This is a genomic window from Comamonas serinivorans, from assembly GCF_002158865.1.
Taxonomy (GTDB): domain Bacteria; phylum Pseudomonadota; class Gammaproteobacteria; order Burkholderiales; family Burkholderiaceae_C; genus Comamonas_E; species Comamonas_E serinivorans.
In genome coordinates, this window is the sequence record NZ_CP021455.1 from 2,268,981 (window position 1) to 2,324,298 (window position 55,318).

At 67.9% G+C, this 55,318-nt stretch carries 51 protein-coding genes, 1 other RNA gene and 2 pseudogenes (2 of these 54 only partly in view); 23 read left to right on the plus strand and 31 right to left on the minus strand.

Annotated elements, in window-relative coordinates:
* The 3 genes from msrB to CCO03_RS09685 all read right to left on the minus strand — a co-directional run.
* Positions 1 to 221: the 5' portion of a peptide-methionine (R)-S-oxide reductase MsrB gene (msrB, locus tag CCO03_RS09675; RefSeq protein WP_087280432.1), read on the minus strand. It extends 220 nt beyond the left edge of the window; only the first 221 of its 441 coding nucleotides appear in the window; the start codon lies at positions 219 to 221; the stop codon falls past the left edge of the window.
* Positions 218 to 1,810, minus strand: a complete 1,593-nt coding sequence (locus CCO03_RS09680; protein WP_087280435.1) for a protein adenylyltransferase SelO — start codon at positions 1,808 to 1,810, stop codon at positions 218 to 220. The genes msrB and CCO03_RS09680 overlap by 4 nt, the downstream gene beginning before the upstream one ends.
* Before the next feature lie 302 nt (positions 1,811 to 2,112).
* Entirely contained in the window at positions 2,113 to 2,520 is a 408-nt protein-coding gene (locus CCO03_RS09685) for a COG4315 family predicted lipoprotein (protein WP_087280438.1), read from the minus strand.
* Between the two features lie 120 nt (positions 2,521 to 2,640).
* Here CCO03_RS09685 and CCO03_RS09690 point away from each other — a divergent pair, with 120 nt between their 5' ends.
* Entirely contained in the window at positions 2,641 to 3,618 is a 978-nt protein-coding gene (locus tag CCO03_RS09690) for a bifunctional helix-turn-helix transcriptional regulator/GNAT family N-acetyltransferase (protein ID WP_087280442.1), read from the plus strand.
* 52 nt (positions 3,619 to 3,670) lie between these two features.
* On the opposite strand, the gene smpB is transcribed toward CCO03_RS09690, so the two are convergent.
* Positions 3,671 to 4,162: an SsrA-binding protein SmpB gene (smpB, locus tag CCO03_RS09695; RefSeq protein WP_087284490.1), complete on the minus strand. Its 492-nt coding sequence runs from the start codon at positions 4,160 to 4,162 to the stop codon at positions 3,671 to 3,673.
* Positions 4,163 to 4,316: 154 nt separating this feature from the next.
* Here smpB and CCO03_RS09700 point away from each other — a divergent pair, with 154 nt between their 5' ends.
* Positions 4,317 to 4,763 (plus strand): type II toxin-antitoxin system RatA family toxin, encoded by a 447-nt coding sequence (locus tag CCO03_RS09700; protein WP_087280445.1) that lies wholly within the window; start codon positions 4,317 to 4,319, stop codon positions 4,761 to 4,763.
* A gap of 111 nt (positions 4,764 to 4,874) precedes the next feature.
* Positions 4,875 to 5,294, plus strand: a complete 420-nt coding sequence (locus CCO03_RS09705) for an RnfH family protein (protein ID WP_087284493.1) — start codon at positions 4,875 to 4,877, stop codon at positions 5,292 to 5,294.
* A 137-nt stretch (positions 5,295 to 5,431) separates the two neighbouring features.
* Here the strand turns inward: CCO03_RS09705 and CCO03_RS09710 are convergent, their stop codons facing one another.
* The 5 genes from CCO03_RS09710 to CCO03_RS09730 form a co-directional block, all read right to left on the minus strand.
* A complete protein-coding gene (locus CCO03_RS09710) occupies positions 5,432 to 6,070 on the minus strand; it encodes a DUF4124 domain-containing protein (RefSeq protein WP_087284496.1) in 639 nt (212 codons plus the stop codon).
* Between the two features lie 135 nt (positions 6,071 to 6,205).
* A complete protein-coding gene (gene rho / locus CCO03_RS09715) occupies positions 6,206 to 7,471 on the minus strand; it encodes a transcription termination factor Rho (RefSeq protein WP_087280447.1) in 1,266 nt (421 codons plus the stop codon).
* A gap of 255 nt (positions 7,472 to 7,726) precedes the next feature.
* A complete protein-coding gene (trxA, locus tag CCO03_RS09720) occupies positions 7,727 to 8,050 on the minus strand; it encodes a thioredoxin (RefSeq protein ID WP_087280449.1) in 324 nt (107 codons plus the stop codon).
* A gap of 142 nt (positions 8,051 to 8,192) precedes the next feature.
* Positions 8,193 to 8,289: signal recognition particle sRNA small type (gene ffs / locus CCO03_RS09725), an RNA gene on the minus strand.
* 5 nt (positions 8,290 to 8,294) lie between these two features.
* On the minus strand, positions 8,295 to 8,528 hold the full coding sequence (locus CCO03_RS09730) for a hypothetical protein (RefSeq protein WP_157667614.1): 234 nt from the start codon (positions 8,526 to 8,528) through the stop codon (positions 8,295 to 8,297).
* A gap of 261 nt (positions 8,529 to 8,789) precedes the next feature.
* Between CCO03_RS09730 and dnaX the strand changes: the two genes are divergently transcribed.
* Together dnaX and CCO03_RS09740 are read left to right on the plus strand one after the other, a co-directional pair.
* The gene (gene dnaX / locus CCO03_RS09735) at positions 8,790 to 11,222 is read left to right on the plus strand and encodes a DNA polymerase III subunit gamma/tau (RefSeq protein ID WP_087280455.1); all 2,433 of its coding nucleotides are present in this window, start codon (positions 8,790 to 8,792) and stop codon (positions 11,220 to 11,222) included.
* Positions 11,223 to 11,264: 42 nt separating this feature from the next.
* A complete protein-coding gene (locus CCO03_RS09740; protein WP_087280457.1) occupies positions 11,265 to 11,597 on the plus strand; it encodes a YbaB/EbfC family nucleoid-associated protein in 333 nt (110 codons plus the stop codon).
* A 16-nt stretch (positions 11,598 to 11,613) separates the two neighbouring features.
* Here CCO03_RS09740 and CCO03_RS20070 read toward each other — a convergent pair whose 3' ends face one another.
* Entirely contained in the window at positions 11,614 to 11,775 is a 162-nt protein-coding gene (locus CCO03_RS20070; RefSeq protein ID WP_169717432.1) for a hypothetical protein, read from the minus strand.
* 39 nt (positions 11,776 to 11,814) lie between these two features.
* Here CCO03_RS20070 and recR point away from each other — a divergent pair, with 39 nt between their 5' ends.
* Together recR and CCO03_RS09750 are read left to right on the plus strand one after the other, a co-directional pair.
* The gene (gene recR, locus CCO03_RS09745) at positions 11,815 to 12,405 is read left to right on the plus strand and encodes a recombination mediator RecR (protein ID WP_087284500.1); all 591 of its coding nucleotides are present in this window, start codon (positions 11,815 to 11,817) and stop codon (positions 12,403 to 12,405) included.
* Positions 12,406 to 13,042: 637 nt separating this feature from the next.
* The gene (locus CCO03_RS09750; protein ID WP_157667615.1) at positions 13,043 to 14,068 is read left to right on the plus strand and encodes an ABC transporter substrate-binding protein; all 1,026 of its coding nucleotides are present in this window, start codon (positions 13,043 to 13,045) and stop codon (positions 14,066 to 14,068) included.
* A gap of 15 nt (positions 14,069 to 14,083) precedes the next feature.
* Here the strand turns inward: CCO03_RS09750 and CCO03_RS09755 are convergent, their stop codons facing one another.
* Both CCO03_RS09755 and gloB read right to left on the minus strand, forming a co-directional pair.
* Positions 14,084 to 15,694 (minus strand): transglycosylase SLT domain-containing protein, encoded by a 1,611-nt coding sequence (locus tag CCO03_RS09755; protein ID WP_087284503.1) that lies wholly within the window; start codon positions 15,692 to 15,694, stop codon positions 14,084 to 14,086.
* Positions 15,695 to 15,771: 77 nt separating this feature from the next.
* Complete coding sequence (gene gloB / locus CCO03_RS09760) at positions 15,772 to 16,566, minus strand: hydroxyacylglutathione hydrolase (protein WP_087280464.1); 795 nt, start codon at positions 16,564 to 16,566, stop codon at positions 15,772 to 15,774.
* Between the two features lie 130 nt (positions 16,567 to 16,696).
* Between gloB and CCO03_RS09765 the strand changes: the two genes are divergently transcribed.
* The 7 genes from CCO03_RS09765 to CCO03_RS09795 all read left to right on the plus strand — a co-directional run bounded on the left by CCO03_RS09765 (position 16,697) and on the right by CCO03_RS09795 (position 25,136).
* The gene (locus CCO03_RS09765) at positions 16,697 to 17,653 is read left to right on the plus strand and encodes a class I SAM-dependent methyltransferase (protein WP_418236057.1); all 957 of its coding nucleotides are present in this window, start codon (positions 16,697 to 16,699) and stop codon (positions 17,651 to 17,653) included.
* Positions 17,654 to 17,821: 168 nt separating this feature from the next.
* Positions 17,822 to 18,265, plus strand: coding sequence for a ribonuclease HI (rnhA, locus tag CCO03_RS09770; RefSeq protein ID WP_087280468.1), 444 nt, complete (start codon positions 17,822 to 17,824; stop codon positions 18,263 to 18,265).
* A gap of 207 nt (positions 18,266 to 18,472) precedes the next feature.
* Positions 18,473 to 20,464: a DNA topoisomerase IV subunit B gene (locus CCO03_RS09775; protein WP_087280471.1), complete on the plus strand. Its 1,992-nt coding sequence runs from the start codon at positions 18,473 to 18,475 to the stop codon at positions 20,462 to 20,464.
* A 233-nt stretch (positions 20,465 to 20,697) separates the two neighbouring features.
* Positions 20,698 to 21,660 carry a lytic transglycosylase domain-containing protein gene (locus CCO03_RS09780; protein WP_236903763.1) on the plus strand — a complete coding sequence of 321 codons (963 nt, stop codon included), beginning with the start codon at positions 20,698 to 20,700 and terminating at the stop codon, positions 21,658 to 21,660.
* A gap of 105 nt (positions 21,661 to 21,765) precedes the next feature.
* The gene (parC, locus tag CCO03_RS09785) at positions 21,766 to 24,132 is read left to right on the plus strand and encodes a DNA topoisomerase IV subunit A (protein ID WP_087280477.1); all 2,367 of its coding nucleotides are present in this window, start codon (positions 21,766 to 21,768) and stop codon (positions 24,130 to 24,132) included.
* The gene (locus CCO03_RS09790; RefSeq protein WP_087280480.1) at positions 24,132 to 24,326 is read left to right on the plus strand and encodes a hypothetical protein; all 195 of its coding nucleotides are present in this window, start codon (positions 24,132 to 24,134) and stop codon (positions 24,324 to 24,326) included. Before parC ends, CCO03_RS09790 begins: the two co-directional genes overlap by 1 nt.
* Positions 24,327 to 24,560: 234 nt before the next feature.
* On the plus strand, positions 24,561 to 25,136 hold the full coding sequence (locus CCO03_RS09795) for a CHRD domain-containing protein (RefSeq protein ID WP_157667616.1): 576 nt from the start codon (positions 24,561 to 24,563) through the stop codon (positions 25,134 to 25,136).
* 327 nt (positions 25,137 to 25,463) lie between these two features.
* On the opposite strand, the gene CCO03_RS09800 is transcribed toward CCO03_RS09795, so the two are convergent.
* Positions 25,464 to 25,853: a hypothetical protein gene (locus tag CCO03_RS09800; RefSeq protein WP_157667617.1), complete on the minus strand. Its 390-nt coding sequence runs from the start codon at positions 25,851 to 25,853 to the stop codon at positions 25,464 to 25,466.
* A gap of 411 nt (positions 25,854 to 26,264) precedes the next feature.
* Here CCO03_RS09800 and CCO03_RS09805 point away from each other — a divergent pair, with 411 nt between their 5' ends.
* From CCO03_RS09805 to dusB, 3 genes are all read left to right on the plus strand, one after another.
* Positions 26,265 to 27,071, plus strand: a complete 807-nt coding sequence (locus CCO03_RS09805; protein ID WP_087280489.1) for a TatD family hydrolase — start codon at positions 26,265 to 26,267, stop codon at positions 27,069 to 27,071.
* Positions 27,068 to 27,724, plus strand: coding sequence for an ankyrin repeat domain-containing protein (locus tag CCO03_RS09810; RefSeq protein WP_157667618.1), 657 nt, complete (start codon positions 27,068 to 27,070; stop codon positions 27,722 to 27,724). Before CCO03_RS09805 ends, CCO03_RS09810 begins: the two co-directional genes overlap by 4 nt.
* A 229-nt stretch (positions 27,725 to 27,953) precedes the next feature.
* Positions 27,954 to 28,997, plus strand: coding sequence for a tRNA dihydrouridine synthase DusB (gene dusB, locus CCO03_RS09815; protein WP_087284507.1), 1,044 nt, complete (start codon positions 27,954 to 27,956; stop codon positions 28,995 to 28,997).
* A gap of 220 nt (positions 28,998 to 29,217) precedes the next feature.
* Here the strand turns inward: dusB and CCO03_RS09820 are convergent, their stop codons facing one another.
* Together CCO03_RS09820 and CCO03_RS09825 are read right to left on the minus strand one after the other, a co-directional pair.
* Entirely contained in the window at positions 29,218 to 30,258 is a 1,041-nt protein-coding gene (locus CCO03_RS09820) for a class I SAM-dependent methyltransferase (RefSeq protein ID WP_087280494.1), read from the minus strand.
* A gap of 544 nt (positions 30,259 to 30,802) precedes the next feature.
* Positions 30,803 to 32,068 (minus strand): MFS transporter, encoded by a 1,266-nt coding sequence (locus tag CCO03_RS09825; protein WP_087280496.1) that lies wholly within the window; start codon positions 32,066 to 32,068, stop codon positions 30,803 to 30,805.
* A 179-nt stretch (positions 32,069 to 32,247) separates the two neighbouring features.
* Here CCO03_RS09825 and CCO03_RS09830 point away from each other — a divergent pair, with 179 nt between their 5' ends.
* A complete protein-coding gene (locus CCO03_RS09830) occupies positions 32,248 to 33,063 on the plus strand; it encodes an AraC family transcriptional regulator (protein WP_087280501.1) in 816 nt (271 codons plus the stop codon).
* A gap of 548 nt (positions 33,064 to 33,611) precedes the next feature.
* Here CCO03_RS09830 and CCO03_RS09835 read toward each other — a convergent pair.
* From CCO03_RS09835 to CCO03_RS19735, 8 genes are all read right to left on the minus strand, one after another.
* On the minus strand, positions 33,612 to 35,324 hold the full coding sequence (locus CCO03_RS09835; protein ID WP_087280504.1) for a cytochrome c biogenesis protein DipZ: 1,713 nt from the start codon (positions 35,322 to 35,324) through the stop codon (positions 33,612 to 33,614).
* Between the two features lie 24 nt (positions 35,325 to 35,348).
* Positions 35,349 to 36,374 (minus strand): alpha/beta fold hydrolase, encoded by a 1,026-nt coding sequence (locus CCO03_RS09840; protein WP_087280506.1) that lies wholly within the window; start codon positions 36,372 to 36,374, stop codon positions 35,349 to 35,351.
* A 221-nt stretch (positions 36,375 to 36,595) separates the two neighbouring features.
* Complete coding sequence (locus tag CCO03_RS20595) at positions 36,596 to 36,727, minus strand: hypothetical protein (RefSeq protein ID WP_257789713.1); 132 nt, start codon at positions 36,725 to 36,727, stop codon at positions 36,596 to 36,598.
* A gap of 8 nt (positions 36,728 to 36,735) precedes the next feature.
* Positions 36,736 to 37,485 (minus strand): response regulator, encoded by a 750-nt coding sequence (locus CCO03_RS09845; protein ID WP_087280509.1) that lies wholly within the window; start codon positions 37,483 to 37,485, stop codon positions 36,736 to 36,738.
* The gene (locus CCO03_RS09850; RefSeq protein ID WP_087284515.1) at positions 37,482 to 38,807 is read right to left on the minus strand and encodes an ATP-binding protein; all 1,326 of its coding nucleotides are present in this window, start codon (positions 38,805 to 38,807) and stop codon (positions 37,482 to 37,484) included. Before CCO03_RS09850 ends, CCO03_RS09845 begins: the two co-directional genes overlap by 4 nt.
* A 10-nt stretch (positions 38,808 to 38,817) precedes the next feature.
* Entirely contained in the window at positions 38,818 to 39,237 is a 420-nt protein-coding gene (locus CCO03_RS09855) for an Ohr family peroxiredoxin (RefSeq protein ID WP_087284512.1), read from the minus strand.
* The gene (locus tag CCO03_RS20750) at positions 39,234 to 39,815 is read right to left on the minus strand and encodes a LysR substrate-binding domain-containing protein (RefSeq protein WP_087280512.1); all 582 of its coding nucleotides are present in this window, start codon (positions 39,813 to 39,815) and stop codon (positions 39,234 to 39,236) included. Before CCO03_RS20750 ends, CCO03_RS09855 begins: the two co-directional genes overlap by 4 nt.
* A gap of 88 nt (positions 39,816 to 39,903) precedes the next feature.
* Complete coding sequence (locus tag CCO03_RS19735) at positions 39,904 to 40,083, minus strand: hypothetical protein (RefSeq protein WP_157667619.1); 180 nt, start codon at positions 40,081 to 40,083, stop codon at positions 39,904 to 39,906.
* A 13-nt stretch (positions 40,084 to 40,096) separates the two neighbouring features.
* On the opposite strand from CCO03_RS19735, the pseudogene CCO03_RS09865 reads away from it, so the two are divergent.
* The 3 genes and pseudogenes from CCO03_RS09865 to CCO03_RS09875 form a co-directional block, all read left to right on the plus strand.
* Positions 40,097 to 40,487: pseudogene (locus CCO03_RS09865) on the plus strand (aldehyde dehydrogenase family protein); the annotation flags it as partial.
* A gap of 257 nt (positions 40,488 to 40,744) precedes the next feature.
* Complete coding sequence (locus CCO03_RS09870) at positions 40,745 to 42,187, plus strand: PA0069 family radical SAM protein (protein ID WP_087284518.1); 1,443 nt, start codon at positions 40,745 to 40,747, stop codon at positions 42,185 to 42,187.
* 732 nt (positions 42,188 to 42,919) lie between these two features.
* A pseudogene (locus CCO03_RS09875) lies at positions 42,920 to 43,795 on the plus strand (ZIP family metal transporter); the annotation flags it as partial.
* Positions 43,796 to 44,430: 635 nt separating this feature from the next.
* On the opposite strand, the gene CCO03_RS09880 reads toward CCO03_RS09875, so the two are convergent.
* The 4 genes from CCO03_RS09880 to CCO03_RS09895 all read right to left on the minus strand — a co-directional run bounded on the left by CCO03_RS09880 (position 44,431) and on the right by CCO03_RS09895 (position 49,261).
* Positions 44,431 to 45,786, minus strand: a complete 1,356-nt coding sequence (locus tag CCO03_RS09880) for an amidohydrolase (protein WP_087280518.1) — start codon at positions 45,784 to 45,786, stop codon at positions 44,431 to 44,433.
* 231 nt (positions 45,787 to 46,017) lie between these two features.
* The gene (locus CCO03_RS09885) at positions 46,018 to 47,079 is read right to left on the minus strand and encodes a phosphotransferase family protein (RefSeq protein WP_087280520.1); all 1,062 of its coding nucleotides are present in this window, start codon (positions 47,077 to 47,079) and stop codon (positions 46,018 to 46,020) included.
* A gap of 9 nt (positions 47,080 to 47,088) precedes the next feature.
* Positions 47,089 to 48,381: an acyl-CoA dehydrogenase family protein gene (locus CCO03_RS09890; protein ID WP_087280523.1), complete on the minus strand. Its 1,293-nt coding sequence runs from the start codon at positions 48,379 to 48,381 to the stop codon at positions 47,089 to 47,091.
* A gap of 109 nt (positions 48,382 to 48,490) precedes the next feature.
* A complete protein-coding gene (locus tag CCO03_RS09895; RefSeq protein WP_087280525.1) occupies positions 48,491 to 49,261 on the minus strand; it encodes an SDR family NAD(P)-dependent oxidoreductase in 771 nt (256 codons plus the stop codon).
* An 83-nt stretch (positions 49,262 to 49,344) separates the two neighbouring features.
* On the opposite strand from CCO03_RS09895, the gene CCO03_RS09900 reads away from it, so the two are divergent.
* Positions 49,345 to 50,121: a TetR/AcrR family transcriptional regulator gene (locus tag CCO03_RS09900; protein WP_087280528.1), complete on the plus strand. Its 777-nt coding sequence runs from the start codon at positions 49,345 to 49,347 to the stop codon at positions 50,119 to 50,121.
* A 371-nt stretch (positions 50,122 to 50,492) separates the two neighbouring features.
* Here CCO03_RS09900 and CCO03_RS09905 read toward each other — a convergent pair whose 3' ends face one another.
* The 4 genes from CCO03_RS09905 to CCO03_RS09920 all read right to left on the minus strand — a co-directional run bounded on the left by CCO03_RS09905 (position 50,493) and on the right by CCO03_RS09920 (position 54,340).
* Entirely contained in the window at positions 50,493 to 51,194 is a 702-nt protein-coding gene (locus tag CCO03_RS09905; RefSeq protein WP_087280531.1) for a class I SAM-dependent methyltransferase, read from the minus strand.
* Between the two features lie 70 nt (positions 51,195 to 51,264).
* The gene (locus CCO03_RS09910) at positions 51,265 to 51,834 is read right to left on the minus strand and encodes an NUDIX hydrolase (protein ID WP_087280533.1); all 570 of its coding nucleotides are present in this window, start codon (positions 51,832 to 51,834) and stop codon (positions 51,265 to 51,267) included.
* Positions 51,835 to 52,333: 499 nt separating this feature from the next.
* Entirely contained in the window at positions 52,334 to 53,425 is a 1,092-nt protein-coding gene (locus tag CCO03_RS09915; protein WP_087280536.1) for a phosphotransferase family protein, read from the minus strand.
* Positions 53,426 to 53,620: 195 nt separating this feature from the next.
* Positions 53,621 to 54,340: a Crp/Fnr family transcriptional regulator gene (locus CCO03_RS09920; RefSeq protein WP_087280539.1), complete on the minus strand. Its 720-nt coding sequence runs from the start codon at positions 54,338 to 54,340 to the stop codon at positions 53,621 to 53,623.
* A 559-nt stretch (positions 54,341 to 54,899) separates the two neighbouring features.
* On the opposite strand from CCO03_RS09920, the gene CCO03_RS09925 reads away from it, so the two are divergent.
* Positions 54,900 to 55,318: the 5' end (the start) of an ATP-binding protein gene (locus CCO03_RS09925; RefSeq protein WP_087280542.1), read on the plus strand. It continues 721 nt past the right edge of the window; 419 of the gene's 1,140 nt are visible here — the first part of the coding sequence; it begins with the start codon at positions 54,900 to 54,902; its stop codon lies off the right edge, out of view.

Here is a 55,318-nt window from a genome sequence, read left to right on the forward strand (position 1 = left end):
GTGTCCGACTCGAACAGCTTGTTGCCGCAGCAGATGCAGTGGTAGCTGCCGTCGGCCCAGACCTGCTCGTACTTGCCGGTGAAGGGGCGTTCGGTGGCCGCGTGGCGGGTGATTTCGTAGGCGCCTGGCTCGGCACCGCGGCGGGCGAGCAAGGCGCGCCATTCGGCCTCGGTTTGCGGCAGGTCGGACAGCTTGAGCGGCGGCGTGGCGGGTGGGGTCATGATGAACAGCTGATGCAGATGTTGGCGGCCCAGGCCGGCGCAGCGTCGCTGGCGTCTTCGGCCCCGGGGACGGGGGAAAAAGGGGCTTGCACCAAGGCCAGCAAGCGTTGCACGTCTGAGAAGTCGCCCGCCTTGGCCTGGGTGATGGCGTGCTCGCACAGGTGGTTGCGCAGCACGTACTCGGGATTGGTGGCCAGCATGGTCATGCCGGCTGCCGCGGCGTCCTGCCGGGCCAGGCGCGCCCGGTAGTCCTGCAGCCAGCCCTCGAAAGCACGGCGGTGCTCGGGCTGGGTGAACAGATCGGCCGGGTCCTGTTGCGTAGGCGGCGCACCGTCCGCCGCGGCGTCGAATCCGCGCGCCACCGCGTGGGACAGCCGGCGCCAGAACAGCGGCCAGTCGGCTCGCGCGGCCGCGAGGATGGGCAGCAAGCCCTGCGCCAGGTCGCCATCACCGGGTTCGTCGGGGTTGCCGGGCTGCACACCAAGCTTGGCCGCCATCTGCCCCGCCAACGCCTGGGAGAAGGCTTGCTGAAACGGTTCCACCGCCCGCAGCACCAACTGTTCGTCCTCGATCAGCGGCATCAAGGCCTGGGCCAGGCAGAACAGGTTCCAGTAAGCGACGCTGGGCTGGTTGTTGTAGCTGTAGCGGCCGGCGTGGTCGCTGTGGTTGCAGATGTGGCCGGGATCGAAGCCGTCCATGAACTGGAACGGCCCGTAATCCATGGCCAGGCCCAGGATGCTCATGTTGTCGGTGTTGAGCACGCCGTGGCAAAAGCCCAGGGCCTGGAATTGCGCAAACAGCCGCGCGGTGCGTTGGGTGACTTCGGCCAGCAACGCAGCCGCCAGCTTGCCGTCGTGGGCGTGGGCCTGGTCGCGGCAGGCGGGCATGAACTCGTCCACCACGAACTCGGTCAGCAGGCGCAGGTGGTGGGTGTCGCGGCGGGCCGCAAAGTGTTCAACGTGCCCGAAGCGGATGAAGCTGGGGGCCACGCGCGTGACGATGGCGGCGGTTTCCATCTCCTCGCGCGCGACCGGCAGGTCAGAGCCCACCAGGGCCAGTGCCCGGGTGGTGGGCACGCCCAGGGCGGCCATGGCTTCGCTGGCCAGGAACTCGCGGATGGACGAGCGCAGCACGGCCCGGCCATCGCCCATGCGCGAATAGGGCGTGCGGCCCGCGCCCTTGAGCTGCAGCTCCTGCCACTGGCCATGGCGGTCCTGCACGCAGCCCAGCGAGTGCGCACGCCCGTCGCCAAGCTGACCGGCCCAGACGCCGAACTGGTGCCCGCTGTAGACGCTGGACCAGGACAGCGGGCCGATGCTGCTGGCGACCTCGGGCTGGTTGCCGGCCAGCACGTCCAACAAGCCGGGGGCATCCTGCAGCGCGCGCCAGTGCTCACCCAAGCCCAGTTCGCGCGCCATGGCATCGCTGCCCGCCACCCAGTGCGGGGCCGGCAGGCCGGCCGTGGGCAGGCGGGTGCCGAATGCCGGGCTCAGGTCGCGAAAGGCGTGGGGCAGGGGACGGGCCTGGCCGCCCGCCAGCTGCAACAGCTGCGCCAGCGCTTGTGGGGAGGAGAGCAGAGGGTCAGGCATGGGATGGATGGGAGTACGGGCCGATTGCCGTTGATGGGTTGACAGCAATGGGCTGATACATCTGTAAATGGCGCGTTGCGCCGGTGCGCTTGGCGTGGTGGTGTGCGAAAGCTGGTGTCCTGGTGCTGCGCTGATCACGCACGGGCTGCGCTTCGCTGCCGATCAACGGGCAAATTCGGCGCCAGCCCTGCATTGTGCGCAAGAACGGCAAAAGCCGCAGCATGCTGCGGCTTGGTGCAAAGATCCGGTGCGGATCGCGGGTGCGTGGCGCAGGGCTGGCCTTGCGCCGCGCAAGCTGGGCCTCAGGGGCGGGCGAGTTTCCAGTTGCCACCCACGCCGTCACCGGTCTTGTCGCCGGCCTTGGTGTCCTTGACGAAGTAGTACAGCGGTGCGCCCTTGTAGGCCCACTGACGGGCGCCGTCGGTGCGGATCAGGATGGTGTAGTCGCCAGCGGGTTTGGCCGTGGGTGCGGCCACCAGCGGAGGCCAGTTCTTGGCGCACTGGTCGTAGCAGGCCGATGCCCCGCTGCCCACGGTGTCTTTGGCGAACACGTACAGGCTCTTGCCGTCCGGGCCGATGAGCACGCCGTCGGCCGAGCGCGTGGGCGTGTCCGCCGTGGCCGAGGCCTTGGCTGCCTCATGCTTGGCGGGCTTGGACGAGCAAGCGGTCAGCGCGGCGGCAGCCATCAGCGTGGCAATCAAAAGCTTCATGGATCAACTCCAAGGTGGTTGAGAACCCGTGCAGTGTACCCAGCGTCTGTGGCGGTGGCGTGTTGGCGGCAGGGGATGATTTGGTTGCTTGATGCAATCAAATACTTGTATCATGCAACTATGACAACACCCCATGCAGCCGATGCGAGCGAGATGGCGCTCGTGGAATCGATTCGAGCCGCCTCGCGCACGCTGGTGCGTGAGCTGGGGTTCATGAAGGCGACCATTGCGGCCACGGCGCATTCGCCGTCGGCCGTGCACGCGTTGATGGAGATCGACGCCCAGGGCGCGTTGACGGCGGTGCAGCTGGCCAGCCTGCTGGACCTGGACAAATCCAGCGTCAGCCGCATGGTGGCCAAGCTGCTGGCTGCGGGCGAGCTGCACGAGCAGGCGCACCCGGAGGACGGCCGGGTCAAATCGCTGAGCCTGACCCCGCAGGGCGCGCGCACCGTCGAGCGCATTCACGCATTTGGCCAGCAGCAGGTGCTTCAGGCCCTGCAGCACCTGAACCCCACGCAGCAGCAGAGCGCGGCGCAAGGGCTGGCGACCTACGCGGCGGGGCTGAAGGCCCATCGCCTGGGGCGGGCCGAGGCGCCGACCAGCCCGATCACCGTTCACACCGGCTACCAGCCCGGCTTGATTGGCCGGGTGGCGGAAATGCATGCCGCCTTCTATGCGGCACACGCCGGATTCGGGCAGTACTTCGAGAGCCGGGTGGCCACAGAGTTGGCGGCCTACACCGGGCGCCTGCAGTCGCCGTGCAACCGCATCTGGACCGCGCAGCTGCATGGCCGCATCGTGGGGTCGCTCGCCATCGACGGCGAAGACCTGGGGGACAACAAGGCCCACCTGCGGTGGTTCATCCTGGATGACGGTTGCCGGGGATCCGGGATCGGCCGTCGCCTGATGGCCGAGGCCATGGCGTTTTGCGACATCCGCGGCTTTGACGAAACCCACCTCTGGACGTTTCAGGGCCTGGATGCAGCGCGCGCGCTGTACGAGTCCTTTGGCTTTGTCTGCGTGCACGAGTGGGCTGGCACGCAATGGGGAAGCCGCGTGACCGAGCAGCAGTTCGTTCGCCTCGCCCCACGCGCCTGAGGCGCCGGCGATGACGAGAAAAGGCGGCGAGGGCGAGAGAGTTACGCTGGCTTCAGCGCTTGAACGACTTCAAGGCACGCTCCACCTCGCGCTTGCCTTCGCGCTCGCGGATGGTGTCGCGCTTGTCGTGGTCGGCTTTGCCCTTGGCCAGCGCCACTTCGCACTTCACGCGGCCGTTCTTCCAGTGCAGGTTCAGCGGCACCAGCGTGTAGCCCTTTTGCTCCACCTTGCCGATCAGGCGCGAGATCTCGTGCTTGTGCAGCAGCAGCTTCTTGGTGCGCACGGCATCGGGCCGGACGTGCGTCGACGCCGTGCCCAGCGGATTGATCTGGGCGCCCAGCACGAACAGCTCGCCATCACGAATCACGACGTAGCCATCGGTGAGCTGCACCTTGCCGGCCCGCAGGGCCTTCACTTCCCAGCCCTCGAGCACCATGCCGGCCTCGAAGCGCTCTTCCACGAAATAGTTGAAGCGCGCTTTCTTGTTGTCGGCAATGATGGGTTTCACGGCGGGTTTGGCGGCGCCGGTTTTGGCTTTGGACATGGCCATCCTGGATACAAACGGGGCAAAGGGATGCGCGGCGCGCAGGGGCGTCGGCGCGGTCTCTGGCGAGACCTGAGCAGGTGGTGCCGGCGGGCAAATTTACAATGCAGGCTTGAATGCCAGGCCGGCGGCGCCTTGCAAAGCCCACCATTGTATGAAGAACGTTCACAAATCCGTCCTGGTTGCCTACTCGGCCGAGCAAATGTTTGCCCTGGTGACCGACGTGGCCCGTTACCCCGAATTCCTGCCCTGGTGCGACCACGCCCGGGTCATCAGCGAAGGCGATGACCAGATGACGGCCGAGGTGGGCTTGAGCATCGGTGGCATCAAGCAGGCGTTCGTCACCCGCAACACCCATGTGCCGGGGCGCAGCGTGACCATGGAATTGGTGGACGGCCCGTTTTCCCGGCTGGATGGCGTGTGGCACTTCCATGCGCTGGGCGATGTGGGAAGCCGTGTCGAGCTGGACCTGCACTACGATTTTTCGAGCCGCACCCTCGGCATGGTGGTGGGGCCGGTGTTCGACCGCATTGCGTCGACCCTGGTTGATGCCTTCGTCAAACGGGCTGAAGACAAGTATGACGGTGGTGCCCTTTTGTGATCAACGGGAAATGGTGCGTACTGCGTGTCGTCAAGTCGAGCGACACCCGGTGCGGCGCCTTGATGGCTGGCGAGCCCAGGCGGTCCTTGCATGCTTCCCGAGCCTGACGCCATGCCTTTGAATGCGCCCAGCCCGCAGGCCGACGCCGCAAGCGGTCCCGAGACCCAGCCCGTCATCCGGGTGGAGGTGGCCCACAGCCCGGCGCCGCGTGAGCTCAGCTGCGAGCTGCTCACCCTGCCGGCCCACGCCACGGTGCGAGATGCCCTGCAGGCGTCCACCCTGTGGCGCAGCCTGCCCGAGTCACCGCCCGGGCAGGACGCATCCGGCGGCGACTGGCGTGGCCTTCGCCTCGCCATCTTCGGCAGCCGTGTGCACCTGGACAGGCCGTTGGAGGACGGGGATCGGCTGGACGTCTGCCGCGCCTTGCGCGTGGACCCCAAACGGGCGCGCCGTGAGCGCTTCAGCCAGCAGGGGGCTGGCCGATCGGGCCTGTTCGCCAAGCGCAGGCCGGGGTCGGTGCCGGGTTATTGAGGAGTATCTGTGGCTGGCCTTTTGTTTGTCAACGGCAATGGCCTGATACTGCTCACAGTTTGTTGAATCGACCGCAGGCTGGCCATGAAAAAAGCCGCTGGACAGCGGCTTGGGTGGCGGGGTCTGACCCGTGCGGTTTACTTCTTGGCCGCGGGCAGCGGGCCGCAGTCCGATGCGATGATGCCTTCGGCACGCTGGAGTTCGGAGGCGCGTGCGGCGTCGTCCAGCACAATGCGTTCGCCCTTGTCGTTCACCTTGGCCAGGCGCATGCCGCTGGCCAGCGAATTGCGGGCATCCTGGGCGCGGCGGCAGTTCTCGGCGCGCACGCTGGCGACGCGCTCCTCTTCGGCCTTGCGCTTGGCGGCCTCGGCCGCTTCGGCCTGCTTGGCCTTGTCTTCCAGGGCTTTTTGCTTGGCGGCTGCAGCCGGGTCTGGCTTGGCCGGCGCAGAAGCCGCGCCGGACGCAGGGGCTGCGGCGGCGTTGGGGGCCTTGCGCGGTTCTTCCGGCTTGATGTCGCCGTATTGCGGGGTGTTCGCGGTCTTGCGACCAGAGATGGCGGGCGCTGCCGGGCCGGCCGGGGCAGCGGCCTTGCCGGTGCTGACACGGGGCGTGACTTCGCCAGGCGCCTTGAGGATGCGCGACTCGGGCACATCCGCTGGCGGCGGTCGGTCGCTGAACACCTTGCGGCCGTCGCTGCCGACCCATTGCCATTGAGCAAAGGCTTGCGCGGAGACCAGACACAGGCTCGCAAGCATCAGGGGGCGAAAAAACGTCATGCTCATGCCTTGGAAGAAGCCAATTCAATTACACAGATTGTCACATTGTGCGTTCAATGTGACGACTTTTGACAAGTCGTGAGGCGCTCGCCTCACTTCTTGTCCAAATCTGTGCAGATTGCACATGGCCATCGATCAACCGCCGCGGCGCATCATGTCGAAGAATTCCGAGTTGTTCTTCGTGGCCTTCATGCTTTTCAGCACCATTTCCATGGCTTCGATTTCATCCATGTTGTAGATGAATTGCCGGATGATGCGCGTTTTTTGCAGGATTTCCGGGGCCAGCAGCAGTTCTTCGCGGCGCGTTCCCGAGCGGTTGAGCTGAATCGACGGGAACACCCGCTTTTCATACAGCCGGCGGTCCAGGTGCAGTTCGCTGTTGCCCGTGCCTTTGAATTCCTCAAAGATCACCTCGTCCATCTTGCTGCCGGTGTCGATCAGGGCCGTGGCGATGATGGTCAGCGAGCCGCCTTCCTCGACGTTGCGGGCCGCACCCAGGAAACGCTTGGGCCGCTGCAGGGCATTGGCATCCACACCGCCGGTCAACACCTTGCCCGAGGACGGCACCACGTTGTTGTAGGCGCGGGCCAGACGGGTGATGGAGTCGAGCAGGATGACGACGTCCTTCTTGAGTTCGACCAGGCGCTTGGCGCGCTCGATCACCATTTCAGCCACGTGCACGTGACGGGCCGCAGGTTCGTCGAACGTGGAGGCGATGACTTCGCCCTTGACCGAGCGCTGCATTTCCGTCACTTCTTCAGGGCGCTCGTCCACCAGCAGCACCATCATGTGGCTGTCGGGGTAGTTGGCGCTGATGGCGTGGGCAATGCTCTGCATCATCACGGTCTTGCCGCTCTTGGGTGGCGCAACGATCAGCGCGCGCTGGCCTTTGCCGATGGGCGCGATGATGTCGATGATGCGGCCGGTGATGTTCTCTTCACCTTTGAAGCTCTCGCGTTCCAGGCGCATTTGTTCCTTGGGGAACAGCGGCGTCAGGTTCTCGAACATGATCTTGTGCTTGTTCTGCTCGGGCGGCAGGCCGTTGACCTTGTCGAGCTTGGTCAAGGCAAAGTAGCGCTCACCGTCTTTGGGGATGCGCACTTCCCCTTCGATCATGTCGCCGGTGTGCAGGTTGAAGCGCCGCACCTGGCTGGGCGAGATGTAAATGTCGTCGGTGCTGGCCGTATAACTGGTGTCGGGGCTGCGCAAAAAGCCAAACCCATCGGGCAGGATTTCCAGCACCCCATCGGCAAACACCTGCTCGCCAGCCTTGGCGCGCTTTTTGATGATGGCAAACATCAATTCCTGTTTGCGCATGCGCCCTGTGTTTTCGATTTCCAGGGCTTCGGCTTGCTTGGTCACTTCGGACACGTGCAAGGCCTTGAGTTCGTTCAAATGCATGGGGAATTCCGCTTGATTGCACGCGTACGGTCAATCCCGAAAGGGCATTGCCGCGTAGGACTTCAATGGAAGAGGACCCGATCCGACCTGTCGGCGGTGGGTGAAAAGAAATGGGAATCTGGGTGAAGGTGAAGGGGTTTTGCTGGGCCCGCTGTGTTCACGCGTTCACAAATCTGCCGCAGATTATCGCATGCGGCGCGCGCAGAGTTTGAGGTCTGAGATGAGAAATCGGCGCCTTGTGGGCGCCGATGGGAATCACTGCTGGGCGAAGGCCGCCAGTTGCGACTTGGTTTGGGCGCCGACCTTGGCGGCCACCAGGGCGCCGTCCTTGAACAGCATGAACGTGGGGACGCCGCGCACGTTGAAGCGCGCAGGCACGGCGCGGTTGTCGTCGATGTTCAACTTTGCAACCTGCACCTTGCCGTCCAGGTCGCTGGCCAGTTCTTCGATGGCAGGTTCCATGGCCTTGCAGGGGCCGCACCATTCTGCCCAATAGTCCACCAGCACAGGCTTGTCGGACTGCAAGACTTCGGCTTCGAAGTTGGCATCGGTCAGGGTTTTGATCATGGTCATGACAATGTGGGGAGAGGATCCCGAGGCGCGGAGCGCACCTCAATAAACAAGCGGAACTGACATTGTCGCCACATTGGGCGCGAGATGTTCAGGGCTGGTTTGAATTGTTTCTATCGCGGAGATAGGGAGCTGGATCGCTGAAAGAGGGGGTGACGAGCCTTGACCCCGGCACTGGTTCCACAGTTAGGGCTGCTTGGTTCCCCACCTGACCCGGTTGGCCGCTTCTCCATGCGGGAAGGCCCGTCAGCCGCTATTGTAACGCCATGGCGGAGAGGCGTCGGCTCGCTTCCATGGTGCCGAAGCTCAGGCACAGGACATGACGGGCATCGCGTTGCACCTGTTCCAGCTCTGGGCCGCACATGTCGGGGTTGGCGCAGAGCTGCTGCAGCAATCGGCTGGCCCGCGGATGGCAGCAATCGGCCAGGGCTTCCAGCAGGGCGGAGATCTCGGGGCCGGCGCATTCTTTCGCGTCGTCGATGGGCATCACAGGTGGGTCGAGGTGCTGCAACATGGGCGATTCAAAGGGTGGTCAAGGCGATGGGACGCCTTGAGGCGCAGGCGAGCGCCAAAAAACAACGGGCATTTGATGACAAATGTCTGGAGTGCGCAGCCTAATGTGTTCAAAGTAATACCTTTCACTGAATTTTGTGGCAATTACGCGTCACTCTCGCGCCTCAAGCCGCCGACCGCCCCGATGGCCGCCGGCACGAGCAGGGCGTTCTCGGCATTCCTTAGAATGCGCGCCATGTCTTATCTGGTCCTGGCCCGCAAATATCGCCCGCGCAACTTCCGCGAAATGGTGGGGCAGGCCCATGTGGTGACGGCACTGGGTAACGCGCTGGTGCAAAAGCGCCTGCACCACGCTTACCTGTTCACGGGCACGCGAGGTGTGGGCAAGACCACGGTGTCGCGCATCCTGGCCAAGTCGCTCAACTGCGTGGGCGTGGATGGGCAGGGCGACATCACGGCCGAACCGTGTGGCGTGTGCGAGGCCTGCCGCGCCATCGATGCGGGCAATTTCGTCGATTACACCGAGCTGGACGCGGCCTCGAACCGGGGCGTGGACGAGGTGCAGCAGCTGCTCGAACAGGCTGTTTACAAGCCGGTGCAGGGCCGCTTCAAGGTCTTCATGATCGACGAAGTGCACATGCTGACGAACACGGCCTTCAACGCCATGTTGAAGACGCTGGAGGAGCCGCCCGAGTACCTGAAATTCGTGCTGGCGACGACCGACCCGCAAAAGGTGCCGGTCACCGTGCTCAGCCGCTGTCTGCAGTTCAACCTGCGGCCCATGGCCCCCGAAACGGTGCGCGAGCACCTGGCGGCCGTGCTGGGCAACGAACAGATCCAGGCCGAGCCAGGGGCGCTGACGCTGCTGTCACGCGCAGCGCGGGGTTCGATGCGCGACGCGCTGTCGCTCACCGACCAGGCAATTGCCTTTGGCGCCGGCCAGGTCCAGGAAGCGACGGTGCGGCAGATGCTGGGCGCCGTCGATCGTCAGCAGGTGTTCGCCATCATCGAGGCCTTGGCGGCGGGCGATGGTCAGGCGGTCGTGGGGCTGGTCGAACAGGCCCGGGCCGTGGGGCTGAATGCCGGCAGCCTGCTCGAGGACATGGCCCAGGTGTTGCAGCACATGGCGGTGGCTCAGACCGTGCGCACGGCCGAGCCGCCCGCCGATGCCGATCCGGATCAGCGCATGGAGCACCAGCTGGCGCAACAGATGGCGCGGGATGAAACGCAGCTGCTCTACAGCATCTGCATCCATGGCCGAGCCGAACTGGGTTTGGCGCCCGACGAGTATGCGGGCCTGACCATGGTGTTGCTCCGGCTTCTGGCCTTCCAGCCAGAAGGGGCTGAAAAAAAAACGCCTGAATCCGGGCGCCTGACCAAGCAGGCGCTGCCTGCCGAGGCGTCCGCGTCGTCTGCTGGCCGCGCGCCAGGGGCCACCGCGCCGCCGGCGGTGGTGCAGGGGCTCGCACCGGCACCTGTCCCGGCTGCGGCACCGACGTTGGCCAAGCCCGTGGCAACGTCGGCGGCGGCTGCCATGCCGGTGCGCGTGCCGCCCGCGGCGCCGCTTGTCGTTGGCGACAGGGGGCAGTCCGGATCGACAGGGCCCAGCATGCCGGTTGATGTGGTGGTCGGGCGGAGTATGGTGCAATCTCCGTTGATGCAACAAACGAGAGTGCTCGATACCCCTTATATTTCGGTTGCATTGGACGGGCAGGGCGCTGCTCCCACGCCGGATTCGATGGCGTCGCAACCGCCCGAGGTGCCGCACCCCGTTCCAGACCGGGCCGAGCCCCCGCCCGTGGAGCAGGCTGCCCAGACGCCCCCGTGGCGCGAGGCTGCGGCGCCGGTAGTGCCGGTAGTGCCGCCGGGTCACGCGGTGCCCGAGATCGCCACGCTGCGGCCTGAGCAGGCCCACGAGCTGGACGAACACCGTGCGCCGGAGCCAGCGCCGCTCGCCATCGCAGCAACGGTCGAGCTGGACCAGCCATCGACGTCCCTCGATGATGAGCAGGACGACCTGGGCCCGCCGTCAATGCCCCCCTGGGACGAGCTGGTGGAGCTGGATGCGGCACCGCCCGTGATGGCGCCGGCAGCCAAGCCGCTTGCGCCGGGTGCTGGGGCCGCGCTGCAAGCCTTGCCGGTGCGCGATGCGCCGCAGGGCGGCACCCCCGACCCGCTGCCTGCGGACGACGCGCCGCACCCGGTGCTGTCTGTGCCGGTGGCCCGCGCGTCGCGCGACGAGGTGCCCACGGGCCAGGCCAAGGCATTGCCGCCGCTGGTGCCCACCGAAGAGGGCAAGTTCTGGCACCGCGTGGTGGCTGGCTTGGTGGGCCAGGAGGCCATCAACGGGTTCGTGCGCGAGCTGGCGTTGCAGTCACAGCTGCTGCAGCGCGATGCGGATGCCTGGCATCTGGCGTGTGCCTCGGGCCTGCTGGGCAGCGCCAACACGGTGGAGCGCCTGCAGGCCGCGCTGGTGGCAGCCGGCCATGCCGTGCAGTTGAAGGTCAGGCAGGCCGAGGTTTCCGACACGCCGTCGCTGCGCAATCAGCATGCGCAGGCCAGGCGGCTGAACGCCGCGCGCGCGCTGCTCGAGGCCGATCCGTTCGTGCAGGCGCTGCAGCGCGACTTCGCGGCGACAATCATCGATCACAGCGTCAAGCCCTTGTGAGCGGACGCGCAACGCTTTTCATTGCAATCGAAGGACCCACCCATGTTCAACAAAGGACAACTCGCCGGCCTGATGAAGCAGGCACAGGCCATGCAGGACAACCTGAAGAAGGCTCAGGATGAACTCGCCCACATCGAGGTCGAAGGCGAAGCCGGCGCCGGCATGGTCAAGGTGCTGATGACCTGCAAGCACGACGTCAAGCGCGTGACCATCGACCCCAGCCTGCTGGCCGAAGACAAGGACATGCTGGAAGACCTGGTGGCTGCAGCGTTCAATGCCGCGGTGCGCAAGGCGGAAGACACCTCCAGCGAAAAGATGGGCAAGATCACCGCCGGCATGCCGGGCCTGCCCGGGGGCATGAAGTTCCCGTTCTGATAGGTGTGCGCACACCTTATGGAGTATGGGTTGGAAGCCGTTTGATGATGAACGGCCACTGGTTCATACTGCCCAATGTGGGCTGCGCATGCACCTGGTCCAGACCGACTGCACGGGCTTCGGTCACCACGGCGGCGTCTTCGATGCGGATGCCGATGTGGTGGAAAGTCTCGGACACATCGGGCCCGGGGCGCACTGTGCACAGATACCCTTTCGCATGAACGACACCGGCTCGCTCGATCACCTCATCGAAGCCCTGCGGCGCCTGCCTGGCGTGGGGGTCAAGTCGGCTGCGCGCATGGCGTTTCACCTGTTGCAGCACGACCGCGAGGGCGCGCGCGTGCTGGCTCAGGCGCTGGATGCGGCGGTGGATCGCATGGGCCATTGCAAGCTCTGCCACACCTTCACCGAGGACGAGGTGTGTGCGACCTGCCGCGACCCGCGCCGTGATCCTGGGCTGCTGTGCGTGGTGGAGACGCCCGCCGATCAGGCGGCGGTGGAACGCACTGCGGCCTTCAGGGGCCGCTACTTCGTGCTCATGGGGCGCATCAGCCCGCTCGACGGGGTGGGGCCGAACGAGATCGGCGTGCATCAGCTGCTGACGCGCGCCACCGATGGGCTGGTGCACGAGGTGGTGATGGCCACCAATTTCACCGCCGAAGGCGAAGTGACCGCCCACCTGCTGGGCACGGCGTTGCGCGAGCGCGGGCTCAAGGTCACGCGCCTGGCGCGCGGGGTGCCCGCCGGCAGCGAGCTGGAGTATGTGGACCTGAGCACCATCGCGCACGCCCTGGTCGATCGGCGCTGAGCAGCGCCTGAGGCGCACTTGCGCTGTCCTTGACCCTGGCTGTCCAAGTCGCGGATGTGCTGCATCTGGGTCCCTGGCCATTTGAGCCGTGCCATGCCTTCCGCGAAGGTGAAATCCGCTGGCGGCTGGCCCAAGCACGTACCCGTCGCATGCCCAGACGTCGCCGCTGTCAGTGGCCCGGTGGATGGAGCTGGGCGCCCGATCAGCCAAGCGCGGACGGCGCGCCTGCCGGGCAAGGCGTGCGCTGCAGGTGAACTCTATGATGAGAATCATTTTCATTTAAAAGTTTGTCGACACCATGACTCAGGGCCTGATGTGGCTGTTGTTGGCGGGCGGGGCGTGGGTGCTGGCCAGGTCGCGCGAGCCCGGCGTTTTGCGCGGTTGGCTCATTGGCCGGCGGGTCGCTCATGCGCGTGCTCCCAAGCTCGAAAGCCAGTCCACAGACGCAGGCTGCCGGGTATCGCACGGCCATGCCGGCTGGGCGCTGCCTGTCGGGGATCCTCATTCCTGAATCGCCGTAGGCCGCTGCAACCGGGAAAACCTGCGCGGGATGCCACCGATGTGGTCTGCACCCCCATGCCGTAGCGTGTCGGCCATGCCGCTTGCTTTGCCCCCCATACCCCTCCGTCGTCGGCGCGTGCTGCAGTGGCTCGCGGCCTCGGGCGCGGGGTGGGCCATGCCGGCGCTGGCGCAGGACGGGGTGGCACCCCGGCTGAGCGCCACCACCGGCTTGCGCGTGGTGGTGCCTGGCCTGCATGCCACCCAGGCCTTTCCGCTGTGGTGCGCCGACCGCTTTAGTCACCTCGCCCAGCAGGGCTTGCTTGTGCGCTGGAGCGACGAGGCCACCGATGCGCTGGCGCTGCAAAAACTGCAGCGCGGCGAGGCCGATCTTGCGGTGGTCGGTCTGCCGTCGCTGCTGACGGGCGCCACCGACGGCCCTGGCCCTTGGCGTGTGCTGATGCAACTGTGGCGCTCGCCCCAGTCGGTACTGCTGGTGTCGCGTCGGGCGGTGGAGCGCTACCTGGCCCCGACGCAATTGAGCGGCTTGCGCATCGGCATCGGCGCGCCCGGTGCGGCTGCCAGCCACACCGCCTGGGCGGTGTTGCACAAGGGCGGGGTGACGACGCAGGCCGTGAACTGGGTGAGCCTGGGGGCGCAAGAAGGGGCGCTGTCAGCCCTGGCCCACATGCAGGTGGATGCGCTGGTTGCCCAAGACCCGGTGGTGAACCTGCTGGAGCGCGACTTTCCGGTGCAGATTGCCGCCGATACCCGCACGCTGCAAGGGTCCCGCGCACTGTTTGGGGGGGATTACGGGGGCACGTGCCTGGTGGCGCGCACGGCGTGGCTCGGTGCCAACCCCCAGCCGGCGCAGGCCCTGGTGCTGGCTCTGGCGCGGGCGCTGAAATGGCTGCAGACGGCACAGACCAGCGACCTGGCCAAGGTGCTGCCCGCGCAGCTGGGCGTGGGCAAGCAGGCCGACCACATCCTGGCGTTCGAGAAGGCGCGTGGCGCGCTGTCGGTCGATGGCGCGTTGCGGCCGGACGACCTCGTGGCCACCTTGGCGGTGATGGATCGCCTGCAGATCACGCCCGTCGAAGGCGACTGGCGGCGCGCCCTGGCACCCCAGTGGATCGAACAGGCGCGGGGACAGTTGGCCGGCTGAGGCGCCCGTCCCGCATCATTTGGCTTTGGCGGTTTTGGTCTTGCTACTGGCCACCGGCTTGGCCGTTTTGGTGGGCTTGGCCGACTTGGCCTGAGGCGCTGCAGCCTGCCGCGTTTTGGTGGCGGTTGGTTTGGCGGCCGCCTTGGTTGGCGCGCGGCCTGCGGGACGGGCGTTGCTGGCGCTGCGCTTGCTGGCGGTGGGTTTGATGCTGCGCGATTCCGCAGCCAGAGCCCGGCTCACGGTGGAGCGCTGCGGCAGGTACAGCACCACGGCCTGGCCGCGTTTCAACGAGGCGCGGGGACTGAGCTGGTTCCAGCCCGCCACGGTGGAGGTCGGCAGGTCATACCGGTTGGCGATGCTGGCCAGGGTGTCGCCCTTGCGCGCCCGCACGGTGGCGCGGCGCAGCACCACCTCGGGGGCAAAGGCCACCCGGGCCTGGTCCACGACGTCGCTGGCGACCTTGAGTGCGGCGCCATCGCCGCGCGGCACCAGCAGGGTGGAACCGGCTTTGACCAGCATGCGCGGGGGCACGTTGTTGAGCGAGCGGAACTCCTCTTCGCTCATGTTGTTGGTCCGGGCGGCCTCGCTCACCGTCATGTTCGACGGTGCCACCCAGGCGGTCCAGCTGGCCAGCCGGCGGCTCTGGCGGGCCTGCAGGTTGCGCTTGAAGACCTCGGCGTTGTCCCAGGGCAGCAGGATTTCGGGCGTGCCGGCCGCGAACACGATGGGCCGGTGGATGGAGGGGTTCAGGGCCTTGAACTCGTCGACACGGATCTCGGCCAGCTCGGCGGCCGTGGCGACATCGATGTCGCTGGTGAGCCGCACGGTGTCGAAGAAGGGGTGGTTGCCGATTTCGGGCAGCGTCGCGCCGAATTTCTCCGGGCTGGCGATGATGTTTTCCAGCGCCTGCAACTTGGGCACGTACATGCGCGTTTCGTTGGGCATGCGCAGGCTGGCGTAGTCGGTGGGCTCGCCGGCGTCACGCGCGCGCTGGATGGCGCGCCCCACATTGCCTTCCCCCCAGTTGTAGGCGGCCAGGGCGAGGTGCCAGTCGCCGAACATGTTGTGAAGCTTTTGCAGGTAGTCGAGGGCGGCACGGGTGGAGGCCAGGATGTCGCGCCGGTCATCGCGGAACACGTTCTGCGTCAGGTCGAAGTACTTGCCCGTGGCCGGCATGAACTGCCACATGCCTGCCGCCTTGGCGCTCGACACGGCTTGCGGGTTGAAGGCCGATTCGACGAAGGGCAGCAGGGCCAGCTCGGTGGGCATGTTGCGCCGCTCCAGCTCTTCCACCACGTGGAAGATGTACATGCGGGAGCGCTCGGTCATGCGCAGCAGGTATTCTGGCCGCTCGGTGTACCAGTCCTCGCGACTGCGCACCAGGTCGCCTTCGAGATCGGGCATGGCAAAGCCGCGGCGGATGCGCTCCCACAGGTCGTTGGGGGCTTCCAGGCGCGCCACGCCCTGGTGGTTCAACTGACCTGCCTCCAGCGGACCCATCTCTCCCGACGCCGGCTGGCTGGCCAGGCGCGTCGACTGAGCGGGCTTGCGGCTGCTTGCATCGGCGCTGGTGCCTGAGTTGTCCAGGGTGGCGCACCCCGTGGCCAATACCGACACGGCGAGCATCAAGGCCGACAGCGGGCGACGCGGCAGGGCGGACAGGCGTGTTGTACACGCGCGGCGCAGGGGCGAAAGCGATTCGTTCATGAAAAGTTGTTCTTCCATTCGCGCAGGGCGGCAAACACCGCCACCGTGTCATTTGGGCTCGCCATGGTGTCCAGACTCGCATGGGCTTGCACGGCTTGCGCCACCGAGTCCTGGCGGGCGCGTAAAAAGGGGTTGATGGCCCGCTCCAGGGCCATGGAGCTGGGCAGGGTCGGACGCCCGGCGGCCCGCAGGGCCTCACAGTGCGCCAGGTACTCGATCGTGTCGGCGTTGCCAGGTTCCACGGCGCGCGCAAATTTCAGGTTGGACAGCGTGTACTCGTGGGCCGCGCACACCTGGGTGTCGCCCGGCAGCGCGGCCAGCTGATCCAGGGAGTCCAGCATTTGCGCGGGCGTGCCCTCGAACAGGCGGCCACAGCCGCCCGAAAACAGCGTGTCGCCGCAGAACAGCAGAGGCTTGCCGCCCACGTCGCGGCACACGTAGGCGATGTGCCCCGCCGTGTGGCCCGGCACATCCAGAACCTGCCAGTTCAGGCCCAGGGCGTCCACGGTGTCACCGGCCTGCACCGGGGTGAAGGGCTGCGGGATGCGTTCACGGGCCGGGCCCCAGACTTGCGCGCCGGTGCTGTCCCTCAGCGTGGCCACGCCGCCGGTGTGATCGCCGTGGTGGTGCGTGACTAGAATGGCCGTCAACGTGAGGTGGCGCTCAGCCAGAGCGGCCTGCACGGGGGCCGCATCCCCGGGGTCGACGACCAAGGCGTGCTGGCCATCGTCCAGCAGCCACAGGTAGTTGTCGTTGAAGGCGGGCAGGGGGGTCAGTTGAAGGTGGCGCATGGGGATCGTGATGAAGGCTGCGTCAACCCAAGCTCACCGCTCGCCTCTGCACCGGCACATGAGGCCATGTGCGATGACGGCCGGCGCGCCTTGAAACTGCTGGCAGGTAACCGTTGGGCAATCCGCTGTGATTATAAGAACCGCCGCTTCCCTCCATGATTGGTATCTGACGCCACCGGGCCAATACCTGCGGGCCTGGGAAGAGGCGCAGCTGGATCAGGCCGTGGCCGACGCCTTTGGTTACCACGCGCTGCAAATCGGGGCCGCGCGTGTGGATGGCCTGCGGGCCAACCGCATGCCGCACCGCTGGCTCGCCATCGATGCCGGCGCCGCCCCCTGTGCGGGCGAGGGGCAGCCCCCCGCGCCCCCCGATGAGCAGCTGCGCACGCCAGCGGTCGGGCCGACCACCTTGCCTGATGCAGTGGCGACCGCGGCGTGCACCGCCAGGCCATCAGCCGCAGCCGGCAACTCGGCCGAACGCGAGACATCCGCTGCGCAACTGGTGCTCGATGCCCGCGCGCTGCCGTTTTTTGAGGAAAGCCTGGACCTGGTGGTGCTGCCCCACACGCTGGAGTTCAGCCCCGATCCGCACGCCTGCCTGCGCGAGGTGGCACGTGTGCTGGTCAACGAGGGCCGTGTGGTGATCTGTGGCATCAATCCGCTGAGCCTGTGGGCGGCGCGCCAGTGGCGGGGCCATGCCTGGCGGCGGCTGGGCGGCGGCGACCTGTACCTGCCCGAGCAAGGCGAGTTCATCGCCCCCTGGCGTGTGGCGGACTGGTTGCGCCTGTTGGGCTTTGCCGTGGGGCCGGTGCAATACGGCTGTCACCGCGCGGCCACGCGCAGTGCCAGCTGGCTGGCCCGCCTGGCCTGGATGGACCGCTGGGGCGAGCGCCTGTGGCCGGTGCTGGGGGCGGCCTACTGCGTGACGGCCATCAAGCGCAGCGCGGGCCCGACCTTGATCGGCAAGCCCTGGAAGGCGCTGGCCGCCAAGGGCGAGGCGGCCGTGGTGGCGCAGCGCACGCCCAGCGCACCGCGCGTGGCGCCGGCGCCCGGGCCGGCGCCTGCCACGGCCCGCACCCCGCCTTGATGCCTGGTGCGGTCGGGCGCAGGTCCGTGCGTCGCCAACTGCGCCACAATCGGCCGCTTTGCATCGGCGGCGCGGGGAGCGTCCGTCGATGCAGTGGCCATCAATTTCTTGAAACATGATTGTGTGGCTTCCATTGAATAGCATGAGGTAACGGCTTTGACTGCAAAAATGGATTCGGTGGTGATCTACACCGATGGCGCCTGCAAGGGCAACCCGGGCCCTGGCGGCTGGGGGGTGGTGTTGCGATCGGGGCCTTTCACCAAAGAGTTGTTTGGCGGCGAGGCCAACACCACCAACAACCGCATGGAGATGCAGGCCGTGATCGAGGCGCTGGCGGCCCTCAAGCGGCCTTGCCAGGTCAACCTCTACCTGGACAGCCAATACGTGCGCCAGGGCATCACCGAATGGGTGCGGGGCTGGAAGGCCAAGGGTTGGCGCACATCCACAGGCCAGCCGGTCAAGAACGTGGACCTGTGGCAGCGGCTGGACCAGCTCGTGTCCACCGGGCCGCACCAGATCACCTGGCACTGGGTCAAGGGCCACGCGGGCGACGAAGGCAACGAGCGCGCCGATGCCTTGGCGAACAAGGGCGTGGCCCTGGTTCGGGGTTGATGGATTTGGGCAGTATCATGCCATCGCCGTTTCATTTGAAACGAGAAATGACCAATACTGCCCTTCATTGGCTTGATGACGCCATCGAGGACGCATGGCCCTGCGAGGTGTTCACCCGGCGCCTTCTGCCGCCAGGGCCTGCTCAGGCCAGGCCCTCATCTGTATAAATACACAGGCATTGGCTGCTTGCCACGCTAAAATTGCCCCATGGTCAGCAACACGCAATCGATATCTCAGCCCGCCGCCACGAGCTATGGCGAGGGCTCCATCCGCGTTCTGAAGGGGCTGGAGCCCGTCAAGCAGCGGCCGGGGATGTACACGCGCACCGACAACCCGTTGCACATCATCCAGGAGGTGATCGACAACGCGGCCGATGAGGCGCTGGCCGGGTTTGGCAAGAAGATCAAGGTCACGCTGCACGCCGACGGGTCGGTCAGTGTGGAGGACGACGGGCGCGGCATCCCCTTTGGCCTGCACCCCGAAGAGCAGGCCCCCGTGGTCGAGCTGGTGTTCACGCGGCTGCATGCGGGCGGCAAGTTCGACAAAGGCCAGGGCGGGGCCTACAGCTTTTCGGGTGGCTTGCATGGCGTGGGCGTGTCGGTGACGAATGCCTTGTCCACACGGCTCGAGGTCGTGTCGCACCGCGAAGGTAAGCGGGCCGCCATCGTCTTTGCCGGCGGCGATGTGACCGAGCCGCTGGTGGTGCGGGCGCTGGAGGCTGGCGAGCGCAAGCAAGGCACCACCGTACGCGCCTACCCCGATGGCAAATACTTCGAGAGCAGCCAATACCCCATGCACGAGCTGCGCCACCTGCTGCGCAGCAAGGCGGTGCTCATGCCCGGCGTGTCGGTCACGCTGACGGACGAGAAAAGCCGCGACACCCAAACCTGGCAGTACAAGGGCGGCCTGCGCGACTACCTGATGCAGGAGCTGGCCAGCGACCCCGTGATCCCGGTGTTCGAGGGCAGCGGCTTTGCCGGCAAGAAGGACGACAACTTCGCCGAAGGCGAGGGCGCGGCCTGGTGCGTCGCCTTCACCGAAGACGGCGCCAACGTGCGCGAGAGCTACGTCAACCTGATCCCCACCACCGCCGGGGGCACCCACGACAGCGGCTTGCGCGACGGGCTGTTCCAGGCCGTGAAGAGCTTCATCGAGCTGCACAGCCTGCTGCCCAAGGGCGTGAAGCTGATGCCCGAGGACGTGTTCGCGCGGGCGAGCTACGTGCTGTCGGCCAAGGTGCTCGATCCGCAGTTCCAGGGCCAGATCAAGGAACGCCTGAACTCGCGCGACGCCGTGCGTCTGGTGTCCAGCTATGTGAAGCCGGCGCTCGAGCTGTGGCTGAACGAGCACGTCGAATGGGGCAAGAAGCTGGCGGAGCTGGCCATCAAGGCGGCGCAGACGCGCCAGCGGGCCGGCCAGAAGGTGGAAAAACGCAAAGGCAGCGGCGTGGCCGTGCTGCCGGGCAAGCTGACCGACTGCGAAAGCCGGGACATCGCGCTCAATGAGGTGTTCCTGGTCGAGGGCGACTCGGCCGGCGGCAGCGCCAAGATGGGGCGCGACAAGGAAACCCAGGCCGTGTTGCCGCTGCGCGGCAAGGTGCTGAACACCTGGGAGGTCGACCGCGACCGCCTGTTCGCCAACAACGAGATCCACGACATCTCGGTGGCCATCGGTGTCGATCCCCATGGCCCGCAGGACGAACCCGACCTGAGCGGGTTGCGCTACGGCAAGATCTGCATCCTTTCCGACGCGGACGTCGACGGCTCGCACATCCAGGTGCTGCTGCTGACGCTGTTCTTCCGCCACTTCCCCAAGCTGATCGAGGCCGGCCACATCCACGTGGCGCGCCCACCGTTGTTCCGCCTGAATGCGCCCGCGCGTGGCAAAAAGCCCGCGAGCAAGCAGTACGCGCTCGATGAGCGGGAGCTGGCGGCCATGATCGACAAGCTGCGCAAGGACGGCGTGCGCGAGGGCGCCTGGAGCGTGAGCCGCTTTAAGGGCCTGGGCGAAATGAACGCAGAGCAATTGTGGGAAACCACGCTGAATCCCGACACGCGCCGGCTGATGCCGGTCCAATTGGGCGCCATGGACGCGTTGCAGACCACGTCGCTGATGACGCAGCTCATGGGCAAGGGCGAGGCTTCGGCCCGGCGCGAGCTGATGGAGCTGCATGGCGATTCGGTCGAGGTGGACGTGTGAGCGATGGCCGGGCGGCATCGCGCATGTGCACGGGCGTCCTGAACAGGGGGCTTGGCATGATGGCAAGGTTTCGACGTGGCGCGCCAGGGGCGCGCCGGCAGGGCATGGTGCCGGCAGGCGAAGGTCTGCGCCGGCAACAGGCGCGGGCCGCTCATGCCCTGGAGCCCTGGCAGGCCGCCAGTCGCTTGCACGCGGTGACGCCTCTGGCAAGGCTGCAGCCTTCGATGGTTTGCATGAGCACCGAAGCCGGGCACCCTGCCGCAGGCCACATGCCGCGCTTGAGCTCCTCACGCGCGATCCACCGGCCTGGCTGGCGGGCGCGGTTGCGGGTGCGCTTGACGCACCTGGCGCTGGCTTTGGGGCTGACCGCCTGCACCGGCGTGGCCCATGCCGACCTCTGGGGCTTCGTCGACAGCGACGGTGTGCCGCATTTCGCGTCGCAGCAGCTCGACGAGCGCTATGAGCTGTTTTCCAAGACCCCGGCGCGGGCCGGTGTGGATGCCGGGCCGGGGGTGACGGTGGCGCTGCCGCGCAGCGACCGCGTGGGCGATCTGGCGGGGCCGGCCAGCACCACCGAAGGCCTGCAGGCGCGACCTGCCCAGGCGCGGCCCGCACAGGCCTTGACCCTGCCGCGGCACCTGGCCATGCTCGACCAGTTGCCGGGCTACAAGGCCAACCGCAAGCACCTTCAGGAAGCGGCCCGCGTGCACGGGGTGGACTACGCCTTGCTCAAGGCCGTGTCGGCGGCCGAATCGGGCTTCAACCCCGAAGCCGTGTCCCCCATGGGCGCCATCGGCCTGATGCAGGTGATGCCGGCCACCGCCGAGCGCTATGGCGTGGTGGGCGATGCCAAACGCACGGTGCAGGAGAAACTGACCGATCCGCGCATCAATGCGCGCACCGGCGCGCGCTACCTGGCTTACCTGCTCAAGCTGTTTCCCGGGCGCATCGACCTAGCGGTGGCGGCCTACAACGCGGGCGAGGGTGCCGTGGCGCGTTACAAGCGGCAGATTCCCCCGTTCAAGGAAACGCAAAACTACGTCAAGACCGTGCTGCAGCTGTATGCCGCCTTCAACCCCGACGCCGCCGTGGCCTTGCTGGATGGCGCGGCGGCGGCGGCGCCGGCTCGCGAGGGCCAGTCTGCCGTGCAGCGCCGCGGCCGCCGCGTCCAGGTGCAGTTGGGCGGCGAACCTTGAGGCGTCCCCGCTTGAGGTGCCCCAAGTGCCGATCCGTTTGCTTGATTCAGACAGTATCCACCGGTTGCCGTTGATGGCGACTGATTCATCCTCTGTTACTCCTTCATGACTGATTTGTTCACGCCCGAGCCGTCCGATGTGCTGGACGACGATGCGGGCCTGGGTGCCTACGCCCAGCGCGCTTACCTCGAATACGCCTTGTCGGTGGTCAAGGGCCGGGCCCTGCCCGACGTGTGCGACGGCCAGAAGCCGGTGCAGCGCCGCATCCTCTACACCATGAGCCGCATGGGCCTGGGGTTCACGGGCGCCAATGCGGTCAATGGCGCCATGCCGGTGAAGAGCGCGCGCGTGGTGGGCGATGTGCTGGGCAAGTACCACCCGCATGGCGACACCGCCGCCTACGACGCCCTGGTGCGCATGGCGCAGGACTTTTCCCAGCGCTATCCGCTGGTCGACGGCCAGGGCAACTTCGGCAGCCGCGATGGCGACGGCGCCGCGGCCATGCGCTACACCGAGGCCCGCCTGTCGCGCATCACGCGGCTGTTGCTCGACGAGATCGATGAAGGCACGGTGGACTTCGTGCCCAACTACGACGGTCGCGAGGAGGAACCCGCACAGCTGCCCGCACGCCTGCCGTTTGCGCTGCTCAACGGCGCCAGTGGCATCGCCGTGGGCATGGCCTGCGAGATTCCCAGCCACAACCTGGGCGAGGTGGCCGCGGCCTGCGTGGCCCTGGTCAAGAACCCGCAGATCGGCGATGCCGAAGTGGCGCAGCTGCTGCCAGGCCCCGATTACCCGGGCGGCGGCCAGATCATCAGCCCGGCGACCGACATCGCCGAGGCCTATCGCACAGGGCGCGGTTCGCTCAAGGTGCGCGCGCGCTGGAGCATCGAGGACCTGGCTCGCGGCCAGTGGCGGCTGGTGGTGGATGAGTTGCCGCCGGGCGTCTCGAGCCAGAAGGTGCTGGAGGAAATCGAGGAGCTGACCAACCCCAAGGTCAAAAGCGGCAAAAAGGCGCTGACGCAGGACCAGACCCAGCTCAAGGCCACGGTGCTGGCGGTGCTGGACGAGGTGCGCGACGAGTCGAGCAAGGACGCGCCGGTGCGCCTGGTGTTCGAGCCCAAGAGCCGCACCGTGAGCCAGGACGAGCTGGCCAACACGCTGCTGGCGCACACCAGCCTGGAGACTTCGGCCCCCATCAACCTGACGCTGATCGGCATCGATGGCCGGCCCGTGCAGAAATCGCTGCGCCAGATGCTCGAGGAGTGGGTGCAGTTTCGCCAGACCACGATCACGCGGCGCTCGCAGCACAGGCTGGACAAGGTGCTGGACCGCATCCACATCCTCGAAGGGCGGCAGCTGGTGCTGCTCAACATCGACGAGGTGATCGCCATCATCCGCGCCAGCGATGAGCCCAAGGCGGCGCTGATCGAGCGCTTCTCGCTCAGCGATCGGCAGGCCGAAGACATCCTGGAAATCCGCTTGCGCCAGCTGGCGAAGCTCGAAGCCATCAAGATCGAACAGGAGCTGCAGGCGCTGCGTGAGCAGCAGGGCAAGCTCGAGGACATCCTGAACAGCCCGGCCAGCCTGCGCCGGCTGATGATCAAGGAGATCGAGGCTGACGCGAAGACCTTCGCCGATGCCCGTCGCACCCTGATTCAGGAAGACAAGAAGGCGGTGGTCGAGGTCAAGGTGGCCGACGAGCCCGTGACGGTCGTCATCTCGGCCAAGGGCTGGGTGCGCGCGCGCACCGGCCATGGGCACGATGCGGCCAGTTTCTCGTTCAAGGCCGGGGATGCCCTCTATGGCACGTTCGAGTGCCGCACCGTCGACCAGCTCATCAGCTTTGGCAGCAATGGCCGCGTGTACAGCACGCCGGTGGTACAGCTGCCCGGCGCGCGGGGCGACGGCCAGCCCATTGCCACCTTGATCGACCTGGAGGCGGGCACGCAGGTGGTGCACTACTTTGCCGGCCCCACCAGCGCCCAGCTGCTGCTGTCGAACAGCGGCGGCTTTGGCTTCATCGCCAGCGTGGACAACCTCTGTTCGCGTCAGCGCGGCGGCAAGACCTTCATGGCCGTGCCCGAGGGAGAAACCGTGTGTCGGCCGTCGCCTGTCGCCGTCGGTCAGCCGGTGGAGGGCGAGGCCGTCCCGGGCGTGTGGCCGGCGGCCACGCACGTGTGCTGCGCCTCCACGGGTGGGCGCATTTTGACCTTCGAGATTGCCGAGTTGAAGGTGATGGAAAAGGGGGGCAAGGGCCTGACCCTGATCACCCTGGAGGACAAGGACAAGCTGGCCGGTGCCGCGGCCTACGTGCGCTCCGTGCGCATCAGCGGTGTGGGGCGCGGCGGCAAGGCGCGCGAGGAAACGCTGGAGATCCGCAGCCTGAACAACGCGCGCGCCCTGCGTGCACGCAAGGGCAAGGCCGCCGACCTGGGCTTCAAGCCCGATGACATCCAGCGGGTGCAGTGATGGGAGGCGAGTTCAACCTGGTCGGCACGCTCTTGATGGTGGGCTTTGCCGCGTTCAGCGCCTGGCTGGGGCGCAAGCTGGCCACCCGGTGGCAGGAGAAAAAGCGCCGAGACGCCGAGCAGGCCGCACGCGCGAGCGAAAGCCGCCAGGTGCGCCGGGCCCGCGAGCGGCGCAACCGCCCAGATGACCGCTGAGGCCTCACCGTCGTCCATGGGGCTGATCGATGGGCTGACACCGGGTCATGGCCTGTCGGCGGGCTGCCGGTTTCGTCTGGCAAAGCCTGCCATCTGGGCTTGTCATAATCGGCCGTGGCCGCTCAGGCCTTTTTTCAAGCCGACGAAGGCGATGCACGAGCCATGCAACGCGGCCCGCGAAGCCCCGGTGGCGGTGACTTGAGCCCAGGCGTTGACGACAAGCAAGGAAGATCCATGAAGCACCCAACCCATCGCATTCGAGCCGCGAAGCTTGCCGCCACGGGCACGATGATGCTGCTCTTGAGCGCCTGCGCGGTGCGTTCGCTGCCCCCGTACAACCCGCCGCCGCTGCCTGATCCCAACGCGCAACAAACGCGCCCGACCGCGCCGTCCAGCCCCGCGGTGTCCACCCCCGTGCCGACGCCCTCGGCGCCGACGGACGAGCGAAACCTGGTGGCCCTGGCTGCCGACCTGAGCGGCGGAGAAGTCGTGCCCGCGGCCGACACCTCGGGCCGTGGCGAGTTTGCGGCCGTCTACGACCGCAGCACGCGTTTGCTGCGCTGGAAGTCGAGCGTGAGCGGCCTGCGCGGCGAGATCACCGGGGTGAGCTTCAACGGGCCGGCCGACCTGGACCAGAACGCGCCTGCCGTCATCGAGTGGGCCTCTGCCGCCGGCAAGGCCCGTTACGAGGGGCGCGCCACCCTGACGGCGACGCAGTCGTCCAGCTTGCTGGCGGGGCTGTGGTACGTCAACGTGCGCACGCGCGCCTTCCCGCAGGGCGAACTGCGCGGCCAGATCACGATCCGCTGAGCCCTGGCCGATGCGCCGGCGTCGGCGCTTTGGGCGGAGATGGCTCGGGGGAGGTGCAGCGCACAGAACGGTTCACTGTTACGCGCTTTCTCCTTAGGGCCAGCCAGCGTTTCGGCCTGTTGCGGGTGGGGCATGCACACTGCCCCGCTTCTTGGCAGGCGTCACATTGCCCGCTTTGAAGGCACATGGCCCAGCACACGCAGGGCTGCATGGCCTGCGCTGCAAGGCGGTTAGACCGGGGGAGTCTCGATCGTGCGAGACCGCTTTTCGTTCAAAGACGGCCACGCCCTGACGGTCACATCAGGCCTCGCGGCCCACACCGTTCGATCAGAACTGAAACAGCTTCCAGCTGCGCTCGCCAGCGTTGCCTGAGCCGTCGTTGCGGCGCGAGCCGGCGCCGCTGTCGGGCGGACGCACGTCGTAGGCCGGCACGTCGGCCTTGGGCTGCACGGTGATCTTGCGGGTTTCGCCGCCTTCGCGCAGCTCATCCACGCGCGAGCCGGCATCTTCCACCGTGATCTGCTCGATGCGGCGCCCGTCGCGGATCGCCGTCGTGGTGGTCTTGCCGCGGTCGTTGGACTGCACGTCGGTGCTTTCGACACGGTCGGCAGGGGTTTGAGCGATGCCCGTGCCGGCGAGCATGCAGGCCAGGACAAGGGTCAAGCCCGCGCGCAGGGTGCGCGAACGACTGGGAACGGGGGCGGCGAGTTCAAGCATGTCCCCATTCTAAAAGTGTCCCACCCTCAGGCCACACGGGCGTGAGCCTCCTGGCGGACGTTGAGGGCATTGGCTGTGGTGTCATGCCCGGCGCGCCGCCAGGCGCATGATGGCTGGTTGAGCCGGACCAGGCCTTTGGCCGGCGGGCGAAAAGGTGGAATCGGGATGGCTGTGGTGCATGGGTATAGGGCCATTGCCGATTGATTTGAAGCATGCGTGGCTCGATACCTCGTGGTAGTGGCGGCCGAAGCGGCTGTCGGCAGGCCCATGGTTGGCCGGTGCCGCCCCGGCAGGCGACCTGCGGGGCCATCCCAGGCGGCGCGGAGGAACGCCCGGCGCCCGCCCGGCCAGCTGGCGACACCGCGCTGCTCGCCCGGAATGACCGGGTCGCGTCGCAGGCAAAATTGCGGCATGTTCACGGATTCCCACTGTCACCTGACCTACCCGGGTCTGGTCGAAAACCACGCGGCGGTGTTTGCCGCCATGCAGGCCGCGCAAGTCGATCGCGCCCTGTGCATCTGCACCACGATGGAAGAGTTCGAGCAGGTGCACGCCCTGGCCCTGGCGCAGGACTTCATCTGGGCCAGCGTCGGGGTGCACCCCGACACCGAAGACATGGCCGAGCCCAGCGTGGCCGACCTGGTGGCGCGGGCGGCCTTGCCGCGCGTGGTCGCCATTGGCGAAACCGGGCTCGATTACTACCAGATGGAAACCCGCAAGGGCGGCCGCAGCATCGCCGATCTGGGTTGGCAGCGCGAGCGCTTCTCGGTGCACATCGAAGCCGCCCGGCGCACCGACTTGCCGTTGGTCATCCACGAGCGCGACGCCTCGGCGGACACGCTGGCCATGCTGCGCAGCGAAGGGCAGGGCGGTGGCGGCACCGAGGCCCGCGGCGTCTTCCACTGCTTTGCCGACACGCGCGAGGTGGCCCGCGCCGCGCTGGACCTGGGCTTTTACGTCTCGTTCTCGGGCATCGTCACCTTCAAAAGTGCCAAAGAATTGCAGGAGGTGGCGCAGTTCGTGCCCGATGATCGCCTGCTGATCGAAACCGATTCGCCGTACCTGGCGCCCGTGCCCTTTCGGGGCAAGACCAACACGCCCGCGCTGGTGCCGCATGTGGCCGCCAAACTGGCCGAGCTGCGCGGCGCCAGCGTCGAGGCCATCGCGGCCACCACGGCCCAGAACTTCAACCACCTGTTTTCCAAGGCATGCGCATGACCCGCTTCACCCCCCGCTCCCTGGCCGCCCTTGCATTGGCGCTGGGCCTGAGCAGCTCTCTGGCCCACGCCACGCCGGCCGACGACATGGAGCGCGCCATCGCGCAGGACAACGACCTGAGCACCCAGAAGATGCTGGCCAATGGCGTCAGCCCCAACACGCTCACCAACAAGGGCGTGCCGGTGTTGTACTCGGCCATCCAGATGGAGTCGTACAAGGTGGCGAAGGTGCTGGCCCAGGCGCCGGGCCTGGAGGCCGACCAGACCAGCCCCAAGGGCGAGACGGCCCTGATGATGGCGGCCTTTCGCGGCCAGGTGGATCTGGCCCGGCAGTTGATCGCGCGGGGCGCGCAGGTCAACCGCAGGGGCTGGACGCCGCTGCACTACGCCGCGACCAACGGCCACTTGGCCATGATCGACTTTCTGCTGAGCCAGAAGGCCGACCTCAACGCGCCGTCGCCCAACGAATCCACGCCGCTGATGATGGCCGCCATGTACGGCTCTGAAGACGCGGCCCGGGCCTTGCTGAAGGCCGGCGCCGATCCCACGCGCAAAAACCAGCTCGGCATGACGGCGGCCGACTTCGCCACCAAGGCCGAGCGCGATGCCCTGGCCCGCACACTGACCGAGGCGGCGCAGGCCTGGCGCCGCTGAAGCCCGGCGCTCAGGCGGGCAGGCCTGCCGGCGCGCGATGAAAAACCCCGAAGCGCCTGGCGCCGGGCCCTGTGCGCTACCATGGCGCATCGCCCGCTGATGCGGGCTTGGCCCAAAGCCGCGCGCGTTCGAGCGCACGAGGCTTTGGGCTTTGTGTTGCGGCCGCCAGGCGGCCATGTCGTGGAGAACACAGGTGTCGGTGTTGGGTGAACCCGTCGGAGAGCAGGGCATGCGGATTGGACCGTTCGAGGTGCCCAACCGCGTCTTTGTCGCGCCCATGGCGGGCGTGACCGACCGGCCGTTTCGCCAGCTGTGCCGGCATTTCGGTGCCGGCTACGCGGTCAGCGAGATGGTGACCTCGCGCAAAGAGCTGTGGGACTCGCTCAAGACCTCGCGCCGCGCCGACCACACGGGCGAGCCCGGCCCCATCGCCGTGCAGATCGCCGGCACCGACGCCGCCATGATGGCCGAGGCCGCGCAGTACAACGTCGAGCGTGGCGCGCAGATCATCGACATCAACCTGGGCTGCCCGGCCAAAAAGGTCTGCAACAAGTGGGCCGGCTCGGCCCTGATGCAGAACGAGCCGCTCGCCATCGAGATCGCTCAGGCGGTGGTGCAGGCCTGTGCGCCGCATGGCGTGCCCGTGACGCTGAAGATGCGCACTGGCTGGAGCGCCGAGCACAAGAACGCCGTGGCGCTGGCGCGCGCCTTTGAAGGCGTGGGCATTCAGATGCTCACGGTTCACGGGCGCACGCGCGAGCAGGGCTACAAAGGCCAGGCCGAGTACGAGACCATCGCCGCCGTCAAGCAGGCGGTGCGCATCCCCGTGGTGGCCAACGGCGACGTGGATTCACCCGAAAAGGCCGAGGCGGTGCTGCAGGCCACAGGGGCCGATGCTGTGATGATCGGCCGCGCCGCCCAGGGCCGGCCCTGGATCTTCCGCGAGGTGCTGCATTACCTGCGCACGGGCCGCCACCTGGCGCCGCCGCTGGTGGGCGAGGTCAGCAACGCGCTGCTCGCCCACCTGCAGGATCACTACGGCCTGTATGGCGAGCACACGGGCGTGCGCTCGGCGCGCAAGCACATTGGCTGGTACGTGCATGGCCTGCCCGGGGGCGACGACTTTCGCCGCGAGATGAACCAGCTGACGAGCGCCACGGCGCAGTGGCATGCCGTGCGCGATTACTTCGACCGGCTGGAGAGTCGGCAGGATCGCTTGCCCACCGGCGGCGGCCTGTTCAGCGACCGCGAAGCCTCGGTGCGCCAAGGCTGAATCGTTTCATGGGCAGTATGGCCGTGCTGCCGATGAAGAATCATCGGAAAGCGGTGCATACCCCTTCGGTGAGGCGAGAGAGGCAGCACGGCGCTTGATCTGAGCACAGCCGTGTGATCAAGCGATCCGGCGAGTGTCCAAGTTGGCGGCGCTTGGCGAGCCCGAAGCCTTCTTGGCCGAAGATGACCAGGCGGCTCTGGCCCTGGCCCGCATCCGGCCCTCAGGCGTCTGTACCGTCGCCGTCGCCCGTCCACTGAAAAACCAGCACGCGCAGCGAGCGGTCTTCGTCCACGTCGGCGAAAGCCGGCGGGTTGCTGACGCGGTGTTCAAAGCGCAGGCCCGGGGCGCATTCGGCGACCTGGTCAAGCAGGTCCTGCGTGGCGATCTCGGGGGCGTTCAGGCACAGCAGCGCGGTGCCGTCCGGTGCCAGCAGGCTGGGCAGGCGGCGCAGCAGGCGGGGGTAGTCCTTGCTGGCGATGAAGCTGCCCTTTTGGTAGCTGGGCGGGTCGACGATGACGAGCTGGTAGGGGCCCTGGCGCGTGATGCGCCCCCAGCTTTTGAAGATGTCGTGCGGCAGGTAGCTCACGCCGCCTTGGCCGGGCTGCAGGCCACCGCCCACGCCCGCCGCAGCCGGCATTGGGTACACCGAGGGTGGCGCGGCCCACAGCGCGCTGTTGAGCTGGTGGTTGCGCTCGCCCGTGGCCAGTGCGGCTTGGCTCATGTCCACGTTCATGACCTGCCGCGCGCCCGCCGCCCGCGCCGCCACCGAGAACGCGCAGGTGTAGGCGAACAGGTTCAGCACCTTGACGCGGGTGCCGGGCTGGCCGGCCAGGGCGGCCACGTGGTCGCGCACCCACTGGCGGCCATGGGCCATGTCCAGGAACAGGCCATGGTTCTGGCCGCGCAGCAGGTTGACGCGAAAGCGCAGGCCGGCTTCGCTGACCACGTGCACCTCGGGCAGCGAACCGGCCATCAGCTGCGTGTGCGCGGGCGCCTTGTGCTTGCCTTGCGGGCGGCACTGGTAGACCCAGGTGAGGGGCTCGCCCGGCGCGATCTGCTGCCAGCGCGCGGCCAGGGCGTCACCCAGAACGTGCAGCTGGGCATCGTCGGCGGGTTCGTAGCTGGTCAGCACCCAGGCCGGAGGAAACGCATCCAGCGTCCACGCGGCGCTGTCGGCATGCAGGCCGCCGCGCCCGTGGAAGAAGCGTTGGGCGTCCGTGGGCCGAGGCAGGGTGGCGATGGCGGCGAGCAGGGCGTGCATGGGGATGGGGGAGGAGCCATGAAAAGGGCAGCGCGCCGAGCGGCGTGCTGCCCGATGGTTGTCGAGGAATGTGAAGTATGGTGCGTATGCCGATTACACATGATCGGTTTGGCGTGCATACTGCGCTGCGTCAGCGGGGACGCATGGGCCTGGCGTTGGAGGCGGCCCGCCTCAGCCCGTGGCGCGCGATTGTGCCGCATGCGATGCCCTCTGATCGAGAAGGCGCATCGTTATGAGAAAGGCAGGGACGGCACGCCACGGCGCTACCCCGGCACGTTGTTTGGCAAGGCCGTTGCGATGTGAAAGTCTGAAGGCCACTTGGGTGAGTCACCTGACGGTGAACCCCGTGTCCTGGTCGCCGGGCTGCGCGGTCCGAGCGCCGGAGCACGTCGTTGAAAGTCGCCGTGCTGCCGTGCCGGCCTGCCGCAGCGGGGCTGAACCTCATGCGCCGCACGCCCGCCGCGCTCAGGCCGGGCTGGCGCCAGAGCCAGAGCCGCAGGCCATCACCTGGGCCCAGCCGTTCGCCAGCCAGGCAACCCTCCGCTCAGACGAAGGCGCGTCGTTTGCCGGGCAGGAAGGCCGTCACCAGGCCCAGCAAGGGCATGAAGGCCACCAGCTGGTAGACCCAGACGATGCCGTGGGTGTCGGCCAGCTGGCCCAGGCCCGCGGCCGCAACGCCGCTGATGCCGAACATCAGGCCGAACATCAGGCCACCCACCATGCCCACGCGGCCCGGCACGGTTTCCTGCGCGTAGACGACCAGGGCGGCGAACGCCGACGACATCACCAGGCCGATGACGATGGAGAGCACAGCCGTCCAGAACAGGTTGGCGTGCGGCAGCATCAGCGCAAACGGCGCCACGCCCAGGAACGACACCCAGATCACGGCCTTGCGCCCGATCCGGTCGCCGACGGGGCCGCCTGCGAAGGTGCCCGCGGCCACCGCGGCCAGGAAGGCGAACAGGTAGAGCTGGGCGTCCTGCAGCGACACGCCGAAGCGCTCGATCAGGTAGAAGGTGAAGTAGTTCGAGAACGAGGCCACGTAGACGAATTTCGCGAACATGAGGATGGCGATCACGGCCAGGGCGCGCGTCACCGTGCGCATGTCCAGCTTGGGCGGCGGCGCTTGGCGGGCGACCGATTTGGCCTGGGTGTGGCGCACCGTCCAGCCCGTGATGCGCAGCAGCACCACGATGGCGAACACCACCACGATCAGGAACCAGGCGATGGCGGTCTGACCGCGCGGCACCACAACGGCCGCCGCCAGCAAGGGGCCGAGGGCCGAGCCGGCGTTGCCGCCGACTTGGAAGCACGATTGCGCCGTGCCGAAGCGGCCGCCCGAGGCCATGCGCGCCACGCGCGAGGCTTCGGGGTGGAAGGTGGACGAGCCCACGCCCACCAGCGCTGCCGCCAGCAGCAGCATGGGGTAGGTGGTCGAGACGGCGAGCAGCAGCACGCCCACGAAGGTCACGCCCATGCCGGCGGGCAGCAGGTAGGGCATGGGGCGCTTGTCGGTGAACAGGCCGATCCAGGGCTGCAGCAGCGAGGCGGTGACCTGGTAGATCAGCGAAATCCAGCCGATCTGCGCGAAGCTGAGGCTGTACTGCGTCTTCAGCATGGGGTAGAGGGCCGGCAGCACGGCCTGGATCAGGTCGTTGAGCAAGTGCGCCAGGGCGGCGGCCCCCACCACGGGCAGCACCATGGTCTGGGCCGAAAGCGGTGTGGAGGAGGTGGGCACGGGCTGCGGCGCGGCAGCGGCCTGCGCCGTGGCGCCGGCATCTGCCGTGGCGGTCAGGGAGGGCGGGGACATGGTCGTCAAAGTCTGAAAGAGAGGAACAAGCCACCCGGCATGGCACAGAGCCGCCGGGCGGACATCGCCTGCGGCGGGGCTGGCCGGCACAGCCCCAATCGCAGGTGACGGGCGCAAGGTTAGGCGTTGTCGGGGCGTCTGTATCGCGGTTCAATGACCCCAACCGTAGAATTTGGGACATGACCACCCGCCCTTCGCAAACCTTGCCGTCGCCGCTCAGCCCGCAGGAGCCGGTCATTCGGGACAAGAACCGCCACCTGTACGACGAGCGGCCCCTGATGGCGATGGAGAGCAACTGGGCCGACGGCACCTCGACGGGCTGGCACACCCACTCGCGCGGCCAGCTGCTGTATGCGATTGCCGGGGTCATGCTGGTGCAGTCCGACGCGGGGGCCTGGGTGGTGCCGCCCAACCGCGCGCTGTGGCTGGCTGAGGGCGTGCTGCACGAGGTGCGCATGGCCGGCGCCGTGCAGATGCGCACCGTCTACATCGATGCCAGCCGCGTGCGCGGGCTGCCGGTGGCCACGGGCGTGCTGCACGTGTCGCCGCTGCTGCGCGAACTCATCGTGGCCACGGTGGCGACCTCGCAGCAGCGGCAGAACACGCTGCGCGAGCGCCTGCTCATGCGGCTGCTGGTCGAGGAGATCGCCGTTTCCGACGTGCTGCCGCTGCACCTGCCGGTGCCGGTCGATGCGCGCATCCGCCAGATCTGCGAAGGCCTGATGGCCGACATCGCCAACGCCGACACGGCCGAGCAATGGGCGGCACGGCTGGGCATCACCGCCAAGACCGTGCACCGCCTGTTTGTGCAGGAGACGGGCATGACTTTCGCGCAATGGCGCGAGCAGGCCCGGTTGGTGTTCGCGCTGCGGCAGATTGCCAGCGGCGCCCGCATCATCGACATCGCCTTCGACTGCGGCTACGCCAGCCAGAGCGCGTTCTCGGCCATGTTCCGGCGCCACTTTGGCGTGCCGCCGTCGGCCATGTTTCGATGAGGTGGGGTATGGATGGATTGCCGTTTTCAGGTGAACGGTAAGGGCTGGATACTGCTGTCCAATGGTGCTCCAACCAACACCGAAGCGATGCGGACGCTGAAGACCCGATTCCTGGCCACCGAGCAGTTGGCAAGGCGCCGGGGATAGCCGGGGTCAGCTCGAGGTGATCGGCGCCCCAAAAGCCGGGTGCCTGTGCGTGCGCCCTGAGAGCGATCCAGGTGCTCGCGCGGCACGGCAGCCTGGTCGCGGCGCTTGGCGAGGGCATCAAGGTGTTCGGCGTGGGGCCAGCGGGCTGGCTAAGCAGGGCGAGTACATCCAGCGCCAGATCGCGCAATACACCGGTGGACGCTTCGTGTTCCTGACCCATGTCCAGGTCCACGACCCGTCCAGCGGTCCCTGTCGGGAGACCGTGCATGGAGCGGGCCATCGTCCAGGTGCGGCGGCGCATCGGCCAGCAGCAGCACATGCGGGTCTTGGGGCTGGTGGGCGAGGATTGGCGGCTTGCCGCAGGCGCCGTTGGCGTGGCGCTGAGCGAGGTCTGTCGTTGGTCAGCCGAACGTGAACGCGTAAGCGCGCGCACCCGGGTCGAGGAAGCGGATCTCCACCGTGCGGGCCTTGACCGCGCCGCCCTGGCGCACCAGCTGGTACAGGCGCGTGGCGTCGACGACGCCGTTGCCCTCGGCATCCACGTCGGTACCGTGGTCCGCGCCCGGTGGCTGGCCGTCCAGCGTCAGGCGAAAGCGCAGCGGGCCCGCCGCATCGCCCTTGCCCAGCACCAGGTTGGCGTCGCGCGCCTGGAAGCGCACCGCCAGGCGACCGCCGGCCTCTGCGCCTTCGACGTACTCGGGCCGCAGCGTCCAGGTACCGGCCAGCGACCAGCTGTTGGTCTGCAGCGCGGCCGGTTGGTAGGGTGCCGGCTGATCGGCCACGATGCGGCCGGCCACGCGCGGCGCGCTGCCCTTCTCGTAGCCCAGGTAGGTCTCGGGGCTGCGCAGCGTCGCGGCATCGGCGGCCAGGCCCGGGCCGCGCGTGTCGGGCTGCACCTCGGGCGCGGCGCTGTCAGCGGCCGGGCTGCCCGCTTCGCGCAGCAGCTCCTCGATCACGCGCTCGGAGGCCGCGTAGCCGCCCTCGCCGAACTGGTGATGCCGCACACGCCCCTGCGCATCGATGAAGTACAGCGCGGGCCAGTACTGGTTGCTGAAGTTGCGCCAGATGCGGTAGTCGTTGTCCTGCACCACGGGGTAGCCGATCTGCAGGTCGCGCAGCGCACGCTGCACGTGGCCGCTGTCCTTCTCGAACGCGAACTCGGGCGTGTGCACGCCCACCACGACCAGGCCGCGGTCGGCGTACTTCTGCGCCCAGGCCTTCACATAGGGCAGCGTGCGCAGGCAGTTCACGCAGGAGTAGGTCCAGAAGTTCACGAGCACGACCTTGCCGCGCAGTGCGGGGATGGACTGCGGGGCCCCGTTCAGCCACTGCGTGCCGCCGTCCAGATTGGCGCGCGTGGATTCGACAGGCAAGCGGCTGGGCTGGAGTTGCGCAGCTTCGGCATTCGGCAATACACGCTGCAGCAGCCCGGCCTCCAGGCTCGCCGCACCGGGCGCCGTGAACCGCGCCAGCAGGGCCGTGTCCAGGCCCGCCGCGACGGCTGCCACCGCGGCCAGCATGGCGGCACCTGCCACGCGGCCGGCCGCACCGGGCAGCAGCCGGGCCTTCAACGCCGCCAGCGGCCGGGCCCCCAGGCGCAACGCCAGGCCCAGCGCAACGGCCGCGCCGGCACCGTAGGACAGCAGCAGCCAGCTGGTGCTGGCGCCGGGACCCGCCAGCGCAGCCGTGGACAGGACCAGGCCCAGCACCGGACCGGCGCAAGGCGTCCAGACCAGGCCCGTGGCCAGGCCCAGCAGCAGGGAGCCGCGCCAGCTGCGGCCGTCCTGCGTGGCGGCCAGGCGCTCACCGGCCCGCACCAGCGGCGCGCTCCACCAGGCGGCCAGCCGTGGCCACAGCAGCGAGGCTGCGAACAGGGCCAGCGCCGCCAGCGCGATCCAGCGGCCCACGAGATTCAGTTGCACGGCCCAGGCGCCTGCCACGGCGCCCAGCGAGGCGACGAGCGCGAAGCTGGTCGCCAGGCCGGCCAGCAAGGGCAGCTGGCCCTGCACGAAGGGCCGGTCGTGCCGCGCGAAGACGAAGGGCAGCACCGGCAGGATGCAGGGGCTCAGCACGGTCAGCATGCCGGCGACGAAGGCAAGGATGGCGAGGGACATGGCAGCTCCAGGCGATGCGGTGGCTCAGAGCCGCGTGACGTCGATCACCGCCTGCGCGAACGCGGCCGGCGCCTCCTGCGGCAGGTTGTGGCCGATGCCGCCATCGAGGTTGCGGTGCTGGTAACGACCGCTGAACTTCTTCGCATAGACGGCCGGGTCGGGATGCGGCGCGCCGTTGGCATCGCCCTCCATCGTGATGGTGGGCACGGCAATGTTCGGGGCCAGGGCCAGCCGCTGCTCCAGCGCGTCGAAGCGCGATTCGCCCGCCACAAGGCCGATGCGCCAGCGGTAGTTGTGGACCACGATGGCCACGTGGTCGGGGTTGTCGAAGGACTGCGCGCTGCGCTGGTAGGTGGCCTCGTCGAAGCGCCACTGCGGCGAGGCCTGCTGCCAGATGAAGCGGTTGAAGGCCACCGGGTTGGCGGCGTAGCCGTCGCGGCCGCGGTCGGTCGCGAAGTAGGACTGGTACCACCAGGCGAACTCGGCCGCCGGCGGCAGCGGCTTGGCGTTGGCCTGCGGGTTGCCGATCAGGTAGCCGCTGACGGACACCAGGCCGGCCACGCGCTCGGGCCAGACGGCGGCCAGGATGCAGGCCGTGCGCGCGCCCCAGTCGAAGGCGCCCAGCACGGCCTGGCGGATGCCCAGCGCGTCCATCAGCGCGACGATGTCCTGGGCCACGGCGCCCTGCTGGCCGTTGCGCGGCGTGGCGTCGGACAGGAAGCGCGTGCCGCCGTAGCCGCGCAGGGACGGCACGATCACGCGGTAGCCCGCCGCCGCCAGGCGCGGCGCCACGTCGACGAAGGCGTGGATGTCGTAGGGCCAGCCGTGCAGCAGGATGGCGACCGGGCCGTCGGCCGGGCCGGCCTCGGCGTAGGCCACGCGCAGGTCGCCGGCAACCATGGTCTTGAGCGGCGCGAAGCCCGTGGCGCCGCCTGCCGTGGCGGCCCGGACAGGCGCGGCCAGCAGGCTGGCGAAGGATGCGCTGGCGAGGGTCAGTGCGGCGCCGCCGAGGAACTGGCGGCGGCGGGGGGTGGTGTCTGCGGTGTGCATGGCAAGCCTTTCGGTTGGTTGGGACGTTGCCGGCGCGCTGTGCGCCGGCTGGCCTCCAGTACACCGCCGCGGTGTATGTGGCATGTGTCATGGACACCCTGGAAATGCATGTCCATGTCGCCGAACGCGGGCCGGATACAGAGCCATACAAAGTGGCCCCCAAACGACGCCGCCACCTCGAAGGTGGCGGCGCGTTGCAGGCGAAGGAGAAGGGATGGCGCTCAGCCGCCACGCCGCCGCGCTGGCGGCGCGGAATTCGCCGACGGCACGGCGCAGGGCCGTCCGGCGGACTGGGTGACTTCGGAGGCCAGCCCGCCGAACAGGAAGAACAAGGAGAACAGCAGCTTGCGCATGGCGGCCCCTACGCGTCCTGCGCCTCGACCTGCACCGCGAACACATAGCCCTCGCTGCGCACGGTCTTGATGTAGCGCGGCTCGCGCGCGTCGTCGCCCAGGCACTTGCGCAGACGGCTGACCATGAGGTCGATCGAGCGCTCGAACAGCTCGGCCTCGCGGCCCTGCGTGATCAAGAGGATCTGGTCGCGCGTGAGCACCTTCTGCGCGTGGTCCACCAGCACGCGCAAGAGCCGGTACTCCGCACCGCTCAGCGAGACCACCGTGCCCTCGCGGTCCAGCAGCACGCGCTCCACCGTGTCCAGCCGCCAGTCGCCGAAGGCCAGGAAGCGCGCCTCGTCGGTGCTGCGCAGGTTGGGCGGCAGCATGCGCGTGCGCCGCAGCACCGACTTCACGCGGGCCAGCAGCTCGCGCGCGGCGAAGGGCTTGGCGAGGTAGTCGTCGGCGCCCATCTCCAGGCCCAGCACGCGGTCGGCCTCGTCGCCGCGTGCGGTGAGCATGATGATGGGCAATGACTTGTGCTTGCCGGCGCGCAGGTCGCGGCACAGCGTGAGCCCGTCCTCGCCGGGCAGCATGAGGTCCAGGATGACGAGGTCGAAGGGCCCCGCGGTCTCCAGCGCCTGGCGCATGTGCCGGCCCGTGGGCACGGTGGTCACGCGCAGGCCGTTTTTCTGCAGGTAGGCGCTGACCAGGTCGCGGATCTCGCGGTCGTCGTCGACCAGCAGCAGGTGGTCGGCGGCAGGCGTGGTGGTGTTCATCGGGTGCTCTCGGTCGTGGAAGTCGGCAGGCACAGGCTGGCAGAGAGCCCGCCGCCGGGCCGGTTGCGCAGGGCCAGCGCACCGCCCAGCGACAGCGCCAGCTGGTGTGCGATGGCCAGGCCCAGGCCGGTGCCGCCGGTCTCGCGGTTGCGCGAGCCCTCCAGGCGGTAGAAGGGTTGCAGCACGGCGGCCAGCTGGTCCTCAGGGATGCCGGGGCCCGCGTCGCAGACCTCGACCCGCACGGCGCCGTCTTCCAGCCGGACACCCACCTCGGCGCGCTCGCCGTACTTGAGCGCGTTGTCGACGAGGTTGGTCAGGATGCGGCGCAGCGCCTGCGGCCGCGTGGCGAGGGCGATGCCGGCCTCGCCCGTGAGCGTGACCGGGCGGCCGGTGTCGGCATAGTCGTTGACGAGGCTGCGCAGCAGCGCGTCCAGGTCGAGCCGGCGCAGCGGTTCCTCGATGCCCTGCAGTGTTTTCGCGTAACCCACGCCCTCCTGCACCAGCGTGCGCATGGCCTCGAGGTCGGCGCGGAATTTGTCGGCATCGGGCAGCTCGTCGGCCAGGTCCACGCGCAGGCGCATGCGCGTGATCGGCGTCTGCAGGTCGTGCGAGATGGCGGCCAGGATCTGCATGCGCTCCTGCACGGTGCCGGCGATGCGCCGCTGCATGGCGTTGAAGGCGCGCGCGGCCTGCGCCACCTCGGCGGGGCCGCCCTCGGCCACCGGCGACGGCCGCAGGTCGGGGCCGAGCCGGTCGGCCGCCTGCGCGAGCCGCGCCAGCGGGCGCGTGACCAGCCGCATGCCGGCCCAGGCGCACAGCGCCAGCACCAGCAGCTGCGCGAGCAGCAGCCAGGTCACCCAGTCCGCCACCGGCATGGGCATGCGGCGCGCCAGCACGTAGAGCATGGAGCCGTCGCTGAGCCGCAGCTGCATGCGCACGGCATCGGACTGGCCGATCTGTCCGATCGCCAGCACCGGGAACGGCTGCAGCGCCTGCGCCACCACCTCGGCGAAGCGGGCCAGCGCGGGCGCCGTGGGCGGCGGCGTGTCGACCGCGCCTTCCAGCGCGAAGCTGTAGTTGGGCCGCTCCAGGCGCGGGAACCAGGCGGCCCGCTCGTCGGCGGGCAAGCGGTCCAGCATGGCGACGGAACTCGCGATGTCGCGCTCCACGCCACTGAGCATGAGGTTCATGAGCGTCTGCCCGCGCTCGTGGCGGATCGCGGCATAGGTCAGCAGCTGGGCCAGCGCCATGCCCAGCACCACCAGCAGCGTCACGCGCGCCAGCAGCGTGGCCGGCCAGAGCCGTCGCAGGAAAGCGCGCATCTGCAACGCGTCAGGCGACCGACAGGGCGACGGCGATGTTGCCGCGCGTGGCCTTGGAATACGGGCACAGCTGGTGCGCGGCCTCGACGATGGCCAGCGCGGTGTCCCGCGGCACGCCGGGCACGTGGACCTTGAGCCGTGCCGCCAGCTTGAAGCCCTCGTGCCCTTCGACCAGGTCGACCTCGGCATCGACGGCCAGCTCGGCGGGCAAGCGCAGGCCCTGGACCTGGGCCGCACGAGCCATCGCACCCATGAAGCAGGCCGACCAGCCGGCCGCGAACAGCTGCTCGGGGTTGGTGCCGGTGCCCGTGGTGCCGAAACGCGTGAGCGTGATGTCCAGGCGGCCGTCGTCGCTGCGCGCGGCGCCGCTGCGCCCGCCCGTGGTGTGGGTGCGGCCGGTGTAGAGAACCTTGTCTGGGGTGGTGGTCATGGTGTGCATCCTTCGGAGGGTCTTGTCGAAATGACGGCGCGATTGTTCAAGGGCGCGGCGTTCTGTCCGAGGGGTTTTCTGACCGCATGTAGCGGCCAGGGCTGCGGGTACAAAACCATACAAGAATCTGGGTGCCAGCTTGTGGCCTGCTCACGCAGCTCGTGGGCCAGGGCCACCAGCGCCCGCAGCGCTGCAGGCACATGACGGTGGCCCGCGTAGTCAGGCTGAGCCCCGGCAGTTGCGGCGCACAGCTGTCCAGCACGGTCTGCAGGGGTGCCCCTGGCGATGTCATCGGCCACATACCACCGAGCCAATTGCGCCAAGCCCGTGCCGCTGCGCGCGGCCTCTCGCATGAGCAAGGGCGCATCGCAGACCAGGGGGCCCGGCACATCCATCTCTACCGACCGGCCTTTGACACGCAAGGGCCAGGACGACGGTGCGCCGCTGGGCAGATGAGTCTGGATGCAGCGATGGCGCAGCAGATTCACCGCCGTCCGCGGCGGGGCGCACTGCGCCAGATAGTCGGGGGAGCCGACGATGACCAGCGGCACCTCCTGCGTCAACGGCACACGCACCATGTCCTTGGGGACCAGGTGACTGGGCCGCAGGCCGGCACCACCTCGGGATAGCGCCGCGCGAACGTGCCCAGCAAGGGGGTGTGGCTCATCAGGGCCGTACCCAGCCCGTCTCTCTGCGGTCGTTCACCAGTGCTTCTGCCGCCTCGATCTGCTGCACGGCAGGGCCGATCTGGGCCACGAACAAACCCTGCGAGTTGATCCCCTGGCAGACCGACGTGACAGCGCAAGCTTTGCACGCGGCCGGCTTGCCGGCGGAGGTCTTCAACATCCTGTTGGGCCTTGGCGACGAGCAAGGCGCGACGCTGATCGCTGGCGGCGACACGGGGTCACTTCGTGCGCCCCACGGTTTTCGCCCAAGTGCGCAACGACATGGACATCGCGCGCGAGGAAATCTTTGGTCCCGTGCTTTCCACCCTCTCGTACACCGACGACGACGCCATCGCCCAGGCCAACGAATCGGCCTATGGCCTGCAGGCCTACGTATTCTCACCTGACGCTGCCCGCAGCCGATCTGTGGTGCAGCAGCTTCAGGCCGGGACCGTGCTCATCAACCGGACCGTGACCGATCCGCTGGCGCCCTTCGGCGGCCTCAAACTGTCCGGCCTCGGCCGTGAGAATGGCATCTTCGGCCTGGAGTCCTTCCTGGAGCCCCAAGCCATCATCGCGGGATGATGCTCCTGTCGGCCAGGCCCGATGCCGGGCGAGCACGGCTCAGGATGACCGCACCGAGCCCGGAGACACCCCCGGCCTGCGTCAAGGCGTCACGCCCTCCTGTCCCTGATCGGCACCAGCCACCGAGCCGGTAGCCTTGCTCGCAGGCTCCCATGGAGCGGGCCGGTTGGCGCATGTTGAATGGAGGCATGAAATTGCTTGGATACTGTATAAAATAACAGTAAAATATGGCCTCGCAGTCACCCACGGAGGCGAGCATGGCGATATCGCCACCCCACACCAGCGAGACCATCCCACGGGCCGGTGGCCGCCAGCCGCTGCCCAACGAAATTGCCTGGCGGCGTGAGCCCGAGCACGGGGACCAGCATGCGCACGGTGGTACGGCGACCGGACGTGGCGGGCGGCGCGAAGCGGCGGGGCCGCCTCTCAAAGGCCGGGGGGCCGTGGGCAACGTGGTGCACCGGTTTGCCCAGACCCGCACCGAGGCCGTCGACGATGGCTGGGCCCCCCTGGCCTGGCTGCCGAGCGCACCGCAGGCCGGCGTGGTGGACGGTGAGGACGGTCCGGCGGGCGGCCCGGACCCCGACATCGTCCAGGGCGGCGACCTGAACGAGAGGCTTTCGGACGAAGGCGCCATGGCCGTGGCGGACGCGGATGCCGACCTCTGGGGGCCGGCCGTGAGCTGGCGCACCGAGGTGACGGCCGAATGGGCCAAGAGCGTCATCACGCGCAACCGCTCGCCCGACCTGCCGTTTGACCAGAGCCTGAACCCGTACCGCGGGTGCGAGCACGGCTGCATCTACTGCTTTGCGCGCCCCACCCACAGCTACCTGGGCCTGTCACCGGGGCTGGATTTCGAACGCCGCATCGTCGCCAAGACCAACGTGGCCGAGTGCCTGGCGCGCGAGCTGGACTCGCCGCGGTATCGGCCCAGGCCCTTGGTCATTGGCACGGTGACCGATGCCTACCAGCCCATTGAGCGCGAGCTGGGCCTGACGCGGCGCGTGCTCGAGGGGCTGGTCGCCCGGCGGCACCCGTTTTCCATCATCACCAAGGGCGCCGCCGTCGAGCGCGACCTGGACCTCATCGCCCCCATGGCGGCGCAGGGCCTGGCCTCCGTCTACGTGACCGTCACCAGCCTCGATGGCGCGCTGATCCGCAAGCTGGAGCCGCGCGCGGCGTCGCCCGCGCGGCGGCTGCGCACCATCCGCACCCTGGCGGCGGCTGGTGTGCCGGTCGGGGTCAGCGTGGCGCCGCAGATTCCTTTTCTGAACGACGACATGGAGCAGGTGCTGGCCGCTGCCCGCGAGGCCGGGGCCGGTAGCGCCTTCTACACCGTGCTGCGCCTGCCGTGGGAGTTGGTGGACGTGTTCCAGGACTGGCTGCACGCGCATTTCCCGGACCGCGCGGCCCGCGTGATGGCGCGCGTGCAAGACCTGCGCGGCGGCCGCCTGAACGACGCGCGCTTTGGCAGCCGCATGCAGGGCCAGGGCCTGTGGGCTGACCTGCTGGCCCAGCGCTTTGCGCGGGCCTGCCGACAACTCGGTCTGAACCAGCGCGCGCAAGAGGACGACATGCGGCTGACCGCCTGGCCGGCACGCGGGGTGTTCACGCCGCGGGGGGAGGGCGATGTACCGCGCGAAGTCCCGTCGCCCCGCCCAGCGCAGCCGCCGCAGCCCCGGCAGGGCAGCCTGTTTTGATGCCCCCGGCGTCAGGTAACGCGTTTCGGGGCATTGCGAATCCAGGGCAGCAAGGCGTGCGGCGGTCATCGTCCCGGGCCAAGTGCCATGTGGCGATCGACGTGCGCCGGAACGCCGAAGGGGGCCGGTCACGGTGCTGGTGGCCAGGTCAAGCCCTGGCGGATTCGCGCCTGCTGGGCATCACGCTGGCAGATGGCGCGGGCGTTGGCTTGAAAAGACGGCATGCATTTGGCCGTTCGCAGACCAGCGTCAGGCGCTTTGCCCCCAGCCGGTCACATCGCCGAGGGTGAGGTTGGCGATGCACATCCAGGCCGTGCTGGAGCGTGGGCTCCCCGGAAGGTTTGTGCTGCGAGGACGGCAGACTTGGCGCGGTTGTGTGGCCGGGTGCTGGCCATCCATGGGTCTGAAGGGCTGCGAGCAGCCACAGCCGCAGCACATGCCTTTAAGAGAATGCAGCGTCGAGTCGGCGCGGCACGTCATGGGCGGGGCTGATTCGAGTCGGCTTCAGGCCGCCCAGGTGACGGCGCCTGCACGATTCGGGGCCGAGGGGGTTGACAGCTTCGCTAAGATTTCACGGTGAACAGGGCTCACGGCGACATGCGCGATCCAGCGCGGCCGAAGGCCCTTTTTTTGCGGTGTCTCGACGCGGCGCAGGCGATGGCCTGCTGGCCGGGCACCTGACGCGGCGGGACCACAGCCCGACGCGCAACCTCTTGAAGGCTGGAGCGAGTGATGTTGTTGTTGGCGATCGTGCTGGGGACGGTGTTGGCGGGCGTGGGCAGTGTCTGGGTGGCGGCCTTGCTCAGCTATGGGGCGCTGTCGCGCTACACCGCGCACATGCTGAGCCTGGCGGCGGGCGCGTTGCTGGCCACGGCCTTCATGCACCTGCTGCCGGAGGCGTTCGAGTCTGAGATCAGCGCCCAGATGCTGTTCACCACCTTGCTCATCGGCCTGGTGTTCTTCTTCCTGCTGGACAAGGCCGAGTTGTGGCACCACGGCCATGAACACGCGCCCAGCATGCCCTCGCTGGATCAGGCCATGCAGGGCGAGCCCCAGGCCGATGCCCATGCACACGCACACGCACACGCACACGCACACGATCATGCGCGCGGACATGCCCACGCCCACGGCCATGCGCATGGCAAGGGCCACAGCCATGGCGGCGGCGCCTGGTCCATCCTGACCGGCGACGGCGTGCATTGCTTTGGCGACGGCGTGCTCATTGCCTCGGCCTTCATGGCCGACCTGCACCTGGGTGCCGTGGCCGCGGTGGCGGTGCTTGCACACGAGGTGCCGCACCACATGGGCGACCTGGCCGTGCTGACCCAGGGCAAGCGCGACCGGCGCACCGCCTTGCTGAAGGTGTCGCTGGCCGGGGGCTTGACGGCATTGGGCGGCGTGGTGGGTTACCTGTTGGTGGACCACCTGTCGCAGTGGCTGCCGATCTTCCTGGTGCTGGCCAGCAGCAGCTTCATCTACGTGGCGCTGGCCGATCTGATCCCGCAGCTGCAAAAGCGCCTGTCGGCGCGCGAAACCGGCGCGCAGCTGATCTGGCTGGCCATCGGCATTGGCCTGGTGACCGTGGCCAGCCATGGGTTGCACGAGCATGCCCACGGCACGCATGCGCATGGCGAGGCCGGCCATTCGCACGGCCATGACCATGACCTCGATGATGGTCACGACCACGCCAAGGAACCCGCGACGCCGGCGTCGGAGCCCGGCCACGATCGCGAGCACGCGACGGCGCCCGCCGCCTCAGCGTCTGAATCCGGCCACGACGCTGCGAATGCGGCACAAACGCCCGCGTCCGAGCCCGGTCACGACCATGATCATGACCATGCCAAGGAGCACGGCCACAGGCACTGAGGGGGCCAGGATGTGAGGGGCGTGCGCTGAGCTGCCGATCACAATGCATCGGCGAAGCAGGTGTACGGCCTCGAGGTGGATGTGCCCTGCACCCCGTCCTGTGCCGTGCCAGGGCATGTCGGCTGCCTCGTGCCGGGCGATATTGATGTGAGGGGCAGTATGACCCGGTTCCCGTTTTTTTTGCATCGAGACTGGGTGGATACTGGATCGACCTTGGTTTGATTTGCCTGACTCTGGCGGCCTGCAGGGTTGGATGCAAGCCAGTTCAGGGGTCTGGTGCGGCATGGCCTGCCGCCACAGGCCAAGGATGGGCGGGTCGGCGATGGCGCGCCCGCCCCGAGCAGCGAGACGGGGTGCCGCCCGCTGCAGCGGCGTACTCAGCGCGCCGAGGCCAGGCGCGTCAGCTGATCCAGCGCCAGCGCCGACAGGGCCTGGGCGCCCGTGGGCATGGCGGCCTCGTCGAAATCGAACAAGGGCGAGTGGTTGGGCGCGGGCGTGCGGTCCTTGGGCGGTGCGCCCAGGATGAAGAAGAAGCCCGGCACCTTCAGCTGAAAGTCCGAGAAGTCTTCCGAGCCACTGACCAGCGGGATCACCTCGGCCTTGCCACCGGTCACGGCTTGCAGCACGGGCACGGCGTGGCCCGACAGCTCGGCCGGGTTCTCGGTGGGTGGGTAGGCCACGTTGCTGAACGTGACCTGGGCCGTGGCGCCCGAGGCCGAGGCGATGGTGCTCACCATGTGGGCGATGCGCTGCTTGGCATCCGTGCGCATGTCCTGGTTGAAGGTACGCAGCGTGCCCAGCATCTCGACCTTGTCGGGGATGATGTTCTCGCGGTTGCCGCCGTTGATGGCGCCGATGGTGACGACGGCCGGGGCCTTGGTGATGTCGAGCTGGCGGCTCACCACGGTCTGCAGGCCGCTGACGATCTGGGCCGAGGCGGCAATGGGGTCGATGCCCGACCACGGTTGCGAGCCGTGGGTCTGCTTGCCCGTGACGTTGATCTTGAAGCCGTCGGCGCCGGCCATCATCGAGCCAATGCGGTAGCCGATGGCGCCGAGGGCCGGGCGCGGTGCCAGGTGCAGGCCGAAGATGGCGTCCACCTTGGGGTTGTCCAGCACGCCGTCGGCGATCATGGCCTTGGCGCCAAAGGTCTCGTGCTCGTGCTTGGGGTCTTCCGAGCGGCCTTCCTCGGCGGGCTGGAAGATGAACTTCACGGTGCCCGGAATCTCGGCCTTCATGCCGGCCAGCACCTCGGCCACGCCCATCAGGATGGCGGTGTGGCCATCGTGGCCGCAGGCGTGCATCACGGGCGAGTCCTTGCCGAAATTCTTCGCCGTGACCTTGGAGGCGAAGGGCAGGCCGGTCTGTTCCAGCACGGGCAGGGCGTCCATGTCGGCGCGCAGCGCCACCACCTTGCCGGGCTTGCCGCCGCGCAGCAGGCCGACGACGCCGGTGCCGCCCACGCCGGTGCGGACCTCCAGTCCCAGCGCGCGCAGGTGATCGGCCACGAGCTTGGCCGTGCGCACCTCCTGGCCCGACAGCTCGGGGTGCTGGTGGATGTCGCGGCGCCAGGCCACCATCTTGGGTTGTACGGCCTGAGCGCGTTGGCCCAGCTGCTGGATCTGCTCGGGGCTCAAGGCCTGGGCACTGGCCAGGCCCGGCGTCAGCGCGAGCGCGGCCGCGAGCATCACAGGCGAAAGGGAAAAGGACAAGGCGTGAGGCAAACGTGTCATGGTGTCAGGCAAAAGCAGATGAAGGCCCACCTTGCGGGGGCCTGCCGACCATAAGCAAGCTGGGCCGATGCCGCCATTCGCACAAGCCCCAGCTGTGGTCCATGGGGTGACACGCCCGGGACTCGGCCACGGTGCCAACCTGATCGACGCGTTTGCCGGCCTCAAGCTGCCGAGCAGCGGCACGGTGTCGCCCGGATCTGAAGACATGGGGCTTGAGCCTGCCCCCGGGCCTCACACCCGCATGGCGTTCGGCGAGTCGATCCAGCCGCTGGCGCGGGCGAGCAGGGCCTGCGTGGTGGCGTGCAGGCGGTCGCCGATGTCCTTGGGGGCCTTGCCGGCGCAGGCGCGCGCGTGCGAGCCTTCCAGGATCAGCCCCAGCTTGAAGCAGGCCAGCACGGCATACCACTTCAGGTGCGACAGGTCGCGCGTGGTGAACTTCGCGTAATGCTCCACCAGCTCCTGCGGGGTGGGAAAGCCGTGCCAGGGCTGCACCCGACTCGAGGCCGACACGCCGTCCCAGGTGGCCATGAGCCAGCCCACGTCAATGAGCGGATCGCCAGCCGTGCACAACTCCCAGTCGACGATGGCGGCCAGCTCGGGGCTGTCGTTGCGGTACATCACGTTGGCGATGTGGTAATCGCCGTGCATGAGGCCGGGTTGGAAGCTGGTGGGGCGATGCTCCGTCAGCCAGCCCGCAATGCCTTTCACGTCGCCCAGCGAATCGGGGCCGGGCCAGCCTGCGTACTCGCGGTAGCTGTCGAGCTGCTTGAGCCAGCGCGGCACCTGACGCTCCAGAAAGCCCTCGGTCTTGCCAAAGTCGCTCAGGCCCACAGCGGCCAGGTCCACACGCCCCAGCGCGGCTGCACCTTCGGCAATGGCCAGGCCCATGCGGTGGCGCACGGCCGGGTCGCCAGCGTGCAAGGCGGGCATGCCCACCGAGGCGTTGAAGCCGTCTATGGGCTCCATCAGGTAGAACATGCAGCCGATCACCTCGGGGTCCAGGCAACCCGCGATCAGGCGCGGGTGCGGCACGTCGGTGTCGGCCAGCGCGCCCAGCACCCGGATCTCGCGCTGCATGATGGCGTTGCCATCCATGCGCGGGTGCAGCGGCGGGCGGCGCAGCACGTAGCCCCGGCCCGCGCGCTCAAAGCGCAGCAGCAGGTTCTGCGTGCCGCCGGTCAGCTGCAGCACGTTCTCCAGCGGGCCTTCGCCCAGGCCTTGGCGGTCCATCCAGGCCAGCAGGCGCTCGGGGTCGGCCAACTGGCGCCAGTCGAGTTCGGTGGCATTGCTCATGGTGGTCTTTCAGAGGGTGGCTTGCAGGTCTTCCAGCGCGTCGCCGTACAGGGCCTGGGCGTGTTCGCGGCGGCGGGGCAGGTGGTAGGACGGGAACAGGTCCGTCGTGGGCTGGTAGGCGCCCAGCACCTCGCGGGCCACGGTCACCTTGTGGACCTCGGTCGGGCCGTCGGCCAGGCCCAGGAAGAAGGAGTCGATCACGCCCTTGGCGAACGGCATTTCGCTGGACACGCCGATGGAGCCGTGCAGGTGCAGCGCGCGCGCCGCGATGTCGTGCAGCAACTTGGGCATGGCGGCCTTCACGGCGGCGATGTCCTTGCGCACCAGCTTGTAGTCGTGGTGCTTGTCGATCAGCCAGGCGGTGCGCAGCACCAGCAGGCGGAACTGCTCCAGCTCGATCCACGAATCGGCGATCTTCTCCTGCACCATCTGCAGCTGCGAGAGGTTGCGACCCTTGGTCTCGCGCGAGATCACGCGCTCGCAGGTCATGTCGAACAGCGCCTTGGCGTGACCGATGGTGCGCATGGCGTGGTGGATGCGACCGCCGCCCAGGCGCGTCTGTGCCACCACGAAGGCCTGGCCTTCGCCGCCCAGCAGGTGGTCGGCCGGCACGCGCACGTTGGTGTAGCGGATGTAGGCGTGCGTGGGCACGTGCTCGGCGCCAAAGCCCACGTTGCGGATGATCTCGATGCCCGGGGTGTCGGCGGGCACGATGACCATGGACTGGCGCTGGTAGGGCGAGGCTTCGGGGTTGCTGACGGCCATGACGATGAAGAAATCGGCAAAGCGCACGTTGGACGAGAACCACTTCTCGCCGTTGATCACCCACTCATCGCCATCGCGCACGGCGGTGGTGGTGAAGATCAGCGGATCGGCGCCGCCCTGGGGCTCGGTCATCGAAAAGCACGACACGATCTCGCCGTTCAGCAGCGGCTTGAGCCAGCGCTCTTTCTGCTCGGCCGTGCCGTAGTGGGCCAGGATTTCGGCGTTGCCGCTGTCTGGGGCCTGGCAGCCGAACACGATGGGCGCGAAGGCCGCGCGGCCCAGGATTTCGTTCATCAGCCCCAGCTTGACCTGGCCGTAGCCCTGGCCGCCCAGTTCGGGGCCCAGGTGGCAGGCCCACAGGCCGCGGCGCTTGACCTCGTCCTGCAGCGGGCGCACCAGCTTGATGTTGGCCGGGTTCTTCACGTCGTACGGGCTGCCCAGCACGAACTGCAGCGGCTCGACCTTGGTGCGCACGAACTCGTCGATCCAGTCGAGTTGTGCCTGGAAGTCGGCATCGGTTTCAAAGGACCAGCTCATGGCGTGTCTCCAGGAATGAGGGGGTGAAGGGTTGGCTTAGGGTATGGTGACATTGCCGTTTCATCAACAACGGGATTGGCACCATACTCATTCAAAAATGGAGCAGTGTTCAGGACAGGGTCAGGCCGCCATCGACGATGAGGGTGCGGCCCACCACATAGGCCGACAGTGGCGAGGCCAGGAACAGCGCCGCACCCGCCATGTCGGCCGGCGTGCCCAGGCGGCGCACGGGAATCTTGCGTTGCGTGGCGGCCAGGCGGTCGGGGTGGTCGGTGGTGACCTTGGTCAGCTTGGTGTCGACCAAACCCGGGGCAATGCCGTTCACGCGGATGCCGTCGCGCGCCCAGGCCTGGCCCAGCGAGGCCGTCAAGCCCACCACGCCGTGCTTGGAGGCGGAGTACGCAGGGTTGCCCATGGTGGACTTGAAGCCCGCCACCGAGCTGACCGTGATCAGCGAGCCCTGGCTGGCCGACAGCATGGCGTGGAACTTGGCGGCGCAGGCCATCATCGAGTCGAGGTTGGTGCGCACCACCACGTCGAAGCCCGGCATGGTGAATTCCTCGCGGCCGTAGCGCACCGTGCCCTGCGACAGCACCAGCACGTCCAGCTGGCTGAAGGTGGGCTGCACGGCCTCGACCGCCGCGGTGCTGGCCACGTCGACCTGGGTGTAGGTCAGGCCGGTCATGTCGGAACCCTCGGCGGCGGAGTAGTCCGCCGCGCTGGCACGCGTGCCCCAGATGTGCACGTCCGCACCCAGCTCGCGGAAGGCGTGTGCGATGCCGTTGCCGATGCCGCTGCTGCCGCCGACAACGAGCACGGTCTTGCCGGCAAAGTTCAGCGCGTTGGCGAAGCCGCTGGGGGCGGCGTGGGGTGCAGTCATGTCTCGCTCCGTTTCGTTCGGGTGGATTTCTCAGGTCTAATTGGTACATCGACCTAATTGGGTCACTGTACCGATTGAATGCCATGCGCGATGTCACCTCAACTACAGATTCGGACCCCGATCCACGCGGCAGCGCGCCTGCCGATGTGACAGCGGACGCGTCGGTCGGCGTGGTTCAGGGTGCGCCGACAGGTGCGTCGGCGAGTGCTTCGGCCGCCGGCTCGGGCAAGGGCTTGGAAACGCGCGAGCACCTCAAGCAGGTCGCGCTGCAGCTGTTTGCCGAGCGAGGCGTGGCGCAGGTGTCGGTGCGCGACATCCTGGCCGCCGCAGGCCAGCGCAGCGGCGGGGCCTTGCACTACCACTTCGGGGGCAAAGAGGGCCTGCTGCGTGAGCTGATCGCCGATGCCGCGCGCCAGTTCGACGAAGCGCGGTTGCACAAGCTGGCGGCGCTCAAGCGCAAGCGCTCGCCCCCCACGCTGCGCGACGTGCTGCGGGTGCTGGCCGACCCATTCGATGGCGCGGTGCGCGAGCAACTCGTGCCCCGGGGGTATGGCGCCTTGCTGAACGCGCTGCAGGTGGAGCACTACGCCGCGTTCACGCAGGGCGTGGAAGGCCTGGACCTGGGCTACCGCGAGTGCATCGGCATGCTGCGGGCGTTGTTGCCCGCGGTGCCGCGCCAGCAGCTCAACCAGCGCATCCGCCTGATGATGCTGTTCCTGTTCAGCGCGGCCTCGGCGCGCGAGCGGGCCACCGGCCCTGCGCAGGGCGAGGCGGGCGGGTGGCAGCAGTTCTGGTCCGAGGCCGGCAGCAAGGACACCCTGCTCGACTGCCTGGAGGGCATGTTGACCGGGCCGGCGTGAGCGATGCAGCCCGCAGCCGGCGCTGCCCTCGCCGCGAGCGGACGGGGCGCGTCCAGCCGCCCGCCGAGGCGCGGTAGGGCGCGGCTCCAGGCCAACTCCCCCGACGCCTCCATGATCCAAGCCTATGGTCGCCTGGCTCCGGAACTGTGCAGTTGAGTGTTGAATGCAGTATGCCCCTGCTGCCGTTGACATGAAAACGGCAGTGCGGTGATACTGCATGAATCCGACGTCGTGGCTGGATGTGGCATGCCGACGCGCCCAGTCCTCGGCCACGTTCTGTGGTGTTGATGGACAGCGACGGACACGGATGGCTGACGCCGGTCACATCGCCGCCTGCAGGCCATGGCCGGCCACCGTGCGGCGTCGCCCGCTCAGGCCCGCGTGGATTCGTACAGGCTCACGTGCCGGAATTCGTCGGGCTCGCCGAGGTCGGGCCAGGTGCAGGCGTCCAGCACGGCGGTGCGCCGGTAGCGCGCATGCCGGAAATCGCGCACGCGCGAATCGGCCACGATGACGTGATCGGCGCGGGCCACAAATGCATCGAGCAGCGGCAGGTTCTCGCGGTCGTACAGCACATCGGCCGCCAGCAGCACGTCGACCTGCGCCGGTGCCGTGAAGAAGTCGCTGGACTCCCCCAGCGCCACGCCGTTGAGCGCGGCGTTGGCGCGGCAGGCCGCCAGCGCCAGCGGGTCCAGATCGCAGGCGATGACCTCGGCCGCGCCAGCGTGGGCTGCCGCAATGCCGGCGATGCCCGAGCCGGCCCCGAAGTCCAGCACGCGCTTGCCGCGCACCTGCTCGGGGTGGGCATGCAACCAGCGCGCCAGGGCCAGGCCGCTGGCCCAGCAAAAGCACCAGTACGGCGGCTCGTGCAGGATGCGACGCGTTTCCTCGGCATCGAACGGGCGCTGCATGTTGGCCGGATCGATCAGCCACAGGGCCAGGTCGGACGCGGGCGTGCCACCCTGGGCGGGCAACGCCGTGGGCTGCAGGCGGGCATCGGGCAGCAGCTGGCCCAGCGCCTGCTGCAGCGCATCGGCCAGCTCGCTGGATGAGCGCGGGACGAGCACGGGCATCAGCAGGGGGAGTAACGGGCGATGCGCGTCATCTGCGTGACGGGCGTGGCGGCATACTGCAAGTCGGCCTTCAAGCCGGCTTGCGGGGTTGGAAGCGGATGTCGAAACAGTGCACGCCAAACTGGCTGCGTTGACGCTCTTCGATGAACAGCTTCAAGGTTCGGCTCACGGTGAGGAAGGCGAGCTCGTCCCAGGGGATGTCGTCGAGCTTGAACATGCGCGCTTCCACGGTTTCAGCGCCGGGGTCGAAGTCCAGCGACGTCAGCTCGGCGAGGAAGAAGCTGTGCACCTGGCCCACCTGCGGCACGCTGATGACGGTGAACAGCGGCCCCAGCGTCAGCTGGGCGCCGGCCTCTTCATCGGTTTCGCGCCGGGCCCCTTCGGCCAGGGTTTCGCCCAGCTCCATGAAGCCGGCGGGCAGGGTCCAGAAGCCCTCGCGCGGGGCAATGGCGCGTTTGCACAGCAGCACCTGATCGCCAAAGTAGGGCACCGTGCCCACCACGTTGAGCGGGTTCACGTAATGCACAGTGCCGCAGTTGGGGCACACGGCGCGCTCGCGTGTGTCGCCGTCGTCGGGCACGCGGTAGGTCACGGCATGGCCGCACTCGCGGCAGAACTTGATGGCGTCGCGCTGTTGCATGGCGGGGGAGTTTAGGGCAAGCGGTTGAAGCGGACGCGGGTAGGCTGTCACCTGGCGCCAGACGGCGGGGACGCGCGCTGCGTCAGCGGGGTGCGCAGCGTGCGCGTGCTGGCCAGCGGCGTCAGACCCTGGGGTGGCCTGCAGATGCCGCACCAGCGGTCTGGGAAGCCATGGGCGCCAAGGCATGGACCCCCAAAAAAGACGCCATGGCGCCGGTTGCACAATGTGGCTTGGGATCAGCCGTCGTGCTTGATCGGCATCTCGACCTTCGCGCCGGTGACCAGCTGCCTCATTCCAGCTGGCGATGGCGCTGCAGTGCATGTCGGCCGACAACCGAATCGGGGCCGCAAGGTCGTGAAGACGCCGCGCAGCGGACATCGCTGGTGCGGCCCGGCTCGGCGGGTGGGGGCGTCTGGTGATGAGTGTGAATGGCAGTATGGCCGGTTCGCCGATGACAAGTAATCGGCAAGCGGATCATACTGCCTCCCCCAGATGCACCTCAGTGCGCGCCGGCGTCCTGGGCGAACTTCCAGGCCAGCTCGGCCATGGGACGTGCACGCGCCGCCGATTTCTTGGCGTTCTCGTTCGAAGCGGTGCCGGCTTCCACGCGCTTGGCGATGCCTTGCAGGATGGCCGCGATGCGGAACATGTTGAAGGCGATGTAGTAGTCCCAGTCCTTGTAGAGCTCCTCGGCGGTGAAGAAGCCGGTGCGCTCGCAGTACTTGCGGATGTAGCTCAGCTCGTCGGGGATGCCCAGCGCCTTCAGGTCCACACCGCCGATGCCGCGCGAGAGCTCGTGCGGCGTGCGCCAGGACATGCAGTGGTAGCTGAAGTCGGCAATCGGGTGGCCCAGGGTGGACAGCTCCCAGTCGAGCACGGCGATGACCTTGTTCTCTTCGGCGGCGAACATCATGTTGTCCAGGCGGAAATCGCCGTGCACGATGCTGGTCAGGTCCTGCTTGGCGCTCTCGGGCATGTGCTTGGGCAGCCACTCGATGAGCTTGTCCATCTCGTCGATGGGGGTGGTGATGGACGCGGTGTACTGCTTGCTCCAGCGCGAAATCTGGCGGTCGAAGTAGTTGCCCGGCCGGCCGTAGTCGCCCAGGCCTTGCTGCTTGTAGTTCACCTTGTGCAGGTTGGCCAGCGTCTGGTTCATCTGGTCGTAGATCTCACCGCGCTGCGCGTTGGTCAGGCCCGGAAGGGTCTGGTCCCACAGCACGCGGCCGTCCTTGAACTCCATGATGTAGAACGCGCGGCCGATGTAGGACTCGTCGTCGCACAGGCCGAACATGCGCGGCACGGGCACGTCGGTGCCGGCCAGGCCGCTCATCACGTTGAACTCGCGCTCGATGGCGTGGGCCGAGGGCAGCAGCTTGGCCACCGGGCCGGGTTTGGAGCGCATCACGTAACGCGTCTTGGGGGTGATGAGCTTGTAGGTGGGGTTGGACTGGCCACCCTTGAACATCTCCATGGAAAGCGGGCCCTCGAAGCCCGGCACATGGGCCTTCATCCAGACCGACAGCTTGTCGAGGTCGATCTGGTGCTCGGGGGCGACGGGCTTGGTGCCCACGTAGTTGTCCAACTGTTCCATGTGTCTCCTCTGCGGGATGGTGAATGGTTTAAGGCGTGCGACCAGCATGAACGCTGGCGGTCAGCAGGTCAGGAAAATGGCGTACATGGGGCCGATGCGCCCATGCAGCGATGTTAAATAGAATGCAAAAAGCGCCGCAACCCGAAGGCCGCAGCGCTTGTCGCGTGCGAAACTGGCGCGCAGCGCCAGCGTCGTTCATTCCACGGTTTCGCTGATCGTGACAAGGGCTTGACGATCGCGCACGATGAGGCCCGAGGGCTCGATCTTGATGATGTCCTGGCGCTCCAGCGCCTTGAGCTCCTGGTTCACGCGCTGACGCGAGGCGCCCACGAGCTGCGCCAACTCTTCTTGAGCCAGCTGCAGGCCGATGCGCACATGCGCGTCGTTGTCGTTCAGCGGCACGCCATAGCTGCGGGCCAGGTTGCTCAGTTGCTTGGACAGGCGGGCGCGCAGCGGCAGGGTGTTCAGGTCCTCCAGCAGCGTGAAGAGCTGGCGCGAGCGGCGCGAGGCGATCCACAGCAGCGCTTCGTACAGCTCGGTGTGTTCGGCCAGCAGGCGCTTGAAGTCGGCACGCGACACGCACAGCACCGAGGTCGGGCCGTGGGCGTAGCAGTCGTGGCTGCGGTGGTCGCTGTCGAACAGCGAGATGTCGCCGAACCAGATGCCCGGTTCGATGTAGGTCAGCGTGACCTGGCGGCCGGAAATCGAGGTCGAGCACACGCGGATGGCACCGCGGGCACACCCCAGCCAGGCATCGGGCACGTCGCCACGGGCGTAGATCATGTCGCCGTCGTTGAATCGCTTGACGTACGCACATCGCAGGATGTCATGCCTCAGAGAGGGGGAAAGTCCAGAAAACCAGCGACCATTGCTGATTGCTGTCCGCTCTTCGATCGTAAGCTTAGGCTCATCCATGCTCTGTTGTCTCCGTGACTACGAACTGAGGGAAATGTCGCTGCGGCGACCTATCTTTTGGACAATGTTAATCGTTTTTTGAGAATGCGGGTTCAAAAAACGCATAAGAATCGAGCTGAAATGGCACCGCACTCCTGAAATAAGAGCGGGAAAATTCCATGCTTCAACCGCTAGCAACTTTTTTGCACCGCAGCATGACTCGCATGTGACAGCGGAGAAAAAGGTTTCGCAGGCCGTGGGCCCGGGCGACTTGGTTGAACAATCCCGTGCCGGACGTTCAGCAAGAGCGCGGTTTTTGGGGGGTGCAAGCCGCGATGCAGGCGCAGGGTGCGTCAGGCCCATCATGCAACCGCAGCGGGCGTGGGGCAAGCCCTGTTTCACCTGTAGGACATGGCCGGTCGGCGTGGGGTGGCGGCCCGCGCGGACCTGTGTTTGAGACGGCTGGTTCACTTTCCAAGCTGGGGGCGTGCACAAATGGACATGGGGTGGGCAACGGCCCCGAAAAAACCACGGCGACGTGGCCCACAATGTGCGCTTTCGCAGTCATCCCGCTCTCGCCATGGCCACACGCAAGACCAAGACCTCCGAAACCAAAGCCGAAGCGCCCAACACCCTGCAGCGTCCGCCCGCCGAGGTGCTGTACGCCGATCAACTGGCCCGGCTGCGCGAGGCGGACACCGATCCGCGCCCCCCGGGCTGGGCGCTGTCCCTGAAGGCCGCGCGCCGTTTCATCCTGGGGGACGCCGAGCGCGACATGGCGCCCAAGATCGTCGCGCCGGTGGCCAGCATCGAACGCATGCTGGTGTCGCTGGCCACGGGGCGCGGCCTGATGCTGGTGGGCGAGCCGGGCACGGCCAAATCCATGCTGTCGGAGCTGCTGGCTGCGGCCATTTCGGGCGATTCGACGCTGACGATTCAAGGCGGCGCCTCGATCACCGAGGACCAGATCAAGTACGGCTGGAACTACGCCTTGCTCAT

Excerpts from the sequence above, each read along its gene's own strand:
- CCO03_RS09680 (WP_087280435.1), bottom strand. The coding sequence starts at position 1,810 with ATGCCTGACCCTCTGCTCTCCTCCCCACAAGCGCTGGCGCAGCTGTTG.
- CCO03_RS09685 (WP_087280438.1), bottom strand. The coding sequence starts at position 2,520 with ATGAAGCTTTTGATTGCCACGCTGATGGCTGCCGCCGCGCTGACCGCT.
- CCO03_RS09690 (WP_087280442.1), top strand. The coding sequence starts at position 2,641 with ATGACAACACCCCATGCAGCCGATGCGAGCGAGATGGCGCTCGTGGAA.
- smpB (WP_087284490.1), bottom strand. The coding sequence starts at position 4,162 with ATGTCCAAAGCCAAAACCGGCGCCGCCAAACCCGCCGTGAAACCCATC.
- CCO03_RS09700 (WP_087280445.1), top strand. The coding sequence starts at position 4,317 with ATGAAGAACGTTCACAAATCCGTCCTGGTTGCCTACTCGGCCGAGCAA.
- CCO03_RS09705 (WP_087284493.1), top strand. The coding sequence starts at position 4,875 with ATGCCTTTGAATGCGCCCAGCCCGCAGGCCGACGCCGCAAGCGGTCCC.
- CCO03_RS09710 (WP_087284496.1), bottom strand. The coding sequence starts at position 6,070 with ATGACGTTTTTTCGCCCCCTGATGCTTGCGAGCCTGTGTCTGGTCTCC.
- rho (WP_087280447.1), bottom strand. The coding sequence starts at position 7,471 with ATGCATTTGAACGAACTCAAGGCCTTGCACGTGTCCGAAGTGACCAAG.
- CCO03_RS09730 (WP_157667614.1), bottom strand. The coding sequence starts at position 8,528 with ATGCCCATCGACGACGCGAAAGAATGCGCCGGCCCCGAGATCTCCGCC.
- dnaX (WP_087280455.1), top strand. The coding sequence starts at position 8,790 with ATGTCTTATCTGGTCCTGGCCCGCAAATATCGCCCGCGCAACTTCCGC.
- CCO03_RS09740 (WP_087280457.1), top strand. The coding sequence starts at position 11,265 with ATGTTCAACAAAGGACAACTCGCCGGCCTGATGAAGCAGGCACAGGCC.
- recR (WP_087284500.1), top strand. The coding sequence starts at position 11,815 with ATGAACGACACCGGCTCGCTCGATCACCTCATCGAAGCCCTGCGGCGC.
- CCO03_RS09755 (WP_087284503.1), bottom strand. The coding sequence starts at position 15,694 with ATGCTCGCCGTGTCGGTATTGGCCACGGGGTGCGCCACCCTGGACAAC.
- gloB (WP_087280464.1), bottom strand. The coding sequence starts at position 16,566 with ATGCGCCACCTTCAACTGACCCCCCTGCCCGCCTTCAACGACAACTAC.
- rnhA (WP_087280468.1), top strand. The coding sequence starts at position 17,822 with ATGGATTCGGTGGTGATCTACACCGATGGCGCCTGCAAGGGCAACCCG.
- CCO03_RS09775 (WP_087280471.1), top strand. The coding sequence starts at position 18,473 with ATGGTCAGCAACACGCAATCGATATCTCAGCCCGCCGCCACGAGCTAT.
- CCO03_RS09780 (WP_236903763.1), top strand. The coding sequence starts at position 20,698 with ATGAGCACCGAAGCCGGGCACCCTGCCGCAGGCCACATGCCGCGCTTG.
- parC (WP_087280477.1), top strand. The coding sequence starts at position 21,766 with ATGACTGATTTGTTCACGCCCGAGCCGTCCGATGTGCTGGACGACGAT.
- CCO03_RS09790 (WP_087280480.1), top strand. The coding sequence starts at position 24,132 with ATGGGAGGCGAGTTCAACCTGGTCGGCACGCTCTTGATGGTGGGCTTT.
- CCO03_RS09795 (WP_157667616.1), top strand. The coding sequence starts at position 24,561 with ATGAAGCACCCAACCCATCGCATTCGAGCCGCGAAGCTTGCCGCCACG.
- CCO03_RS09800 (WP_157667617.1), bottom strand. The coding sequence starts at position 25,853 with ATGCTTGAACTCGCCGCCCCCGTTCCCAGTCGTTCGCGCACCCTGCGC.
- CCO03_RS09805 (WP_087280489.1), top strand. The coding sequence starts at position 26,265 with ATGTTCACGGATTCCCACTGTCACCTGACCTACCCGGGTCTGGTCGAA.
- CCO03_RS09810 (WP_157667618.1), top strand. The coding sequence starts at position 27,068 with ATGACCCGCTTCACCCCCCGCTCCCTGGCCGCCCTTGCATTGGCGCTG.
- dusB (WP_087284507.1), top strand. The coding sequence starts at position 27,954 with ATGCGGATTGGACCGTTCGAGGTGCCCAACCGCGTCTTTGTCGCGCCC.
- CCO03_RS09820 (WP_087280494.1), bottom strand. The coding sequence starts at position 30,258 with ATGCACGCCCTGCTCGCCGCCATCGCCACCCTGCCTCGGCCCACGGAC.
- CCO03_RS09825 (WP_087280496.1), bottom strand. The coding sequence starts at position 32,068 with ATGTCCCCGCCCTCCCTGACCGCCACGGCAGATGCCGGCGCCACGGCG.
- CCO03_RS09830 (WP_087280501.1), top strand. The coding sequence starts at position 32,248 with ATGACCACCCGCCCTTCGCAAACCTTGCCGTCGCCGCTCAGCCCGCAG.
- CCO03_RS09835 (WP_087280504.1), bottom strand. The coding sequence starts at position 35,324 with ATGTCCCTCGCCATCCTTGCCTTCGTCGCCGGCATGCTGACCGTGCTG.
- CCO03_RS09840 (WP_087280506.1), bottom strand. The coding sequence starts at position 36,374 with ATGCACACCGCAGACACCACCCCCCGCCGCCGCCAGTTCCTCGGCGGC.
- CCO03_RS20595 (WP_257789713.1), bottom strand. The coding sequence starts at position 36,727 with ATGCGCAAGCTGCTGTTCTCCTTGTTCTTCCTGTTCGGCGGGCTGGCC.
- CCO03_RS09845 (WP_087280509.1), bottom strand. The coding sequence starts at position 37,485 with ATGAACACCACCACGCCTGCCGCCGACCACCTGCTGCTGGTCGACGAC.
- CCO03_RS09850 (WP_087284515.1), bottom strand. The coding sequence starts at position 38,807 with ATGCGCGCTTTCCTGCGACGGCTCTGGCCGGCCACGCTGCTGGCGCGC.
- CCO03_RS09855 (WP_087284512.1), bottom strand. The coding sequence starts at position 39,237 with ATGACCACCACCCCAGACAAGGTTCTCTACACCGGCCGCACCCACACC.
- CCO03_RS20750 (WP_087280512.1), bottom strand. The coding sequence starts at position 39,815 with ATGGTGCGTGTGCCGTTGACGCAGGAGGTGCCGCTGGTCATCGTCGGC.
- CCO03_RS19735 (WP_157667619.1), bottom strand. The coding sequence starts at position 40,083 with ATGTTGAAGACCTCCGCCGGCAAGCCGGCCGCGTGCAAAGCTTGCGCT.
- CCO03_RS09870 (WP_087284518.1), top strand. The coding sequence starts at position 40,745 with ATGGCGATATCGCCACCCCACACCAGCGAGACCATCCCACGGGCCGGT.
- CCO03_RS09880 (WP_087280518.1), bottom strand. The coding sequence starts at position 45,786 with ATGACACGTTTGCCTCACGCCTTGTCCTTTTCCCTTTCGCCTGTGATG.
- CCO03_RS09885 (WP_087280520.1), bottom strand. The coding sequence starts at position 47,079 with ATGAGCAATGCCACCGAACTCGACTGGCGCCAGTTGGCCGACCCCGAG.
- CCO03_RS09890 (WP_087280523.1), bottom strand. The coding sequence starts at position 48,381 with ATGAGCTGGTCCTTTGAAACCGATGCCGACTTCCAGGCACAACTCGAC.
- CCO03_RS09895 (WP_087280525.1), bottom strand. The coding sequence starts at position 49,261 with ATGACTGCACCCCACGCCGCCCCCAGCGGCTTCGCCAACGCGCTGAAC.
- CCO03_RS09900 (WP_087280528.1), top strand. The coding sequence starts at position 49,345 with ATGCGCGATGTCACCTCAACTACAGATTCGGACCCCGATCCACGCGGC.
- CCO03_RS09905 (WP_087280531.1), bottom strand. The coding sequence starts at position 51,194 with ATGCCCGTGCTCGTCCCGCGCTCATCCAGCGAGCTGGCCGATGCGCTG.
- CCO03_RS09910 (WP_087280533.1), bottom strand. The coding sequence starts at position 51,834 with ATGCAACAGCGCGACGCCATCAAGTTCTGCCGCGAGTGCGGCCATGCC.
- CCO03_RS09915 (WP_087280536.1), bottom strand. The coding sequence starts at position 53,425 with ATGGAACAGTTGGACAACTACGTGGGCACCAAGCCCGTCGCCCCCGAG.
- CCO03_RS09920 (WP_087280539.1), bottom strand. The coding sequence starts at position 54,340 with ATGGATGAGCCTAAGCTTACGATCGAAGAGCGGACAGCAATCAGCAAT.